Annotated in this window: 48 protein-coding genes and 8 tRNA genes (2 of these 56 only partly in view); 35 read left to right on the top strand and 21 right to left on the bottom strand. The window is 64.6% G+C overall.

Features of this window, described 5'->3' with window-relative positions; genetic code table 11:
• Window positions 1-1,581: the 3' portion of a DNA repair helicase YoaA gene (locus L5014_RS09000; protein WP_420800046.1), read on the top strand. 603 nt of this gene lie to the left of the window's left edge; the window shows 1,581 of its 2,184 coding nt (coding positions 604-2,184); its start codon lies off the left edge, out of view; its stop codon occupies window positions 1,579-1,581.
• A 274-nt stretch (window positions 1,582-1,855) separates the two neighbouring features.
• Here the strand turns inward: L5014_RS09000 and L5014_RS09005 are convergent, their stop codons facing one another.
• Window positions 1,856-2,125, bottom strand: a complete 270-nt coding sequence (locus L5014_RS09005; RefSeq protein ID WP_238463285.1) for a hypothetical protein — start codon at window positions 2,123-2,125, stop codon at window positions 1,856-1,858.
• A gap of 233 nt (window positions 2,126-2,358) precedes the next feature.
• Window positions 2,359-3,603 carry a cupin domain-containing protein gene (locus L5014_RS09010; RefSeq protein ID WP_238463489.1) on the bottom strand — a complete coding sequence of 415 codons (1,245 nt, stop codon included), beginning with the start codon at window positions 3,601-3,603 and terminating at the stop codon, window positions 2,359-2,361.
• A gap of 32 nt (window positions 3,604-3,635) precedes the next feature.
• Here L5014_RS09010 and L5014_RS09015 point away from each other — a divergent pair, with 32 nt between their 5' ends.
• Window positions 3,636-4,181: an FKBP-type peptidyl-prolyl cis-trans isomerase gene (locus tag L5014_RS09015; RefSeq protein ID WP_238463289.1), complete on the top strand. Its 546-nt coding sequence runs from the start codon at window positions 3,636-3,638 to the stop codon at window positions 4,179-4,181.
• 203 nt (window positions 4,182-4,384) lie between these two features.
• Here L5014_RS09015 and L5014_RS09020 read toward each other — a convergent pair whose 3' ends face one another.
• From L5014_RS09020 to L5014_RS09035, 4 genes are all read right to left on the bottom strand, one after another.
• Window positions 4,385-5,524, bottom strand: a complete 1,140-nt coding sequence (locus L5014_RS09020) for a hypothetical protein (RefSeq protein WP_238463290.1) — start codon at window positions 5,522-5,524, stop codon at window positions 4,385-4,387.
• Window positions 5,525-5,756: 232 nt separating this feature from the next.
• Window positions 5,757-8,456, bottom strand: coding sequence for a DNA mismatch repair protein MutS (gene mutS / locus L5014_RS09025; protein WP_238463291.1), 2,700 nt, complete (start codon window positions 8,454-8,456; stop codon window positions 5,757-5,759).
• Window positions 8,457-8,584: 128 nt separating this feature from the next.
• On the bottom strand, window positions 8,585-9,883 hold the full coding sequence (lplT, locus tag L5014_RS09030) for a lysophospholipid transporter LplT (protein ID WP_238463292.1): 1,299 nt from the start codon (window positions 9,881-9,883) through the stop codon (window positions 8,585-8,587).
• Window positions 9,884-10,201: 318 nt separating this feature from the next.
• Window positions 10,202-11,002: an inositol monophosphatase family protein gene (locus L5014_RS09035; protein WP_238463293.1), complete on the bottom strand. Its 801-nt coding sequence runs from the start codon at window positions 11,000-11,002 to the stop codon at window positions 10,202-10,204.
• Window positions 11,003-11,388: 386 nt separating this feature from the next.
• On the opposite strand from L5014_RS09035, the gene L5014_RS09040 reads away from it, so the two are divergent.
• Window positions 11,389-12,246, top strand: a complete 858-nt coding sequence (locus L5014_RS09040; protein WP_238463490.1) for an RNA methyltransferase — start codon at window positions 11,389-11,391, stop codon at window positions 12,244-12,246.
• Window positions 12,247-12,490: 244 nt separating this feature from the next.
• Window positions 12,491-13,312, top strand: a complete 822-nt coding sequence (gene cysE / locus L5014_RS09045; RefSeq protein WP_238463294.1) for a serine O-acetyltransferase — start codon at window positions 12,491-12,493, stop codon at window positions 13,310-13,312.
• 21 nt (window positions 13,313-13,333) lie between these two features.
• Here cysE and L5014_RS09050 read toward each other — a convergent pair whose 3' ends face one another.
• The 4 genes from L5014_RS09050 to L5014_RS09065 form a co-directional block, all read right to left on the bottom strand.
• Entirely contained in the window at window positions 13,334-14,143 is an 810-nt protein-coding gene (locus L5014_RS09050; protein WP_238463295.1) for a UDP-2,3-diacylglucosamine diphosphatase, read from the bottom strand.
• Window positions 14,144-14,167: 24 nt separating this feature from the next.
• The gene (locus tag L5014_RS09055) at window positions 14,168-14,662 is read right to left on the bottom strand and encodes a peptidylprolyl isomerase (protein ID WP_238463296.1); all 495 of its coding nucleotides are present in this window, start codon (window positions 14,660-14,662) and stop codon (window positions 14,168-14,170) included.
• 139 nt (window positions 14,663-14,801) lie between these two features.
• On the bottom strand, window positions 14,802-15,383 hold the full coding sequence (locus tag L5014_RS09060) for a peptidylprolyl isomerase (RefSeq protein WP_238463297.1): 582 nt from the start codon (window positions 15,381-15,383) through the stop codon (window positions 14,802-14,804).
• Between the two features lie 72 nt (window positions 15,384-15,455).
• Window positions 15,456-16,157, bottom strand: a complete 702-nt coding sequence (locus L5014_RS09065) for a tetratricopeptide repeat protein (protein WP_238463298.1) — start codon at window positions 16,155-16,157, stop codon at window positions 15,456-15,458.
• Window positions 16,158-16,469: 312 nt separating this feature from the next.
• Between L5014_RS09065 and cysS the strand changes: the two genes are divergently transcribed.
• The 7 genes from cysS (at window position 16,470) to L5014_RS09100 (ending at window position 24,345) form a co-directional block, all read left to right on the top strand.
• The gene (gene cysS, locus L5014_RS09070) at window positions 16,470-17,867 is read left to right on the top strand and encodes a cysteine--tRNA ligase (RefSeq protein WP_238463299.1); all 1,398 of its coding nucleotides are present in this window, start codon (window positions 16,470-16,472) and stop codon (window positions 17,865-17,867) included.
• Between the two features lie 47 nt (window positions 17,868-17,914).
• The gene (locus L5014_RS09075) at window positions 17,915-18,877 is read left to right on the top strand and encodes a DNA-3-methyladenine glycosylase family protein (protein ID WP_238463300.1); all 963 of its coding nucleotides are present in this window, start codon (window positions 17,915-17,917) and stop codon (window positions 18,875-18,877) included.
• 191 nt (window positions 18,878-19,068) lie between these two features.
• Window positions 19,069-20,040 carry an acetyl-CoA carboxylase carboxyltransferase subunit alpha gene (locus L5014_RS09080; RefSeq protein ID WP_238463301.1) on the top strand — a complete coding sequence of 324 codons (972 nt, stop codon included), beginning with the start codon at window positions 19,069-19,071 and terminating at the stop codon, window positions 20,038-20,040.
• 48 nt (window positions 20,041-20,088) lie between these two features.
• The gene (tilS, locus tag L5014_RS09085) at window positions 20,089-21,555 is read left to right on the top strand and encodes a tRNA lysidine(34) synthetase TilS (RefSeq protein WP_238463302.1); all 1,467 of its coding nucleotides are present in this window, start codon (window positions 20,089-20,091) and stop codon (window positions 21,553-21,555) included.
• A 535-nt stretch (window positions 21,556-22,090) separates the two neighbouring features.
• Window positions 22,091-23,341, top strand: coding sequence for an aspartate kinase (locus tag L5014_RS09090; protein ID WP_238463303.1), 1,251 nt, complete (start codon window positions 22,091-22,093; stop codon window positions 23,339-23,341).
• A 241-nt stretch (window positions 23,342-23,582) separates the two neighbouring features.
• Window positions 23,583-23,676 (top strand) — tRNA-Ser (locus tag L5014_RS09095).
• A 309-nt stretch (window positions 23,677-23,985) separates the two neighbouring features.
• Entirely contained in the window at window positions 23,986-24,345 is a 360-nt protein-coding gene (locus tag L5014_RS09100) for a hypothetical protein (RefSeq protein ID WP_238463491.1), read from the top strand.
• 156 nt (window positions 24,346-24,501) lie between these two features.
• Here the strand turns inward: L5014_RS09100 and fabI are convergent, their stop codons facing one another.
• Window positions 24,502-25,293, bottom strand: a complete 792-nt coding sequence (gene fabI / locus L5014_RS09105) for an enoyl-ACP reductase FabI (protein ID WP_238463304.1) — start codon at window positions 25,291-25,293, stop codon at window positions 24,502-24,504.
• A gap of 109 nt (window positions 25,294-25,402) precedes the next feature.
• Between fabI and L5014_RS09110 the strand changes: the two genes are divergently transcribed.
• From L5014_RS09110 to L5014_RS09130, 5 genes are all read left to right on the top strand, one after another.
• Window positions 25,403-27,373 carry an extracellular solute-binding protein gene (locus L5014_RS09110; RefSeq protein WP_238463305.1) on the top strand — a complete coding sequence of 657 codons (1,971 nt, stop codon included), beginning with the start codon at window positions 25,403-25,405 and terminating at the stop codon, window positions 27,371-27,373.
• Between the two features lie 34 nt (window positions 27,374-27,407).
• A complete protein-coding gene (locus L5014_RS09115) occupies window positions 27,408-28,445 on the top strand; it encodes a microcin C ABC transporter permease YejB (protein WP_238463306.1) in 1,038 nt (345 codons plus the stop codon).
• A gap of 1 nt (window position 28,446) precedes the next feature.
• Window positions 28,447-29,553, top strand: coding sequence for an ABC transporter permease (locus tag L5014_RS09120; RefSeq protein ID WP_238463307.1), 1,107 nt, complete (start codon window positions 28,447-28,449; stop codon window positions 29,551-29,553).
• Entirely contained in the window at window positions 29,550-31,184 is a 1,635-nt protein-coding gene (locus L5014_RS09125; protein ID WP_238463308.1) for an ABC transporter ATP-binding protein, read from the top strand. Before L5014_RS09120 ends, L5014_RS09125 begins: the two co-directional genes overlap by 4 nt.
• Before the next feature lie 171 nt (window positions 31,185-31,355).
• A complete protein-coding gene (locus tag L5014_RS09130; protein WP_238463309.1) occupies window positions 31,356-32,042 on the top strand; it encodes a C40 family peptidase in 687 nt (228 codons plus the stop codon).
• Window positions 32,043-32,150: 108 nt separating this feature from the next.
• On the opposite strand, the gene L5014_RS09135 is transcribed toward L5014_RS09130, so the two are convergent.
• Window positions 32,151-33,272, bottom strand: coding sequence for a patatin-like phospholipase family protein (locus L5014_RS09135; RefSeq protein ID WP_420800044.1), 1,122 nt, complete (start codon window positions 33,270-33,272; stop codon window positions 32,151-32,153).
• Between the two features lie 285 nt (window positions 33,273-33,557).
• Between L5014_RS09135 and gltX the strand changes: the two genes are divergently transcribed.
• The 9 genes from gltX to L5014_RS09180 all read left to right on the top strand — a co-directional run bounded on the left by gltX (window position 33,558) and on the right by L5014_RS09180 (window position 36,814).
• Complete coding sequence (gene gltX / locus L5014_RS09140) at window positions 33,558-34,979, top strand: glutamate--tRNA ligase (RefSeq protein WP_238463311.1); 1,422 nt, start codon at window positions 33,558-33,560, stop codon at window positions 34,977-34,979.
• 238 nt (window positions 34,980-35,217) lie between these two features.
• Window positions 35,218-35,293 (top strand) — tRNA-Ala (locus L5014_RS09145).
• A 47-nt stretch (window positions 35,294-35,340) separates the two neighbouring features.
• A tRNA-Glu gene (locus L5014_RS09150) sits at window positions 35,341-35,416 on the top strand.
• A gap of 85 nt (window positions 35,417-35,501) precedes the next feature.
• Window positions 35,502-35,578: transfer RNA gene (locus L5014_RS09155), tRNA-Asp, on the top strand.
• A gap of 68 nt (window positions 35,579-35,646) precedes the next feature.
• A tRNA-Glu gene (locus L5014_RS09160) sits at window positions 35,647-35,722 on the top strand.
• 91 nt (window positions 35,723-35,813) lie between these two features.
• A tRNA-Asp gene (locus L5014_RS09165) sits at window positions 35,814-35,890 on the top strand.
• Between the two features lie 56 nt (window positions 35,891-35,946).
• Window positions 35,947-36,022: transfer RNA gene (locus L5014_RS09170), tRNA-Glu, on the top strand.
• Window positions 36,023-36,114: 92 nt separating this feature from the next.
• Window positions 36,115-36,191 (top strand) — tRNA-Asp (locus L5014_RS09175).
• A 158-nt stretch (window positions 36,192-36,349) separates the two neighbouring features.
• On the top strand, window positions 36,350-36,814 hold the full coding sequence (locus L5014_RS09180) for a GNAT family N-acetyltransferase (RefSeq protein ID WP_238463312.1): 465 nt from the start codon (window positions 36,350-36,352) through the stop codon (window positions 36,812-36,814).
• Window positions 36,815-36,881: 67 nt separating this feature from the next.
• Here L5014_RS09180 and L5014_RS09185 read toward each other — a convergent pair whose 3' ends face one another.
• Window positions 36,882-37,781: an AraC family transcriptional regulator gene (locus L5014_RS09185; protein ID WP_238463313.1), complete on the bottom strand. Its 900-nt coding sequence runs from the start codon at window positions 37,779-37,781 to the stop codon at window positions 36,882-36,884.
• A 159-nt stretch (window positions 37,782-37,940) separates the two neighbouring features.
• On the opposite strand from L5014_RS09185, the gene L5014_RS09190 reads away from it, so the two are divergent.
• On the top strand, window positions 37,941-38,342 hold the full coding sequence (locus L5014_RS09190) for a gamma-glutamylcyclotransferase family protein (protein ID WP_238463314.1): 402 nt from the start codon (window positions 37,941-37,943) through the stop codon (window positions 38,340-38,342).
• A 107-nt stretch (window positions 38,343-38,449) separates the two neighbouring features.
• Here the strand turns inward: L5014_RS09190 and aceB are convergent, their stop codons facing one another.
• Window positions 38,450-40,042, bottom strand: coding sequence for a malate synthase A (gene aceB / locus L5014_RS09195; RefSeq protein WP_238463315.1), 1,593 nt, complete (start codon window positions 40,040-40,042; stop codon window positions 38,450-38,452).
• A 55-nt stretch (window positions 40,043-40,097) separates the two neighbouring features.
• Complete coding sequence (locus L5014_RS09200) at window positions 40,098-40,901, bottom strand: haloacid dehalogenase type II (protein ID WP_238463316.1); 804 nt, start codon at window positions 40,899-40,901, stop codon at window positions 40,098-40,100.
• Between the two features lie 168 nt (window positions 40,902-41,069).
• On the opposite strand from L5014_RS09200, the gene L5014_RS09205 reads away from it, so the two are divergent.
• Window positions 41,070-41,981 carry a LysR family transcriptional regulator gene (locus L5014_RS09205; RefSeq protein ID WP_028219462.1) on the top strand — a complete coding sequence of 304 codons (912 nt, stop codon included), beginning with the start codon at window positions 41,070-41,072 and terminating at the stop codon, window positions 41,979-41,981.
• Window positions 41,982-42,198: 217 nt separating this feature from the next.
• Window positions 42,199-42,633, top strand: a complete 435-nt coding sequence (locus tag L5014_RS09210) for a universal stress protein (RefSeq protein ID WP_238463318.1) — start codon at window positions 42,199-42,201, stop codon at window positions 42,631-42,633.
• Window positions 42,634-42,908: 275 nt separating this feature from the next.
• Here L5014_RS09210 and aceA read toward each other — a convergent pair whose 3' ends face one another.
• The 3 genes from aceA to L5014_RS09225 all read right to left on the bottom strand — a co-directional run bounded on the left by aceA (window position 42,909) and on the right by L5014_RS09225 (window position 47,100).
• On the bottom strand, window positions 42,909-44,216 hold the full coding sequence (gene aceA / locus L5014_RS09215; protein WP_238463319.1) for an isocitrate lyase: 1,308 nt from the start codon (window positions 44,214-44,216) through the stop codon (window positions 42,909-42,911).
• A gap of 419 nt (window positions 44,217-44,635) precedes the next feature.
• Window positions 44,636-46,387 carry a DEAD/DEAH box helicase gene (locus L5014_RS09220; RefSeq protein WP_238463320.1) on the bottom strand — a complete coding sequence of 584 codons (1,752 nt, stop codon included), beginning with the start codon at window positions 46,385-46,387 and terminating at the stop codon, window positions 44,636-44,638.
• A 443-nt stretch (window positions 46,388-46,830) separates the two neighbouring features.
• Window positions 46,831-47,100 (bottom strand): acyl-CoA-binding protein, encoded by a 270-nt coding sequence (locus L5014_RS09225; protein ID WP_238463321.1) that lies wholly within the window; start codon window positions 47,098-47,100, stop codon window positions 46,831-46,833.
• Window positions 47,101-47,261: 161 nt separating this feature from the next.
• Between L5014_RS09225 and tsaB the strand changes: the two genes are divergently transcribed.
• The 4 genes from tsaB to L5014_RS09245 are packed head-to-tail and all read left to right on the top strand — an operon-like array spanning window position 47,262 to window position 50,725.
• Window positions 47,262-48,101: a tRNA (adenosine(37)-N6)-threonylcarbamoyltransferase complex dimerization subunit type 1 TsaB gene (tsaB, locus tag L5014_RS09230; RefSeq protein ID WP_238463322.1), complete on the top strand. Its 840-nt coding sequence runs from the start codon at window positions 47,262-47,264 to the stop codon at window positions 48,099-48,101.
• Window positions 48,098-48,592: a ribosomal protein S18-alanine N-acetyltransferase gene (rimI, locus tag L5014_RS09235; RefSeq protein ID WP_238463323.1), complete on the top strand. Its 495-nt coding sequence runs from the start codon at window positions 48,098-48,100 to the stop codon at window positions 48,590-48,592. Before tsaB ends, rimI begins: the two co-directional genes overlap by 4 nt.
• Window positions 48,579-49,643: a uracil-DNA glycosylase family protein gene (locus L5014_RS09240; protein WP_238463324.1), complete on the top strand. Its 1,065-nt coding sequence runs from the start codon at window positions 48,579-48,581 to the stop codon at window positions 49,641-49,643. Before rimI ends, L5014_RS09240 begins: the two co-directional genes overlap by 14 nt.
• Window positions 49,640-50,725, top strand: coding sequence for a DUF1853 family protein (locus L5014_RS09245; RefSeq protein ID WP_238463325.1), 1,086 nt, complete (start codon window positions 49,640-49,642; stop codon window positions 50,723-50,725). The genes L5014_RS09240 and L5014_RS09245 overlap by 4 nt, the downstream gene beginning before the upstream one ends.
• A 46-nt stretch (window positions 50,726-50,771) precedes the next feature.
• On the opposite strand, the gene thiD is transcribed toward L5014_RS09245, so the two are convergent.
• Together thiD and lplT (L5014_RS09255) are read right to left on the bottom strand one after the other, a co-directional pair.
• Window positions 50,772-51,578 carry a bifunctional hydroxymethylpyrimidine kinase/phosphomethylpyrimidine kinase gene (thiD, locus tag L5014_RS09250; protein ID WP_238463326.1) on the bottom strand — a complete coding sequence of 269 codons (807 nt, stop codon included), beginning with the start codon at window positions 51,576-51,578 and terminating at the stop codon, window positions 50,772-50,774.
• A gap of 174 nt (window positions 51,579-51,752) precedes the next feature.
• Complete coding sequence (lplT, locus tag L5014_RS09255; RefSeq protein ID WP_238463327.1) at window positions 51,753-53,066, bottom strand: lysophospholipid transporter LplT; 1,314 nt, start codon at window positions 53,064-53,066, stop codon at window positions 51,753-51,755.
• A 218-nt stretch (window positions 53,067-53,284) separates the two neighbouring features.
• On the opposite strand from lplT (L5014_RS09255), the gene alr reads away from it, so the two are divergent.
• The 3 genes from alr (at window position 53,285) to L5014_RS09270 (ending at window position 56,258) form a co-directional block, all read left to right on the top strand.
• Entirely contained in the window at window positions 53,285-54,355 is a 1,071-nt protein-coding gene (gene alr / locus L5014_RS09260; protein ID WP_238463328.1) for an alanine racemase, read from the top strand.
• A 123-nt stretch (window positions 54,356-54,478) separates the two neighbouring features.
• The gene (radA, locus tag L5014_RS09265) at window positions 54,479-55,855 is read left to right on the top strand and encodes a DNA repair protein RadA (protein WP_238463492.1); all 1,377 of its coding nucleotides are present in this window, start codon (window positions 54,479-54,481) and stop codon (window positions 55,853-55,855) included.
• 133 nt (window positions 55,856-55,988) lie between these two features.
• Window positions 55,989-56,258, top strand: a complete 270-nt coding sequence (locus L5014_RS09270; RefSeq protein ID WP_238463329.1) for a DUF2866 domain-containing protein — start codon at window positions 55,989-55,991, stop codon at window positions 56,256-56,258.
• Between the two features lie 97 nt (window positions 56,259-56,355).
• On the opposite strand, the gene L5014_RS09275 is transcribed toward L5014_RS09270, so the two are convergent.
• Window positions 56,356-56,569: the final stretch of a CaiB/BaiF CoA transferase family protein gene (locus tag L5014_RS09275; RefSeq protein WP_238463330.1), read on the bottom strand. The gene runs 974 nt beyond the window's last position; only the last 214 of its 1,188 coding nucleotides appear in the window; its start codon lies beyond the right edge, outside the window; it ends in the stop codon at window positions 56,356-56,358.

The raw sequence follows: 56,569 nt of genomic DNA on the forward strand, positions 1-56,569 counted from the left end.
AGCGTGCCGGAGACGGCCGCTGTGTGGTCGATGGTCACGTCCACGCGCGACAACTGCCTGGGCCAGGAGTGTCCGAACTACAAGGACTGCTTCGTTATGCAGGCGCGCCGGGAAGCGCAGCAGGCCGATATCGTCGTGGTGAACCATCATCTGTTCTTCGCGGACATCATGCTGCGCGACACCGGCATGGCCGAACTGTTGCCGAGCGCCAACACGATCATCTTCGACGAAGCCCATCAGTTGCCCGAAACCGCCACGCTGTTTTTCGGCGAGACGCTTTCGACCGCGCAGTTTCTCGAGCTCGCGCGCGATTGCGTTGCCGAAGGCTTGAGCCATGCGCGCGATGCGGTGGAGTGGGTGAAGCTCGGTGCGGCGCTCGAACGCGCAGCGCGAGACGTGCGTCTTGCTTTCAAGGAAGATTCGCTGCGCGTGTCGATCACGCAATTGCCCGAGGATCATCCGCTCTTCGACGCGCTCGACGCGTTGCAGACCGAACTCGGAACGCTCGCCACTGCGCTCGCGGGCCAGGCCGAGCGCGCCGAATCGCTGGGGGCGTGCCTGCGCCGCGCGCGCGAGCTTCAGGGCGTGCTGTCCGGATGGGCCATGCCGGGCGCACAGGTTGATGCGTCGTCACGCGACGCACGGGCTACGGGCGATGCCGGCCAGCCCGAAGGGCAAGGCGATGCCGCAAGCGAACCTCGCGCCGAAGATGAAAAGGTCCGTTGGGTCGAAGTGTTCTCGCACACGGTCCAGTTGCATGAGACGCCGCTTTCCGTCGCGCCGATTTTCGCGAAGCAGCGCGCGGGCGTGCCGCGCACGTGGATCTTCACCTCGGCGACGCTGTCCGTGCGCGGCGACTTCACGCACTATGCGGCGCAGATGGGCCTGAGTTCACGGCGCTCGATGACGTTGCCGAGCCCCTTCGATTATCCGCAGCAGGGCTTGCTCTACGTGCCGCGCAACATGCCGCAGCCGTCGTCTCCGCAATTCACCGATGCGGTATTCGAAGCAGCATTGCCCGCCATCGAAGCATCGGGAGGCGGTGTTTTCATGTTGTGCACGACGTTGCGCGCCGTCGACAAGATCGCCGGAAAGCTGCGCGACACGATCGAGGCGCGTGGCTGGAGCACGCCGCTGCTGGTGCAGGGCGACGCGAGCCGCACTGAACTGCTCGAACGCTTTCGCGCCTATGGCAATGCGATTCTGGTGGGCAGCCAGAGCTTCTGGGAGGGCGTCGACGTGCGGGGCGATGCGCTGTCGCTTGTCGTCATCGACAAGCTGCCATTCGCGCCACCCGACGATCCCGTGCTGGCCGCGCGTCTCGACGCGCTGGCGAAGAAGGGCTTGAGCCCATTCGCCGTCCATCAATTGCCGCAAGCGGTGATTACGCTCAAACAGGGCGCAGGGCGTCTGATTCGCGCCGAGACCGATCGTGGCGTGTTGATGATTTGCGACACACGCCTCGTGGATAAGCCTTATGGCCGGCGTATCTGGCAAAGCTTGCCGCCGTTCAAACGCACGCGTGAGATCGAGGTCGTGCGGGAGTTCTTCACGGGAGAGGAAGAGCAGGGCGCTCAATAGCGGCGCTTAATGGCGGGGGAAAGCGCGCTGCGTAATATCCGCTTGCATATGGACTACGCGGTTGCATGCGTTATGCATATGCCGGCATAGCGTTGCGGACGCATCGGCATGACGATCGGCGATTGAGAAGAGGCAAACAAAAAAGCCACGAACTTGCGTTCGTGGCTTTTTTGTTTGCCCGCCGTGCATCTGACGAGGCTGTCAGACCGCCCGACGGTCCGCTTCGATGCTCGCTTGAAGCCGAAGCTCCGGGCGAGCACCTCGCGAATACAGCTTACTGGCTTGCGCCCGAAGCCGGAGCAGCAGCGCCAGCGTCCGAAGCAGCAGCGGCGCCCGAAGCAGCAGGTTCCGAAGCAGCAGCCGTAGCGTCGCTCGCAGCAGCTGCAGCGCCCGAAGCAGCAGCCGTTGCGTCCGAAGCAGCAGCAGCCGGTGCCGAAGCAGCGGTAGCGTCGCTAGCCGGCGCAGCAGCTTGGTCGCTGCTCTTGTTGCACGCAGCCAGTGCAACAGCTGCCAGCAGGGATGCTACGAGGAGGGATTTCTTCATGATCACGTCCTTTTATGGTTAAAGGTAAGCAACAGCGCAAAATAATACCGGTAATGTGCCCCAACATCGACCTGAGCCGCTGGTGGAGATGCACTGCAAGAGCGTGAATCTTCCCTACGGCCTGGGCGGAAATTATAGGCACTTTCGTATCGACCGTCGACAAATCCGGGGACAATACGTTGTCTTTCTCATACAAGCACTATATTTTAGTACGGTATAACAGCCCGAAGCGCTTAGGCAAGCACCCCAAGCCGTATCCAGCCCGCACAATACCACTCGTGTAGCAACGCTGTCACACACGAATCGTGTGAGAGTGTTACAAAGCGTTTCCCATCCAGAAAGCGGTTGTCAGCCAACGCCGGCAGCCATTTTCTCACTTCTTTGAGCAAGCACCGTTCCCCGTTCAGGTAATACGACCGCGCATCGTAAAGCAGGATTGTCCTGCGGTCGAGTGTTATCCCGTTTTTCGCGGCGCGCGCAACAAAACGCGCTTCGTCCAGCGGTTTTTCCGGGGCATCGAATACCACGTTCGATTTCGGTTCTGAAAGCCAGGAGCCGACGAACGAGGAAACGTCCGCATCGCTCCATCGCACTTTAGCAAGCACAGCCGATACGCGCTCCACAAGTGCCGGTGGGAGTTGGGCCGGATGCGCCACCGCGGGCTGGTCGGGGTCGCGGTAGAGCGTCGGGTTGCCCGCGTTCTGGCTGGCGGCGGCGTCGGTGCCGCGTTCGGCCAGCCAGTACAGAAACTGGCTCGTGAGCTCGGTCGTGGAAGGCGAGCGAAAGCCGATCGAGCAGGTCATGCATTCGCCTTCGGCTACGCCGTCGTGGGCGATGTGCGGCGGCAGGTACAGCATGTCGCCCGGCTCCAGCACCCATTCCTCTTCGGGTTCGAAATTTGCCAGGATCTTGAGCGGCAGTCCTTCCTGCAGCGACAGGTCGCGCTGTGCGCCGATGCGCCAGCGTCGCTTGCCGTGCACCTGCAGGAGGAACACGTCGTACGAATCGAAATGCGGGCCTACGCCGCCGCCGTCGGAGGCGTACGAGATCATCAGGTCGTCGAGGCGGGCGTCGGGCGCAAAGCGAAAGCGCTCGAGCAGCGCGCGGGCGCGATCGTCGTGCAGGTCCGCGCCTTGCACGAGCAATGTCCATTGGCGCGTTTTCGGTGTCGGCAGTTCATCAGGGGCGAATGGACCCTGCTCGAGCGCCCAGCGCTTGCGAAAGTGCGTGATGAGACGAGATTCGACATCGTCCTGATCGGCAAGCGCGAAGAGCTCGTCGCGCGAGAGCGGCGCCTCGATGCCGGGTATCGCCTGGCGAATCAACAATGGCTTTTTCTGCCAGTATTTCTTCATGAACTGCGCCGGACTCAGGCCGCCAAGCAGCGGCGTGGGCGTATCGGGCGCGGGACTTGCCAGGGAGGGAGTGACGCGCCGCGCGCGGGCGTCCTCCGGGTGGTCTGGGGACCGCTTGGGCATCGTATAATGTGGTCTGTATTCTGGAGGATCGAATGAAAATTGCAAAGGACACCGTCGTGTCGGTCGCTTATAAGCTATCGGATGCGCAGGGCAATCTGATCGAGGAAAGCGACGAGCCGATGGTCTATCTGCACGGCGGCTATGATGGCACGTTCCCCAAGATCGAGGAAGTGCTGGACGGCAAGGAGCCGGGCTTCGAGACCCAGATCCAGCTTGAGCCGCAGGATGCATTCGGCGAGTACGACCCCGACCTGGTCAAGATCGAACCGCGCAGCCGTTTCCCCGAGCCGCTCGAAGTCGGCATGCAGTTCGAGGGCACGCCCGAAGAGGGCGACGAGGATCTCGATACGCTCATCTACACCGTCACCGACGTTGCCGAAGACAAGGTCGTGCTCGATGGCAATCACCCGCTTGCAGGCATGGCCCTGCGTTTTGCGCTGACCGTCAGGGAAGTGCGTCAGGCCACCGAGGACGAGATCGAGCATGAGCACGCGCATGGCGCGGATGGCCTCGAAATCGTCGACGAGGACGATGACGAGGACGGCGACGAAGCCGCTTCCAAACCCACTCTGCACTGATCGTGCTACGCGCCGGCGACATCTGCCGGCGCGTCTCGCTTCGCGTTTTTGCGCCAGGCATTCTCTTCATGGCGCGACGTTTCCCGTTTATTGCACCTTCCCCACGAGCTTGATGAAGTGGTGGGTCGCGGCTGCTCAATTCAGGGCGACTGTATCTGAGGGTATATCGGCGGCACAATGATTTGCGGCCCGACCGGCCCCGCTCATGGCGCTGAGCCTGGTGCGGGCCACGCTGGCGTCACCGTTCCCGCGCTTGCGCCGCCCGACGTACCCCTATCTTCCACCGGATTTGTTCCGCTGGCGCCGTTCGCGTCGGGCGCCTGTTGCATCCCGGGAATCTCCGTCACATCGGGCATCGACGATATTTCAGGCATTTCCGGCAGAGCCGGCTCGCCGTTACCGCCCGGTAGCAGGGCCGGCGGTTGGGGCGGCAGCAGCGGCAAGTGCTCGGGCACCTCGCGCACGCTCACGCGCAACGGCGTGCGGCGCATCATGTCCGCATCGATCTGAAGCCACTGAGTGAGCGGGTCGCGCAGCGAAAACGCAATGCGCGTAACGTTAGCAATCCTGATTCCCTTGTCGTTGCGCAATGGCTGATCGATGGCGAAGCCGTGTGTGAGCCTCGCATTCTCGGGATGCACAAGGATCACGGGGCCCCGGAAGACGTCCGCCAGCTTCACGAGGCTGTGTCGCAGCTCGGTGAAACCGTCGCGGGGCGTGCGGCGAAAGCGCAACCACGCGAAGCGGTCCTGGCGTTCGTACTGCTCGGGCATCGCATTGCCCTGCATGAAGATGACGATCGCGCGCGCGTTGCGGCGGCGCGCGAATTCGGCGGCGTGCTCGAGCCAGAAGCCGTTGGCGATCACGCGATCTTCGAATTCGCCGTTGCGGCCACCGGCGTTCAGAAAATGATTGTTACCATCGGGCACGTTCAGTGCGATGAACACCGTTTCGCCGAGCTGCCAGCGCGTATTTTCCCGATACGGCCGAAACCGGGAGACCTCGCTTTCACGTGTGAGCGTGAGCGGATATTGCCCGAGCGCGGTGGAGTCGGTGAAAAAGTTCTGGCGCAGGAAATCGAGTCGCTCGACCGGATCGTAGCCGCCCGCGCCGGCAGTGCCGCAGGTGACCCAGTCGCGCTGTCCCGGCACGAAGATGAGCGGTGCGCGTGACGCGTCGAGCAATGCGCGGCGCCGGTCATAGAGTCGATCCGCGCAGGTTTCGCGCGACCCTTTGAGATTGCCGCCGTAGACGACGAACGAGATCTGCGGATCGCGGCCGATCGCGTCGATGAGGCGCTGGAGCGTGGTTTCGTCGCCGGGCTCGGTGACGACGTTTGCCACAACGGCGAACGAGTAACGCGGAGAAGGGTCCTGCGCCTGTGCAGCGAATGGCAGGCTGCATATCGCCAGGCAGACGAGCACGCTTCGTAGCCCACCGCGCAGGCCCTTTGGGAGCCGCAATAGCGGCGCGATTTGCGGGCTGCGCGCTGCGCGCCGCACCCGATTCAGAAAGCGCCAAGCAAAGCCACCCCGGCCATGCGGAAATGGCCGGGGTGGCGTCGCGAGGCGACGCTCAGCGTTTAGCGTCCGGCGCAGTGGCCAGCTCATGCAGTTCGTACAGCAGATCGAGCGCATCGCGCGGGCGCAACTCGTTCGGGTCGAGCTCGCGCAGGCGTTCAGCGACGAGCACAGCGCCCGGGTCGGCTGCCGCCGGGGCATCTTCCACGTAGGGTTGCGCGTCGAAATCGTCGTCTTCGCCAGCCACGGGCGCTGCAAACAGGTCGAGCTGCGGCGTGGGTTGGCCGGCGGAGAGTTGCTCCAGATACACGAGATGCTTGCGCGCCGCGCGGATCACGGGGCTGGGCACGCCCGCAAGCTGCGCGACCTGCAGGCCGTAGCTCTGGTTCGCGGGGCCTTCGCTCACGGCGTGCAGGAACACGATGCCGTGGCCGTGCTCGACCGCCGAAAGGTGCACGTTGGCTGCTTGCGCGAATTCCGTGGGCAACTGCGTGAGTTCGAAGTAATGCGTCGCGAACAGCGTATGACAGCCGTTGTTCGTGAGCAGATGCCGTGCAATGGCCCATGCGAGCGCGAGGCCGTCGAACGTTGACGTGCCGCGCCCGATCTCGTCCATCAGCACGAGACTTTGTGGCGTGGCGTCGTTGAGGATGGCGGCGGCTTCGGTCATCTCGACCATGAAGGTCGAGCGGCCGCCCGCGAGGTCGTCGGCGGCGCCGATGCGCGTGAAGATACGGTCGATCGGGCCGAAGCGCGCGCGCTTCGCGGGCACGTAGCTGCCCACGTAGGCGAGCAGCGCGATGAGCGCGGTCTGACGCATGAACGTCGATTTACCGCCCATGTTCGGGCCGGTGATGAGCAGCAGCTTGCGTTCGCTGGTCAGCGTGCAGTCGTTGGCGATGAACTGCTCGACCTGCGCCTCGACGACCGGGTGGCGACCCTGCTCGATTTCGATGCCGGGCGCTTCGGAGAATTCCGGCGCACTCCAGTCGAGCGCGCGCGCGCGCTCCGCGAAAGCGGCGAGCAGGTCGAGTTCGGCGAGCGCCGCCGCGACGCGCTGGCAATCGGGAATGAAGGGCAGCAGCGCCTGAAGCAGCGCGTCGTAGAGCGCCTTCTCGCGCGCGAGCGCGCGCTCCTGTGCCGAGAGCGCCTTGTCCTCGAAAGCCTTCAGCTCGGGCGTGATGTAGCGCTCGGCGTTCTTGAGCGTCTGGCGGCGGCGATAGTCGTCAGGCACCTTGTCGGTCTGGCCGCGCGTGACCTCGATATAGAAGCCGTGCACTTTGTTGTATTCGACCCGCAAATTGCCGATGCCGGTGCGCGCGCGCTCGCGCGCCTCCAGGTCGATCAGGAACTGGCCGCAGTTCTCGGACAGATCGCGCAACTCGTCGAGCTCGGTGTCGTAGCCGCGTGCCATCACGCCGCCGTCGCGCACCATGGCAGCCGGTTCGGGCGCGACCGCGCGCTGCAGCAGGTCGGCGCATTCGGCGGGCGGCGCGAGCGCCTCGACGAGGCGTGCCAGCGATGCCGAGACACCGCCTGCCACGGCAACCTGCTCGCGCAGCGCAGGCAGGGCGGCGAAGGTGTCGCGCAGGCTCGAGAGATCGCGCGGACGCGCCGAGAGCAGCGCGAGGCGCCCAGTAATGCGTTCGACGTCTGCGATCTGGCGCAGCGCGCTGCGCAACGAATCGGCGCTGGCGGGGGGCGGTGCGTCGAGCAGCGCACCGATGGCCTGCTGGCGCATCTGCGCGATGGCGGCGTCGCGCGGCGGATGGTGGAGCCAATGGCGCAGCAGGCGGCTGCCCATGGCTGTGCTGCACGTGTCGAGCAGCGAGCACAGGGTGGGTGATTCGGTGCCGCGCAGCGTTTCCGTGAGTTCGAGATTGCGGCGCGTGGCCGGATCGAGCCCGATGTATTCGGATTCGGCTTCGACCTTGAGGCTGCGCACGTGACGCAGCTGCTGGCCCTGCGTGGCCGCGGCGTACAGCAGCAGCGCGCCGGCCGCGCCGCAGGCGCTCGTGAGTGCCTGCGCGCCGAAACCGTCGAGACTGGCGACATCGAGCTGGTCGCACAGGCGCTGCTTGCCCGAGGCGACGTCGAAGTGCCAGGCCGGCACGCGCGTCAAAGCACCCAAGCCCGTCCCGGTGCCGGCAGGCGGCGCCCAGCCCGAGGATTCCGCGGGTATTTCCGCCACGAGGATTTCCGCCGGGCGAATGCGCTCGAATGCCGCAGCGACCTGGTCCGGCGCGACTTCCGCGAGCCGCAGCGCGCCGCTGGCCAGATTGAGCCACGCGAGTCCGACGTTGATGGTCGCGCCGCGCCGGTTGCGTCCTGGGCAGACCGCCATCAGATAGACGTCGTTTTTGTCGGAGAGGAGTGCGGCGTCCGTGAGCGTGCCGGGCGTGACCACGCGCACGACCTTGCGCTCGACCGGTCCCTTCGAGGTGGCCGGGTCGCCGATCTGCTCGCAGATCGCCACCGACTCGCCGAGCTTCACGAGCTTCGCGAGGTATTGCTCGACGGCGTGATGCGGCACGCCCGCCATCTTGATCGGATTGCCCGCTGACGCGCCGCGCTGCGTGAGCGTGAGATCGAGCAGGCGCGCGGCTTTCTCGGCGTCTTCGAAGAACAGCTCGTAGAAGTCGCCCATCCGGTAGAACACCAGCGTGCCCGGATGGTCGGCCTTGATGCGCAGGTATTGCTGCATCATGGGAGTGTGTTGCGCGATGTCGCTGGCGCTGGCGGTATGTGTAGCCATCCTCGGTGTCTTGCTAAGGGTTCAGGGCGTGAGTTTAACCCGCGTCGCGCTCGTGTGACCTTGGCCGGATGGCCAGGCGCGCGCCGCGCTGGTCGACGAGTCAGCCGTAGCGCTTAAAGCGCCGCGGCTCATTCGTCGACCAGCGCCTGCATGTCGACCGCGCGCGCGTTTGCCGCACTGCGCCGCATCGCGAGCCAGATCATCGTGGCGACGAAGATGCCGAACACGACGATGATCCACTGCACCGGCATCTTTGCCGTGAGCAGCAGCGCGTAGGCGCCGAGCATCAATAGCACGGCGAGATTCTGGTTGAAGTTCTGCACCGCGATCGAGTGGCCCGCTGAGAGCAGCGTCGCGCCGCGGTGCTGGAGCAGTGCGTTCATTGGCACGATGAAAAAGCCCGCAAGCGTGCCGAGCAGGACCATCAGCGGATACGCGAAGAGCAGGTAGAAAGGCATGACGAACGTGCCGAAGCGCACGCCTTCGCCCGCCGGAAAGAGCCCCTTGCTGTAGAACGCCATCGCCACGGCCACCGCGCCGCACAGCACGCCCACGGGCAGCACGCGCAATGACGCGCGCAGTGACACCCAGGCGGCCGCTGCAGCCGCACCCAGTGCGATGCCGAGTCCGGTCACGCCTTGCATCACGGCCGCTTTCGAGAGCGAGAGGCCGAGATTCGCGTCGGCCCACTTGAGCACGAGCAGTTGCAGCGTGACTGCGGCGCCCCACATGAGCGTCGTCACCCACAGCGCGATCTGCGCGAGCTTGTCGGCCCACAGCACGTTGAAGCAGTGCGTGAAGTCGCCCACGAGGCGGGCCGGCTCCTTGAGTCGGTTCTCGTAGCGCGCGCCGGTATCGGGAATGCCGAAGTTGATGAGCGCCGCGAGCGCATAGGTGAGCATCACCGCGAGCATCGCGAGGTCGGCGGCCGAATGGATGAGCGGCATCGGATGATGCGCGACGAAACGCTCTGCATAGGTCGAGACGAGCGCGCCGCCCATCATCGTGCCGACGATCGTCGAGAGCACCGTGGCCGATTCGAGCCACGCGTTCGCCGCAACGAGTTTTTCGGCGGGTAGCAATTCGGTGAGGATTCCATACTTTGCGGGCGAGTAAGCCGCAGCGCCGAAGCCGACCACGCCATAGGCGATCATCGGGTGCACGCCCGCGATCATCAGCAGGCAGCCAACCGCCTTGAGCGCGTTCGAGATGAACATCACATGGCGCTTTTGCAGCGCGTCGGCGAAGGCGCCGACGAACGGTGCGAGCAATACGTAAGAGATCGTGAAAAAGATCTGCAGGAGCGGCGTGACCCAGGCCGGCGACGAGATCACCGTGAGCAGCGCGATTGCCGCAATCAGGAGCGCGTTGTCGGCGAGCGACGAAACGAACTGCGCGGCGATGATCGTGTAGAAGCCTTTCTTCATCGCGGGGTGGATCTGCGGGGTGGTTCTGTTTATGGAGCCAAAACAGGCGGTCAGGGCAGTGGCCTGGCTGGCGCGTCGCGTCGTGCCATGCTGTGCCACACGAAACAAAAAAGCGGCCGAAGCCGCTTGACTCGTCGGGGCGGGCGGGGCGTCACGCCCAGTGCCTGCGATCCCGTTGCAACGCCATGAGATCAGCTTGGCTGCGCTCCCGGCGATTGTGACATGCGCGGCCGCGTGTTGCAGCAGCCCGCACAGGAGCGTCCACCCTGCGCATGGTTACGCGCAATTACGGCGAGGCGCGCCTGTTCTGCCCGGCCTTCAGGCTTCCTTCTTTACGCGCGTGTATTTCGTGAGGATGGGCACCATCTGCGCGTAGATCTTCGGGTTGCCCGCGACGACTTCGCCCACGCGCAGGAAGTCCGAATCGCCCGTGTAGTTGCCGATCAGGCCACCCGCTTCCGTCACGAGCAGGCCGCCCGCAGCCACGTCCCACGGATTGAGGCCTTGCTCGAAGAAGCCGTCCATGCGGCCCGCGGCGACGTTCGCGAGATCGAGCGCGGCGGCGCCCGGGCGGCGCAGGCCGGCGCAGGCGTTGGTCATCTCGGCGAAGAGTTCGCAGTAGCTCTCGAGGCCGTCCTTTTCGCGGAACGGGAAGCCGGTGCCGATCAGGCCGTCGGCGAGACGGTCGCGACGGCCCACGCGGATACGGCGGTCGTTCAGGAATGCGCCGCGGCCGCGCGAGGCGGTGAAGAGATCGTTGCGCGTGGGATCGTAGACCACGGCCTGCGTGACGATGCCCTTGTGCGCGAGCGCGATCGAGACGCAGTAGTACTGGAAGCCGTGGATAAAGTTGGTCGTGCCGTCGAGCGGATCGATGATCCACTGGAATTCCGATTCGTTCGCGGAGTGGCCGGATTCTTCGGCGAGGATTGCGTGATCGGGGTAGGAGGTCTTGAGCGTGTCGATGATGGCCGCTTCAGCCGCCTTGTCGACCTCCGTGACGAAATCGTTATGCTGCTTCTTCGAAACCTGGATGAGGTCGAGGTCGAGCGACGCGCGGTTGATGATCTGTCCGGCGCGGCGCGCGGCCTTGACAGCGATGTTGAGCATGGGATGCATGAGCCTGGATCCTTGTTATCGGGCGCTCGCGAGCATGCGGCGCGCCAGTGGTGCAAAAGATAAAAGCGTCTAACGATTGGACAGGGCGCGAGCCGGGGCGGCTTGCGGGTCCTGTCCCGCCAACGGAGACGAATTGGATAAGAACGGTGCGCGGCGGCCTTGCCGGCCGGCATTGCGGGCTGCCAGAAAGCGACCCGTAATGTTCGACGCGCGAATGTCGTTATTTTACCCGAGTCTGCGTTGCTCGGGCTCCCGTGAGGGCGCTTTCGTGCGGGAAGCGGATGCGCAGCATATCGCCGGGCGGCCGAGGCGCGCTACCATAGATGCTTCCCTTACGCTGTCGTCAGAGATTCATCTTGGTGCACCCCGACTCACACGTTTCCTCCATTCACCCGGCCGCCGCGTCGGCATCCGCGTCGCCGGCCGGCGACGCTCATGAGCCGTTGCGCGGCGGCTTCACCTCTACGCGTTTCGTGCTGGTCGAGCCGAGCCATCCGGGCAACGTCGGCGCCGCGGCGCGCGCGCTGAAGACCATGGGCTTCTCGCGGCTCGTGCTGGTCGCGCCACGCGTGCCGCAGGTCCATTGCGACCCGGAAGCCATCGCGATGGCGAGCGGCGCCGACGACGTGCTCGCCGCCGCCCACATCGTCCCGACGCTGGCCGATGCCCTCGTGGGCGCGCAATGGTCGCTCGCGCTCACGGCGCGCACGCGCGAATACGGGCCGCCGCCGGGCGCGCCGCGTCAGGCGGTGCAGGATGCCTGCCGCCAGGTCGCGCACGGCGATATCGCGCTTGTGTTCGGCAACGAGCGCACCGGGCTTTCGAACGACGACGTCGAGCGCTGCAGCGCGCTTGCCCACATCCCGGCCAATCCGGCCTATAGCTCGCTCAATCTCGGGCAGGCGGTGCAGGTGCTGGCCTACGAATTGCGGCTTGCCTATCTCGGCGAGGGTGAACCCGGCGCGGCATCGTCGGCATCGTCGGGAGCGGCGATAGGGGAGGCGCCGGGAGGGCCGGCCCCGGGCACCCCGCTCGCCACGAGCGATGACATCGAGCGCATGTACGTGCACCTGGAGAACGCGCTGATTGCGCTGGATTTTCTGGATCCCGCCAATCCGAAGAAGCTGATGTCGCGCTTGCGCCGACTCTTCGCGCGCTCGGGGCTCGAGCGCGAGGAGGTCAACATCGTGCGCGGCATCGCCAAGCACATCCTGATGCTCAAGGGCAAGGAAGGCGGGAAGTAGGCCGGTAGAGACGTCAAGGTACGCGAGGGCCTACAGCAAGGCCGGTAGCGTCCGGCGGACCACTGCGTCGCGTCCCAACCTTGATGCCCGCGGGGGCTTCCAGGCTTGCGCGCGCCTTTCGCCTACAATCGATTCCTGATCGTAAGTAAATCAGCGCGGCTGCTAACGCCGCGCACGAGCCGCGCGCTACATGTGACGCCCGGTCGTTTCCCACCATGTTCCTCACGTCCAGCGTGTGACAGCCATGTTCAAGAGACTTCGCGAAGACATCGCCACGATCCGCGAGCGCGATCCCGCCGCCCGCAGCGCCTGGGAAGTCTTGACCTGTTATCCGGGTCTGCATGCGCTCGTCCTCCATCGCTTCGCTCATGCCTGCTGGCGCGCGAAGCGCCGCTGGCTCGCACGCTATGTCTCGCAGGTCGCGCGCTTTTTGACCGGCATCGAGATTCACCCGGGCGCGACCATCGGGCGGCGTGTGTTCATCGATCACGGCATGGGCGTCGTGATTGGCGAGACCGCGGAGGTCGGCGACGACTGCACGATCTACCAGGGCGTGACGCTCGGCGGCACGTCGCTCACGCGTGGTGCGAAGCGCCACCCGACGCTCGGCCCCGGGGTGATCGTGGGTGCGGGTGCAAAGGTGCTGGGCGGCTTCACGGTGGGCGCTCAGGCGAAGATCGGCTCGAACGCGGTGGTCGTGAAGCCGGTGCCCGCGGGCGGCACCGCCGTGGGCAATCCCGCGCGGATCATCGCACCCGCGAAGACCGCACCCGAGCAGGCCAGGCCGGCGACGGCGCGTGAGGGGTTCTGCGCTTACGGCATCACGCCGAATGCCGACGATCCCGTGTCGCTTGCGATCCACGGCCTGATCGATCATGCCGCCACGCAGACGCAGCGCGTGGATGCGATCGCCGCTGCGCTCGAGCGGCTGGGTGCGCGACTCGAGGCACTACAGGGCGCCGACGCAGCGCTCGCGGAACTGCGCAGGCTCTCGGAGGGGCTGGAGGGCGGGGCGGCGTCGCTCGAGCCCGAAAGCGCGCAAGAGCAAGCTGCGGCGCGCGTTTGAGTTTCGCCATCAATATCGATCTCAATCGAGCGGCAACATCCTGAACCCCTCGGCGTCGACGCGCAGATAACCACCGCGCGGCGGCTTGCCATGATCGAGATCCCAGTCGGGCAGCACCCAGCGTGTGCCGCCGGGTTCCTGGTGCCGCGCGGGGCGATGCGTGTGCCCATGAATGATTGCGTTCGCGCGCGCGCGTTTGAAGAGCGTTGCAACGCCCTTGGCGGTGACGTCGTATTTCGGCAGGGCGGGCCGCTCGCGGCCGGCCTCGCTCTTGCTGCGCATGCGCTCGGCGAGCGCGCGGCGCCAGCGCAACGGCCACGCGAGAAAGAGCCATTGCGCGAGATGGTTGCGCGCGAAACGGCGAAAGAATTGATAGCCGTGGTCGTCGGTGCACAGGGCGTCGCCGTGTGCGAGCGCGATGCGCGTGCCGAACGCGGTGATGGCGATGGGGTCGGGCAGCCAGATGGCGCCCGTGGCTTTCATGAAACGCCTGCCTAGCAGGAAGTCGCGGTTGCCGTGCATGATGTAGAGCGCGATGCCGCGCTCGGAGAGCGTACGCATCAGCGCGGTCATGCGCGCGACGAACGGATCGGCGAGCATGTCGTCGCCGATCCAGTATTCGAAGAGGTCGCCGAGAATGAACACCGAGTCGGCCTGATCGGCCGTGACGCTGATGAAATGCTCGAACGCGGCGACCGTGCGCGGAATCGCCACGCTCAAGTGCAGGTCGGAGATGAAGAAGAACGGGCGCGCCGCGTGCGGGCGCTTGCCCTCGCCGGGCACGCCCGCAGCGGCTAGTCCTGGTCCGTGTAGTGCCTTTTCCTGCCACATGAATGAAGCACGCGCCTCTTGACGTTATTCGACGACGACAGCCTTCTCGATCACGACGTCGTCGACCGGCACGTCCTGATGAAAGCCCTTCGAGCCCGTCTTGACCTTGCGGATCTTGTCGACCACGTCCTGGCCTTCGACGACCTTGCCGAACACGGCGTAGCCCCAGCCTTGCGGCGTCGGCGACGAGTGGTTCAGGAAGTCGTTGTCGGCGACGTTGATGAAGAACTGTGCCGATGCCGAGTGCGGATCGTTGGTGCGCGCCATGGCGATCGAGCCGCGCTCGTTCTTCAGGCCGTTGTTTGCTTCGTTTTCGATCGGTGCCTGGGTGGGCTTTTGCTGCATGCCGGCTTCGAAGCCGCCGCCCTGGATCATGAAGCCGTCGATAACGCGGTGGAACACCGTGCCGTCGTAGTGGCCGCTCTTCACGTAGTTGAGGAAGTTGGCGACCGTCTTCGGTGCCTTCTCGGCGTTCAGTTCGAGCTTGATGACGCCGTGGTTCGTGTGCAGTTCGACCATGATGGATCCTTAGTCTGAGGCTTGGGGGGAAAGGGCGGCGCGGCATCGGTCCGAGGCGGGGCAGCTTGCCGCTCGCGTGTACCGTTGCCGCGCCGCGCGACGAATAGCGAGGCAGGTTTGCGACGAGTGGATTTCGGAGTTACTTGCCGACGACGGTGGCCGACTGGATCACGATTTCCTTTTGCGGCACGTCGGCCATCGGGCCGCGCGTGGTGGTGGGCGCCGCTTCGATCTTCTTCACGACATCCATGCCCTGGGTGACCTTGCCGAACACCGCGTAGCCGTTGCCGTCCGGGTTCGGATAGTCGAGGCCGGCGTTGTCGACGGTATTGATGAAGAACTGCGCCGTGGCCGAGTTCGGGTCGCTCGTGCGCGCCATCGCGAGGGTGCCGGTGAGATTCTTCAGGCCGCTCTTGCTCTCGAGCGGGATGGGCGCGCGCGTGGGCTTCTCGACGAAGCTCGTCGTATAGCCGCCGCCCTGGATCATGAAGCCGCGGATCACGCGATGGAAGATCGTGCCGTTGTACTGGTTGGCCTTCACGTACTGGAGGAAGTTCTCGACGGTCTTGGGCGCCTTCTCGGGATAGAGCTCGACGCGGATGTCGCCTTCACTGGTCTTGAAGAGCACCTGCGGATGCGCGGCCTGCTGGCCGGTTTGCGCAAAGGCGGGCGCGTTCGCGATCAGGGCGGCGCTGCCGAGCGCCAACATCAACCATTTCATGAGTGTCCTCGGAAATACGGGGGAAAACCTGGTCGCAGCGCGCCGCAGAATGGGTCCGAAGCGCGCCGCGGCTTAGTGCGAAGGCGCCACGAAGGGCGGCGTCGCGAGCGACCCGGTCGGGCCGCCGAACTGATACACCGGATTATCGAGCATCGGGCGCACACGCGTCTCGCCCGCTTCCGTTGCGGCTGCGCTCTTTGCTTTCTTCTGCACAGCTGGCGGATTGACGATCTTCTCGATGTCGGCGAGGCGCTGCTGCGTCGCGCCGCTCGTGCGGCCGAGCTTGCTCGCGCGGCGGTACGACGCGTCGGCCATGCGCAGGTACAGATCGCCCAGGTTTTCCCATGCGAGGCTGTACGACGGGTTGGCCTTCGTGGCCGTCTCGAGCGCGATGCGCGCCTCGTCGTAGCGGCCATGTTTCGCGTAGAGCGCCGCGAGATTGTTATAAGGCTCGGGCAGCTCGGGGTACGCCTGCGTGAGTTCGGTGAAGGCTTCGATTGCGTCGTCGTCGCGGCCGAGGCGCGCGAGGATGGTCGCGCGCTTGAACTTCGCCTGCACGTCGCGCGGATTCGACTTGATGCGCGCGTCCAGCTCCGTGAGCGCTGCCGCCCAGTTGTGCTCGGCGATCGCCGTGTCGGCGCCGGGCGTGCCGTCAGCCGTGGCGGGCGGCGCCGCATGCGCTGCAAACGCGCCGCCGAAGACGAACGCGACGCTCGCGAGAGCTGCCGCTGCAAAGGTCGCAGCGCGGGGCGCGCAGCCGCTGGAAGATTTCATAGGGGAAGGTCGCGGTGTTATACTCCGAGCCATTCTAACAAAAGGTCTGTGCGTTTTCGTCGCGCGCTTTTGGCCGCATGCCGGATGGGTGCCTGCTCCGGTTCATCGCGGCTCTTGCGGTCGGCTCCGGAGCGTGGTTTCCGGGCGGCATTTGCGACACGCCAGGCTTTCTTTCGCTACTCGTGGTCGTCTCCGCCCTGATGACTGATTGAGCGCGACTGTACTCAGCCTCGATCAACGCGATGCTTTTTACTTGCGGGCTGCTGTCGGCGCTGTCGCGGATTTCTTTCGACCCACGTATCCATTGCCTCTATGGAATCACTGCGCATCTACAACACGCTCGCGCGTGACAAGCAAAATTTCGTGCCAATCGAGCCCGGCGTCGTACGCATGTATGTCTGTGGGATGACGGTGTACGACTATTGTCATGTGGGCCATGCGCGTGTGATGGTGATGTTCGACATCGTGCAGCGCTGGCTGCGCACGCTCGGCTACAAGGTCACCTATGTGCGCAATATCACCGACATCGACGACAAGATCATTCGTCGCGCGGTGGAAAATGGCGAAACGATCAAATCGCTCACCGACCGTTTCATCGATGCGCTCCATGAAGACGCCGATGCGCTCGGCGTCGAGCGCCCCGATCTCGAGCCGCGCGCGACGCAGTATATTCCGCAGATGCTCGACATGATCGGCATGCTCGAAAGCAACGGCTACGCCTACCAGGGCACGGATGGCGACGTGAATTACGCGGTGCGCAAGTTCGCGAATTACGGCGCGCTTTCGGGCAAGTCCATCGAGGATCTGCGCGCGGGCGAACGCGTGGCGGCGAACGACGCCAAGCAGGATCCGCTCGACTTCGTGCTGTGGAAGCAGGCGAAGGCGGAAGAGCCGGCCGACACGAGCTGGGATTCGAAGTACGGGCGCGGCCGTCCGGGCTGGCACATCGAATGTTCTGCAATGGGCTGTTCGCTACTCGGCAAGCATTTCGATATTCATGGCGGCGGTCAGGATCTGCAGTTTCCGCACCATGAGAACGAGATTGCGCAAAGCGAAGGTGCGACCGGCGAGAAGTTCGTCAATTACTGGATGCACAACGGTTTCGTGCAGATCGACAACGAGAAGATGTCGAAGTCGCTCGGCAACTTCTTCACGATCCGCGAAGTGCTTGCGAAGTACGACGCGGAAGTGGTGCGCTTTTTTATGGCGCGCGCGCATTATCGTTCTCCGCTCAACTACAGCGACGTGCATCTCGACGATGCGCGCAACGCGCTCACGCGTCTGTACACGGCGCTCAAGGATGTGAGCCCGGATACGGGCGAACTCGACTGGAGCGAGGCGCACGCGCAGCGTTTCCAGGCGGCGATGAATGACGACTTCAATACGCCTGTCGCCATCTCGGTGCTGTTCGAGTTGGCCACCGAAGTGAATCGCTCGCGCGACGCTGTGCTGGCGCGTCAGTTGCAGCGCCTTGGGCGCGTGCTTGGCGTGCTCGTGCGCGAGCCGCGCGCATTCCTCCAGCAGGCCGCGGGCGCGCAGGATGCGAGCGCGCTCGACGTGGCCGCAATCGAGGCGAAGATTGCGGCTCGCACAGCCGCGAAGCAGGCGAAACAGTATGCGGAGGCGGACCGGATCCGGGCCGAACTGCTCGATGCCGGTGTCGCGCTCGAAGACAAACCGGGCGGGTTGACCGAGTGGCGCCGCGTGTAAGCGGGCTGTCCAGTTTCCACTGATCGATTCGCGAGGCAGGAGGCAGGATGGCAACGGCCACGAAGACGCAGGCGAGGCGCGCTGCGTCGCTAACGGGCGCGGCAGGCGAGGCCAAGAGGCGCGCCGCGCGCAGTGGTGCCTTGAAGGCGCAGCAGGAAGGCGACGCCGCCATGGTCGACGGCGCGAAGAAGGCTGGCGCGAAGGCGCAGGCGGAGCATCGCGTGCCTAATGGCGCGGACAAAGCGGGGGCGGACAAAGCGAGTGCCGCAAAGCCGGCGCGCGCGAAGGGCAATGGCGCGCTCGACGGCGCCGTGCCGATGGCGCACTCGCTGCCCGAGGGTCACGCATCCGGCGAAGGTGCGCAGGCGCTGTCGGTTGCCGCGCGCAGCAGCGAGCCGGAGGTGGTGCGCCCCGATTACTGGGACAAGGCCTGCGCGGATCTCGTCAAGCGCGACCGCATCCTCAAGAAGCTGATCCCGAAGTTCGGCCCTGTGCATCTCATGAGCAGCGACGATCCGTTCGTCACGCTCGCGCGCTCGGTGGTCGGTCAGCAGATTTCGACGGCAGCGGCCCAGGCATTGTGGCAGCGCGTCGAGACCGCATGTCCGAAGCTCGTGCCGCAGCAGTTCATCAAGCTCGGGCACGAAAAGCTGGCGGCGTGCGGCCTATCGAAGCGCAAGACGGAATACATCCTCGATCTCGCGCAGCACTTCGTGTCCGGCGCGCTCCACGTGGGCAAGTGGACCAGCATGGACGACGATGACGTGATCGCCGAGCTCACGGCGATTCGCGGCATCGGGCGCTGGACCGCCGAGATGTTCCTGATCTTCAATCTGGCGCGTCCGAACGTGCTGCCGCTGGACGACCTCGGGCTCATCCAGGCAATCAGCGTCAACTATTTCAGCGGCGAGCCGGTCACGCGCAGCGAAGCCCGCGAAGTCGCGGCCAATTGGGAGCCGTGGCGAACCGTCGCAACCTGGTATATGTGGCGCAGCCTCGAGCCGTCGTGAAAAGCGGCGCTCCCCAGCCGCCGCGCAACCGGCGCGCGGCGTTACTGGCCCCGATTCCGGATCGATGCGGTGGCTTCCGGTTTCTCCAGCTATTTTCTATCGTTATTCGAATTCGATAGTTCTGTTCCGACTTCGACGTCGGCCGACGCGGTTAGAATACGCGCTGCCGCAAAGTGCAAGGATTCCAACACATGAAAACCACGTTTCTGGATTTCGAGCAGCCGATCGCTGAACTCGAAGCGAAGATTGAAGAACTGCGCTTCGTTCAGGACGATTCGGCCGTCGATATTTCGGAAGAGATCGAGCGGCTGTCGAAGAAAAGCCAGCTGCTCACGAAGGACCTCTACGCGAACCTGAGCCCGTGGCAGGTTTCGCAGATCGCGCGTCATCCGCAGCGTCCGTATACGCTCGACTACGTGCACGAGTTGTTCACCGATTTCCACGAACTCCATGGCGACCGCGCATATGCGGACGACCTCTCGATCGTCGGCGGTCTCGCGCGCTTCAATGGCCAGGCCTGCATGGTGATCGGCCAGCAGAAGGGCCGCGACACGAAGGAGCGCGCCGCGCGCAACTTCGGCATGCCGCGCCCGGAAGGCTATCGCAAGGCCGAGCGCCTGATGCGCCTCGCCGAAAAATTCGGCCTGCCCATCTTCACGTTCGTCGACACCCCGGGCGCCTACCCGGGCATCGGCGCGGAAGAGCGCGGCCAGTCGGAAGCCATCGGTCGCAATCTCTACGTGATGGCCGAGCTCAAGACGCCCATCATCACGACGATCATCGGCGAAGGCGGTTCGGGCGGCGCGCTCGCGATCGCCGTGGCCGACACGGTCATGATGCTGCAGTTCTCGACGTATTCCGTGATTTCGCCGGAAGGCTGCGCGTCGATTCTGTGGAAGAGCGCCGCCAAGGCGCCCGATGCCGCCGAAGCGCTGGGTCTCACCGCGCATCGCCTCAAGGCGCTGGGCCTGATCGACAAGATCGTGAACGAGCCGCTCGGCGGCGCGCATCGCGACCCGAAGGGCATGGCCGCACTCCTGCGCCGCGCGCTCTCCGACTCGCTGCGCCAGTTCCAGGGCATGAGCATCGCCGACCTGAAGGCGCGTCGCTACGAGCGCCTGATGGAGTACGGCAAATTCAAGGAAACGACGCCGGGCGCGTAAGCGCGCGACGTCGCTGACGTGAGCCGGCGCGAGAAGCGCCGTCATGCCGTGACCGACCATCCCCAATCCGACGCCGGGCGCATCGTTCTCGATACGCTCGGCGTTGTGCTTTCCACGCTTCCTGCCGATGCGCGCGTGGCAATCGCGTTCAGCGGCGGCCTCGACTCGTCGGTGCTGCTCGATGCGGCGGTGCGCACGGCGGGGGCGGCGCGGCTCGTCGCGCTGCATGTGCATCACGGGCTAAGTCAGAATGCCGATCAGTGGCTCGCGCATTGCGAGGCGACGGCGCACGCGTATGGCGTGGCGTTCGACGCACGCCGCGTGGTGCTCGCGCGCGACGACGCGGCGGGCGTGGAGGCGGCGGCACGCGACGTGCGCTACCGCGCGCTCGATGCGATGTGCGCCGCGCATGGCGCGCAGTCGCTGTGGCTTGCACAACATGCCGACGATCAAGCCGAAACTGTCTTGCTGCAATTGCTGCGCGGCGCGGGGCTGGCGGGGCTCGCCGCAATGGCGCCGGCGCGTGAGATGGCGGGCGGTGCGTCGCGTGTGCGGCCTTTGCTGAATTTGTTGCGCGCACAACTGGAACGCTATGCGCATGCCTATCGCCTGCACTGGATCGAGGACGAATCGAACGCGGACACGCGCTATGCCCGTAACGCATTGCGCCACGACGTGCTGCCCGCACTTTCCGCGCATTTCCCCGGCTTTCGCGATGCGCTCGCGCGCACGGCCGCGCATGCCGCTTCCGCGCAGCGTCTGCTCGACGATCTCGCTCAGATCGATCTGAGCGAAGCCGGCCACGATGATGCCGGCACGCTCTCGCATGCCGGGCTCGTCGCACTCGACGACGCGCGTGCGCTCAATCTGCTGCGCTGCTGGATGCGCTCTCTCGGCTTGCCTGCCGCGTCGACAGCGCGGCTCGCCGACGCGCTGCGCCAGTTGCGTGAGATCGCGCGCGAGGGCGAGGGCCACGCGCTGCGGGTCGATCACGCCGGACGCACGCTGCGTTGCTACCGGGGCCGCGTGTTCTGGGGGGCGTCGCGGGCCGAAGCGGTGCCTGCTGGCGCAGTGGGCGCGGCAATGAACACAGCAGCGGGCGAGGGCGCCGGACGTGAGCCCGTGGGCCTGAACTGGCACGGCGAGGAAGTCTGGCGCCTGCCGCAATGGCATGGCAGCTATGTTTTCGCGCCTGCCGATGCCAGCGACCCCGATGCCGTACCCGAAAGCGTGTTGCGCGGTGGCCCGCTCGTTGCCCGTGCCCGCGAGGGCGGGGAGCGACTGCGCGACGAGGCGGCGAATGTGAGCCGCACGCTGAAAAACCTGTTCCAGGCGCGTGGCGTGCCAGCATGGGAGCGCGATGTGCCGCTGCTTTACGTCGGCGAGACGCTGCTGTTCGTGCCCCGGATTGGGGTGAATCATTCGGCGTTGGGTGCGCAAGGCGGTGTGCCGGACGAAGCCCATGCGCCACGCTGGCGGCGCATCGAATGGCGCGAGGATCTGCTGATCGCGTAAGCGGCGGGGCGCCTCCCGGGCATTGGAGGGGGCGTTCCCTGGAGTATCCAAAGTGCGCTTCAGAGGACCTTCAGAAGTGCGCGATACGACAAACGCCACGTCCCAAAGTGCAGGCGTGCGTGCAAATCCCGCCCGGAGTGCGTGCCGAACCCGCGCAAATCCTTGCCGCACAAGCCTTTTTCGCTCCCTGCGGCCCAATTTCACCTTGTAATTTTGACCTTGATCGGGTAGGGTAACTTGTTTGTCCAGCCCGCTTTTTCGCGTTCACGGACGCCGTCAAAAGCGGCGCATGCCGTGTCAGGGCGCGATGTCTCCTTCCAGCGGTATCCGACGATTGCAAGGACGTCGTAGCGGTATGCGGGCAGGGCGCGCGAGCGCGTATCAGCGTCTCCACGATGCCGATGCGGCTGCCTCGCGGCCGCCCGGGCAAACTCCGCGTGTGCTGCACGCGCCAAGCCTCCAAGCGGTCTGAACGGTACCGGGCGGAGCCGTCTTCGGTGCGCCAGCGCGGTAACATCTCCAGTTCAGAACGACAATGGCACTCATCGTACACAAATACGGCGGCACCTCGATGGGCTCGGTGGAGCGCATCAAGAACGTTGCCAAGCGCGTCGCCAAATGGCACAAGGCCGGTCACAAGATGGTCGTCGTGCCCTCGGCGATGTCCGGCGAAACCAATCGCCTGCTCGGGCTCGCGAAAGAGATTTCGCCGCAGCCTAGCCCGCGCGAGCTCGACATGATTGCGTCGACCGGCGAACAGGTGAGCGTCGGTCTGCTGTCGATCGCGCTGCAGGAAGCCGGCGTGGACGCCATCAGCTATACCGGCTGGCAAGTGCCGGTCAAAACCGACAGCTCCTTCACCAAGGCGCGCATCAACGACATCGACGGCGAGCGCGTGCTGGCCGACCTCGATGCCGGCAAGGTGGTCGTGATCACGGGCTTCCAGGGCATCGATCCGGAAGGCCACATCACCACGCTCGGCCGCGGCGGCTCGGATACCTCGGCAGTCGCGGTTGCGGCTGCGCTGGAGGCCGACGAATGCCTTATCTACACCGACGTGGACGGCGTCTACACCACCGACCCGCGCGTGGTGGACGACGCGCGCCGGCTCGATCGCATCACGTTCGAAGAAATGCTGGAAATGGCCAGCCTCGGGTCGAAGGTGCTGCAGATCCGCTCGGTGGAATTCGCAGGCAAGTATCGGGTGAAGACGCGCGTGCTCTCCAGCCTGACCGATCCGGCGATGAACCTCGACGAGGAAATGAAGTCGGGCACCCTGATTACCTTTGAAGAAGACGAGACCATGGAAAAAGCAGTCATCTCGGGTATCGCGTTCCAGCGCGACGAGGCCCGTATCATCGTGATGGGCGTGCCCGACAAGCCGGGCATCGCGTATCAGATCCTCGGCCCGGTGGCGGACGCGAACATCGACGTCGACATGATCATCCAGAACCAGAGCGTAGCCGGCAAGACCGACTTCACGTTCACGGTTGGCCGCGGCGACTATCAGCGCGCGATGGACATCCTCACGAACCAGGTGAAGGGTCACGTGAGCGCCGAGCAGGTGCTGGGCGACGCGAAGGTCTCGAAGGTGTCGGTGGTCGGCGTGGGCATGCGTTCACACGTGGGCGTGGCAAGCAAGATGTTCCGCACGCTTTCGGAAGAGGGCATCAACATCCAGATGATTTCGACTTCCGAAATCAAGATCTCGGTGCTGATCGACGAGAAGTACATGGAGTTGGCAGTCCGTGCGCTGCACAAGGTGTTCGAGCTCGAGCAAGCCTGAACGCGGGCCGTGTGATGCGGGTATGACGCGGGGCGTGACAGAGAGGTTCCGGTAGCGAGCAACCACGAAAACTGCCTGTTTTTGTGGAGGATTCTGAGGCTCGAGACGCCGTACGCAATGCAGATTGCGTGCTTGCAGAAAAAAGTTTGCAAAAGTGCGTCTTAAAAATTGACCGGAACGCTCGAACCCGCTATTATCTTGGCTTCGTTGCGCTGCCTCCCTGGCGCGAACGAAGTTTTCGGGAGACGTGGCCGAGAGGTCGAAGGCACTCCCCTGCTAAGGGAGCATCTGGGCCAAAACCTGGATCGAGGGTTCGAATCCCTCCGTCTCCGCCAGTAATGGCGGTGGAAACCCCGCAAGTCTCGGCTTGCGGGGTTTTTGTTTTTCCGGCTCCGATTTTTCTTCGCATTGTGGCTTATCCGAATGTTTATCAGGATGTCGAATTAAATGATGCAAATGGATTTTGCATATCGGCAGTTAACCTTTTTGTGCGTTATTGCGAACTGGGCTCCGATGTAACCAGACGTTACATGGGCGAATGCACGTGGTTTTGTGCATCAGTTATTACAATGTTGAAATACGCGGGGCGGAGAGCCTGCGCTATATTCGCTTCAACAAAACATCAACCCCAAAAAGGTGAGTCCATGAAGTTCGCTCGTGTTGTTGCAATGCTGGTCGGGGGCGTGACTATTGGTGCATCGAGTGCGGCTATGGCTGGCGTGAGTGTCGGTGTCAATATCGGTATCCCGGCTCCGGTTTATGTCGCGCCGCAACCGGTCTATGCGCCGCCGCCGCCGCCCGTGGTCTATCAACCCGCGCCCGTCTATGCTGCGCCCGTCTATGGCGCGCCGCCGGCCGTCGTGATTGGCTGGCACGGGGACCGCTATTGGGATGGCCGCCGCTACTGGGGCCGTGACGACTGGTATCGCCATCACGGTGGCTACGACCGCGGTCGCGGCCATTATGATCGCGACCATGGTGGCCCTCCGGGACATTGGCGCTAAGCCAGGTTCGCGCGTCGTGCGCCACGCTTGACGAAGCGCGCGAGCAGGCCGGCACAAGGTGCAAGGTGTCGAGGCCAAAAGAAAAGCCGCCCTCGGGCGGCTTTTTACCTGTTACGGTTGCCTGCGCAACGAGGCGCGGGCGAGGCGGGCGTTGGCTTATTCGCCAAGGCCCGCCATGCCGCCGACCACGGCGTTAAAGCCTGCGTCGACGTGGACGATTTCGGCCGTCACGCCGCCGGCCAGATCGGAGAGCAGGAACGCGGCCGTGTTGCCGACTTGCTCGATCGTCACGTTACGCTGTAGCGGCGCGTTGTGCTCGACGAAATCGAGGATCTTGCCGAAGCTCTTGATGCCGCTTGCCGCGAGCGTCTTGATCGGGCCCGCCGAGATGCCGTTCACGCGCACGCCTTTCGCGCCGAGCGATACCGCGAGGTAGCGTACGCTTGCTTCGAGCGAGGCCTTTGCGAGACCCATCGTGTTGTAGTTCGGGATCGCGCGTTCCGCACCGAGATAGGTGAGGGTGAGGAGCGAGGCGTTGGCCGCGAGCATCGGTTGCGCGGCCTTGGCGAGCGCCGGGAAGCTGTAGGCCGAGATGTCGTGCGCGATGCGGAAATTTTCGCGCGTCATGCCGTCGAGGAAGTCACCCGCGATCGCTTCGCGCGGGGCGAAGCCGATCGAGTGGACGAGCCCGTCGAGCGTGCCCCAGTGCTGCTTGAGGTCGGCGAAGAGCGCGTCGATTTGCGCGTCGTCGGCCACATCGCAGGGGAAAACGAGATTGCTCTCGAATTCCTTGGCGAATTCGTTAATGCGGTCCTTGAAGCGCTCGCCGACGTATGTGAACGCCAGTTCCGCGCCTTCGCGCTTGCATGCTTGCGCAATGCCATACGCGATCGATCGGTTCGACAGCAGGCCGGTCAACAAGATGCGTTTGCCAGCGAGGAAGCCCATGAATTCTCCTGAACAGGTTTAATGCACCGGGCGCCGGCAAAGGCGGCGCCGCGCGGTTTGGGTAGAATTCTCTCACAATTGACACGGCACTCCGGACAAATCCCTTTCTATGACGACAGGAACGCGAGGCAGGAGAACGCGCACGGCGCGTGGGGCAACGGTTCCTGGCGGGAGTCCTCGCGTGAGTCCTGGCCCGCGGCGCGAGGGGGGGGCGGAACGGGGAGTCTGGCGGTTTGCGTCGGCGCGCATGCTGGCTGCTGCGGGGGCCGCGCTTGCTCTTGTATTCGCGACGATGCCTTCCGCGCACGCGGTCTACGCGATCGCTCAATATGGCGAGCCGAAGTACCCGCAGGACTTCAAACACTTCGATTACGTCAATCCGGATGCGCCCAAGGGTGGCACGCTGGTGCTCGCGAATCCCGACCGGCTGACGAGCTTCGACAAGTTCAATCCGTTCACGATGCGCGGCAGTGCGGCGCCGGGCCTCGGTATGATTTTCGAGAGCCTGACGACGGGCAGCATGGATGAAGTGGCGTCGGCATATGGATTGCTCGCCGACGATATTCTCATCGCGCCCGATCGCTTGTCGGTGAGGTTTCATTTGAATCCGCGCGCGCATTTTTCGAACGGCGATCCGGTCACAGCGGCCGACGTGAAATTCTCGCTCGACATGCTCAAGAGCCGGCAGGCCTCGCCGTCGATGCAGGCCTACTTCAGCGAAATCACGCGCGCGGTGGTGGTCGATCCGGCCACGATCCGCTTCGAGTTCCGCACCAACAACCGCGAGTTGCCGCTCATCGCGGGCGGCATGCCGGTGTTCTCGCACAAGTGGGGCCTGCGCGCCGACGGCACGCACATCGCGTTCGATCAGATTGGGTTCGAGGAGCCGCTCGGCAGCGGTCCCTATGTAATCGAGCGTTACTCCAACGGCCGCACGATCACGTACAAGCACGATTCGAACTACTGGGGCAAGGACCTGCCCGTGCGCGTGGGCACCAACAACTTCGAGCGCATCGTCTACAAGCTCTATTCAGACGACGTCGCGCGCCTCGAAGCGTTCAAGGCCGGCGAGTACGATGCGCTCGTCGAATACGTGGCGCGCAACTGGGTGCGCCGCGACGTGGGCAAGCGGTTCGACAGCGGCGAACTCATCAAGCGCGAATTTCCGCAGCATAACGGCACCGGCATGCAGGGCTATGTGATCAACCTGCGCAAGCCGATGTTTCAGGACGTGCGCGTGCGCGAAGCGCTCGATCTCGCGCTGGATTTCCAGTGGCTCAACCGCATGCTGTTCTACAGCCAGTACAAGCGCATCGATAGCTGGTTCGTGAATACGGATCTGCAGGCGAAGGGCTTGCCAACGCCTGGCGAGCTTGCGCTGCTCGATCCGTGGCGCAAGCAGCTCGATCCGGCCGTGTTCGGTCCGCCACCGGTGCAGCCGGGCACCAATCGGCCTGGCTCGCTGCGCGCGAATCTGCTCAAGGCGCGTGCGCTGCTCGCGGATGCGGGCTGGACCTATCGCGACGGGGCGCTGCGCAACGCGCAAGGTCAGCCGTTCGTGTTCGAGGTGCTCGACGACACGAGTGCCTCCGCGCAATGGGCGCCGATCATGGCGCAGTATTCGCAGGCATTGGCGCGGCTCGGCATTCACGTGAACTATCGTTCGGTGGATTTCGCGCTCTATCAGAAGCGGCTCGACGCTTTCGACTTCGACGTGACGACGATCAAGTTCCCCGACGTGCAGGTGCCGGGCGCGGAGCAGCTCGATCGTTTCGGCAGCAAGGCCGCCGACGAGCCGGGCTCGGGCAACCTGATCGGCCTGAAGTCGCCGGCCGTGGACGCGATCCTCAAATCGCTGATGCTGGCGCAAACGCGCGAGCAGTTGCTCGACGCCACGCACGCGCTCGACCGGGTGCTGATGCACGGCTACTATGTGGTGCCGCAGTGGTACAGCGCGACGCACCGCGTGGCGTACAGGAACACGTTGGCTTATCCGGCGAAGCTGCCGCTGTACTATGGCGCGATCGACTGGATCATTTCGACGTGGTGGCTGGGGCGCGAGCAGCCGCCGCAGCACTGAGATGTCGGACCATCCTTGACGGACGCAAAGAATCATGTGGAGCTACATCGTCAAACGCCTGTTGCTGATGATCCCGACGCTGCTCGGCGTACTCACGCTGACCTTCGGTGTGATCCAGTTCGTGCCGGGCGGCCCGGTCGAGCAGGCGGTGCGCGAGTTGCGGCGCGGCGCGGAGCAGGGCATGCCGTTCGGCATGCGCGCCCATTCGGGCGTGGACGCGCAGCAGGTCGCGCAACTCAAGCAGCTCTATGGTTTCGACAAGCCGCCGCTGCAACGTTATTTCTTGATGCTCGGGCGCTTCGCACGCTTCGATCTCGGGCAGAGCTACTTCCGTCATCAGAGCGTCTGGTCGCTCATCGTCTCGAAGCTGCCGGTGTCGATCAGCATCGGTCTGTGGACGTTCTTTCTCACCTATCTGATATCGGTGCCGTTGGGCATCGCCAAGGCGGTGCGCAACGGCTCGCGCTTCGATCTCGTCACGAGCCTCGTCGTGCTGGTCGGCTATGCGATCCCGGGCTTCGTGCTGGGCGTGCTGCTGCTCGTGCTGTTCGGCGGCGGCACCTTCCTGCAGCTCTTTCCGCTGCGCAATCTCACCTCCGACGACTGGGACACGCTCTCGCTCGGCGGCAAGATTCTCGACTACCTGTGGCACATCACGCTGCCGGTCACGGCATCGGTCGTGGGGAGCTTCGCGGTCACGACCATGCTCACGAAGAACGCCTTTCTCGAGGAGATCCGCCGTCAGTATGTGCTGACCGCGCGCGCGAAGGGCCTTTCCGAGCGCACCGTGCTCTGGAAGCACGTGTTCCGCAACGCGCTGCTGCCGCTCGTCGTGGGGTTTCCGGCCGCGTTTATTGGCGCGTTTTTCACGGGCAGCCTGCTGATCGAAACGCTGTTCTCGCTCGACGGCCTGGGCCTGCTGTCCTATGAGTCGGTGGTGCGGCGCGACTATCCGGTCGTGCTCGGCACGCTGTATCTCTTCACGTTGATCGGGCTCCTGACCAAGCTCATTTCCGATCTCTGCTACGTGTGGGTCGATCCCCGCATTCAATTCGAACAACTGGAGCGCTGAGTTGAACAGAGCCCGCGCCGGCGCCGAGCCCGAACTGCGCACCGAGAGCGTGCGCGCCTTCAAGTCGCCCACGCCCGCGCGCCGGGTGTGGACGCGCTTCAAGCAGCAGCGCCTCGGCTACTGGAGCCTGATCGTTTTCGTGATCGCATTCGCGGCGAGTCTCGCGGGGCCGCTCTGGTGCAACGACAAGCCGCTCGTCGTGCGCTACGACGGGCATCTCTATTTCCCGCTCTTCAAGGATTATCCGGAGACGGCTTTCGGCGGCGATTTCCCGACGCCTGCCGACTATCTCGACCCGTACATTCGTCACCGCTTCGACACGCCCGGCAACTTCGCGGTCTATCCGCCGAATCCGTACTACTACGACACGCTCAATTACTTTTCGAAGGTGCCGAACCCGGCGCCGCCGTCGCGCGATAACTGGCTAGGCACCGACGCGAGCGGACGCGATCTGTTCGCGCGGCTCCTGTACGGTTTTCGCGTCTCGGTGGAGTTCGCGCTCGTGCTGACTGCCATCGGCACGTTGCTCGGCGTGCTGGCGGGTGCGTTCCAGGGTTACTTCGGCGGGCGCGTCGATATCTTCGGGCAGCGCCTGATCGAGATCTGGAGCGCGCTGCCCGAGCTCTATCTGCTCATCATCTTCGCGTCGATCTTCGAGCCGGGCTTCATCCTGCTGATCGTGCTGCTCTCTTTGTTCGGCTGGATCGGGCTCTCGGATTACGTGCGTGCCGAGTTCCTGCGCAACCGCAATCAGGATTACGTGACCGCCGCGCGCGCGATGGGCCTCTCGAACTGGCAGATCATCTGGCGTCACGTGCTGCCCAACAGCCTCACGCCCGTCATTACGTTTCTGCCGTTTCGCATGAGCGGCTCGATCCTCGCGCTCACGAGCCTCGACTTTCTCGGTCTGGGCGTGCCGCCGCCCACGCCGAGCCTCGGGGAATTGCTTGCGCAAGGCAAGGGCAATCTCGACGCCTGGTGGATTTCGATGTCGACGTTCGGCGTGCTGGTCGTCACCTTGCTGTTGCTTACGTTCATGGGCGACGCGTTGCGCAACGCGCTCGACACGCGCATTTCCGATGCGATGAAGGCCGGAGGCAACCAATGAGCGCGCGGCCAAAGCAAGGCGGTACGAACGTCGGGCCGCTGCTCTCGATCGAGCATCTGAGCGTGCGCTTCGGCGAGACGCTGGCCGTGGACGACATCGCGCTCGACATCGGGCGCGGCGAGCGCGTGGCGCTCGTGGGCGAGTCGGGCTCCGGCAAGACCGTGACGGCGCTCGCGATCCTGCGGCTCCTGAGCGATGCGCAGGTCTCGGGCGCGATCCGCCTCGACGGCGAGGATCTGCTCGCGAAGAGCGAGCGCGCGATGCGCGGCCTGCGCGGCAGCGACATTGCGATGATCTTCCAGGAGCCGATGACGGCGCTCAATCCGCTCTATACGATCGGCGAGCAGATTGCGGAGACCATCGTGCTGCACGATGGCGTGACGAAGAAGGCGGCGTACGAACGCGCGGTGGAGTTGCTCGAGCGCACTGGCATTCCCGAGCCGCGCCGGCGTCTTTTCAGCTATCCGCATCAGCTGTCGGGCGGCCAGCGCCAGCGCGTGATGATCGCGATGGCGCTGGCGTGCCGCCCGCGCCTGTTGCTGGCGGACGAGCCCACGACGGCGCTCGACGTGACGATTCGCGGGCAGATCGTCGAATTGCTGCGCGAGTTGCAGCGCGAGGAGGCGGGCAAGCCTGGCGGGGGCATGTCGGTGCTGCTCATCACGCACGACCTGAATCTCGTGCGCCGCTTCGCGCAGCGCGTGGCGGTGATGGAGAAGGGCAGGCTGGTGGAGATGGGGACCATCGAGCAGATCTTCGAGGCGCCCGAGCATCCCTATACCCAGCGGCTGATCGCGAGCCGGCCCGAGCGCAACGTGCTGCCGGTGCTGCCGATCGCGCCGGTGCTGCTCGAAGCGAAAGACGTGAGCGTCGATTTCGCGACGAAGCTGCCCGGTTTCACGGGCTGGTGGCGGCGCGGCCGCTTTCGCGCGGTCGACGACGCGAGCGTCGCGGTGCGCCAGGGCGAGACGCTTGGCATCGTCGGCGAGTCGGGGTCGGGAAAGTCGACGCTGGCGATGGCGATGCTGGGCCTGCAACGAACTGCGGGCGGCGCGATCGAGTTTCAGGGCCGCCCAATCGGGAGCTATCAGGGCCGCGACAAGCTCGGTCTGCGCTCGCATCTGCAGGTGGTCTTTCAGGACCCGTTCAGTTCGCTTTCGCCCAGACAAACCATCGAGCGCATCGTAGGGGAGGGACTGGCGCTGCACCGGCCCGATCTTTCCGGCGATGAGCGCCGCAAGCGCATCGTGGGCGTGTTGCGGGAAGTGGGCCTCGACCGGACGGTGCTACTGCGCTACCCGCACGAGTTTTCCGGCGGCCAGCGCCAGCGCATCGCCATTGCGCGCACGCTCGTGCTGGAACCGCGCGTGATCGTGCTCGACGAGCCCACCAGCGCGCTTGACGTTTCGATTCAACAACAAGTGTTGCGATTGTTGAGTGATTTGCAACGAAAATACAACCTGGGCTACGTGTTCATCAGCCACGATCTCGAAGTCATTGGCGCGATGGCGCATCGTGTTGCGGTCATGCAGAACGGCGCAATCGTCGAGACCGGAGATGTAACAAAAATCTTTGACGACCCCGCCCACCCTTACACGCGAAAGTTGCTGAAAGCCGCGTTTGATCGGTGAACGATCGCGGAACTTAAGGGGTTTTTTTGGTGATTTTTTGGTGAAATTCACCAATGAGGCATGCATCGTAATTGTTTTTTTCTATTTGTTTTGACACACAAATACTTACTGGCTAGTATCGTCCAAACTTTTCTTCTAACTCCCTGATTTACGGGCAATTTATTCCGACCCATGCAGCACCGATCCTTGACCCAGGCTTGCACGCGCGTCGTCGCCGGGATGTTCATCGGCGCACTGATGGCTGCAGCTCCCGGCGCGTTCGCCGACGAAGCAAGCAGTTTTAATCAGAACGTCTCATTTTCGCCGAGCAACTCGACGAACCCGCAGTCGCTCCCCGCAGTTCAAACCACGACGCAAACCACCGCGCAGGCTCCAGCCCAAGGCGGCGCGAAGGCATTTCTGTCCGGCATGGCTGGCAAGGCCGGCGACGTTGTGGTAGGCGCGCTCAATATGATCGGCGTGCGCTACCGCTGGGGTGGCAACACGCCTGACTCGGGCCTCGATTGCAGCGGCTTCGTACGCTACGTGTTTCAGGACACGCTCGGCATGAGCCTGCCTCGCCGCGCCGAGGAAATGAGCCGCGTGGGCGAGAAGGTGAGCATGAGCAACCTCAAGCCCGGCGACCTCGTGTTCTTCAACACGATGCGCCGCACGTTCTCGCACGTGGGCATCTATATCGGCGACAACAAGTTCGTGCACTCGCCGTCCACCGGCAGCACGATCCGCGTCGACGACCTGGATAGCGGCTACTGGGAAAAGCGTTTCACGGGTGCGCGTCGCGTCGAAACGTCGTTTACGCCGGATCAGGAACAAGGCCTCAAGCGCGTTAGCGCGCAGTTCGACAGCGGCGGCAACTAATCGCAAGGTCGGGCCCAACAAAAAGCCTGCTTCATCGAAGCGGGCTTTTTGCGTTCCTCTTTTGGTGTTTATTCAGATAGCGACGCAGGTTAGTGCTCCTGCGATCGCTCAGGCCATCGTCATGCGCGCGGCAGCCAGCTTGCGCTCGAGCTCCGGAAAGATCTTCGCCGCGGCTTCCTCGCCAGCGAGGATCGCGGCGTTACGTTGCGTGAAGTCGCTGCTCGACATGGCGTTGAGATTCGGCCGGATCACGATGTCGGCGTATTTCTCGAGCTCGTAGTTCTTGATCGACTGGCCCATGATCGTGAAGGTCTGCATCAGCACGTCGAACTGGCTCTGGGTCGGCGCCGTTTCTGGGCGTGCCGAAATATCCACGGCGATCACGAAGTCGGCGCCCATCTTGCGCGCGAACGAAGCGGGCACGGGGCTCACGAGGCCACCGTCCACGTACTCGTGACCCGCAATCCGGACCGGCTCGAAAATCGACGGAATGCTGCATGAAGCGCGTACGGCAATGCCCGTGTTGCCACGCTGGAACAGGATCGGCTGACCGCTGCGCAAATCGGTCGAGACAACGCCGAGCGGCCTGGCCATCTTTTCGATCGGACGCTCGCGCAGTGTCGTATTCAGGAAATTCTGCAGCGCCACGCCTTGCAGGATGCCACGGTTGCGAAACGGCATGGCCCAGTCGCTGATCGACGCCTCATCCATCGTCAGTGCCAGCTTGTTGAGCGCGAAGCCGTTCATGCCGGAGGCGTAGAGCGCCGCAACCACCGAGCCCGCGCTCGTGCCCGTGATCAGATCGACCTGGATGTTGCGTGCCTCGAGCCCCTTGATCACGCCGATATGCGCAAAGCCGCGCGCGGCGCCGCCGCCGAGTGCCAGGCCCACGCGAATCGGGCGCGGCGTTTTCGCGAGCGGTGGCGGGGCGACCGTTGCGCCCTTTGTTTCCGCCGTTTGCGTGCCCGCTGTCGTGCAGGCGGCGAGGACGGTGGAGGCGGCCGCGAGCGAAAAATGGCGGCGGCTCAATGATAGCCGCGACGAATTGTGGTCCGGCTGCGTGTCCGGTTTCAGATCCGGCTTCGAACTGGGTTTCAAGCACATTCTCCAGGTGCGGCGCGTGCGAAAGCGATTCTCGTGTGGCGTGCGCACCGCGTTTATTCTTGCGACCCACAACTGGGGGCCGGGCGGCGCCGGCAAGGGCGCCAGCGCGCCGACATGATAAGGCAAAGCCGAGGGTGCTCACGCTTCGTGCGTGTAACGCGATGTGTCGGTGGATCCCGGCGCGCGGCGGGTATAATCCGGTCTCTAATTTTCCCGGTTTTCCGTTCGCGTTTTGCGTCTGCCGTGCCGCGCTGTGTCGAGCTCCTTCCGGGCCCGCATCGCCACTGCTACGGCCCGCGCCGCGAACCTTCGCCGTCCGCCGTCGACCGTATTCGCCTGCCGCTCCGTTTTCATCGAGCATGCGGCAGCGCCTGGCGGTCGCCGGGCGGCACCGTCCTCGAGTATCCGCACATGACCACGACCCCCGTCCGTACCCGCTTTGCGCCGAGCCCGACCGGCTTCATTCACCTCGGCAACATCCGTTCCGCGCTCTATCCGTGGGCGTTCGCGCGCCACAACAAGGGCGCTTTCGTGCTGCGGATCGAGGACACCGATCTCGAGCGCTCGACCACCGAAGCCGTCGACGCGATCCTCGAAGGCATGCAGTGGCTCGGCCTCGATTTCGACGAAGGCCCGTTCTACCAGATGCAGCGCATGGACCGTTATCGCGAAGTGCTCAAGCAGATGCAGGACCAGGGCCTTGTCTACCCGTGCTACATGTCGACCGAAGAACTCGATGCGCTGCGCGAGCGTCAGCGCGAAGCCGGCGAAAAACCGCGCTACGACGGCACGTGGCGCCCCGAGCCGGGCAAGGTGCTGCCGACGCCGCCCGAAGGCGTGCAGCCCGTGCTGCGCTTCCGTAACCCGCTTACGGGCGTGGTTGCTTGGGACGACGCCGTGAAGGGCCGCGTGGAGATTTCGAACGAAGAACTCGACGACCTCGTGATCGCGCGCCCGGACGGCACGCCGACCTACAACTTCTGCGTCGTCGTGGACGACATCGATATGAAGATCACGCACGTGATTCGTGGCGACGACCACGTGAACAACACGCCGCGCCAGATCAACATCCTGCGTGCGCTGGGCGCCGAGCCGCCCGTCTATGGCCACTTGCCGACCGTGCTCAACGAGCAGGGCGAGAAGATGAGCAAGCGTCACGGCGCAATGAGCGTGATGGGCTATCGCGACGCCGGCTACCTGCCGGAGGCGGTGCTGAACTACCTCGCGCGTCTGGGCTGGTCGCACGGCGACGCCGAGGTGTTCACGCGCGAGCAGTTCGTCGAGTGGTTCGATCTCGACCATCTGGGCAAGTCGCCGGCACAGTACGACCACAACAAGCTCAACTGGCTCAACAACCACTACCTGAAGGAAGTCGACAACGTTCGCCTCGCCGAGCTCTCGAAGCCGTTCTTCGCGGCGCTGGGCGTGGACGAAGCGGCACTCGCGAAGGGGCCGGCGCTCGACGGCGTGGTGGCGCTCTTCAAGGACCGCGCAACGACGATCAAGGAAATCGCCGAGAACGCCATGATGTTCTATCGCGAGCCGCAGCCCGAAGCCGACGCGCTTGCGCAGCACGTGACCGATGCGGTGCGTCCGGCGCTTGCCGACCTCGCCAGCGCGCTCAAGGGCGCGGAGTGGACCAAGGAGGCCATCTCGGCCGCCTTCAAGACGACGCTGGGTGCGCACAAGCTGAAGATGCCGCAACTCGCGATGCCGGTGCGCCTGTTCGTGGCGGGCACGACGCATACGCCGGCGATCGACGCGGTGCTCACGTTGTTCGGCCGTGATGTGGTCGTGGGCCGTATCGAACAAGGTCTCGCGAAGGGTGCTTGAGAAGGGTGCGTAAAAATATTTGAAGAATTTTTCGCTCTGGCACTAGCGCCTGAGCGAGAGTTCTTGTAGTATTCGGGCTCCGTTGAATACGGAGCGCGAAACAGCGGTAAGTTTCACGCAAAGAGTGGTCGAATCGAGCAACGATGTTTCACAGAAACACCGAAGCGATGAAAAAAAGATTCGAAACACTCTTGACGAAAGCGAAATTGATGTTTAAAATCTCGCTTCTGTTCTGCAAGGGGGTATAGCTCAGCTGGGAGAGCGCTTGCATGGCATGCAAGAGGTCAGCGGTTCGATCCCGCTTACCTCCACCAACAGAACAAGTAGTAAAGTGTAGCAAGGCATTATCTGAAAAGATTATGTCCCCTTCGTCTAGAGGCCTAGGACATCACCCTTTCACGGTGAGTACAGGGGTTCGAATCCCCTAGGGGACGCCAGACATGAGCGTCGTCGAAAAGATCGAATGATCTCGGCGAGGCAGCAGGTGGGAATCAACCGACGCCCATCTGTGTATGTCGAACTGGAGCGGTAGTTCAGTTGGTTAGAATACCGGCCTGTCACGCCGGGGGTCGCGGGTTCGAGTCCCGTCCGCTCCGCCAGATAGAAGCCCGTTCAGAAATTGTGAGCGGGCTTTTTAGTTGAAGTGTTATAGGCGTAAGCCTGTGTTGTCCCCTTCGTCTAGAGGCCTAGGACATCACCCTTTCACGGTGAGTACAGGGGTTCGAATCCCCTAGGGGACGCCAAATAAATGCGGCGCCACAAAGTAACAGTGCGAGTAGCAGGGCGACGCCGCCAGCGGGTGCTAACCGACCGCCGGTGCAGTAAAGCAGGATTGGAGTGGTAGTTCAGTTGGTTAGAATACCGGCCTGTCACGCCGGGGGTCGCGGGTTCGAGTCCCGTCCGCTCCGCCAGATTCGATCTGTACAGCGTATCGTGCAGAATGTAGTTCAAGGCGCAAGCCTGTGTTGTCCCCTTCGTCTAGAGGCCTAGGACATCACCCTTTCACGGTGAGTACAGGGGTTCGAATCCCCTAGGGGACGCCAAATTAAATGCGGCGCCACAAAGTAGCAGTGCGAGTAGCAGGGCGACGCCGCCAGCGGGTTCTAACCGACCGCCGGTGCAGTAAAGCAGGATTGGAGCGGTAGTTCAGTTGGTTAGAATACCGGCCTGTCACGCCGGGGGTCGCGGGTTCGAGTCCCGTCCGCTCCGCCAGAATCAAAGCCCGCTGGATTTCCAGCGGGCTTTTTCTATTTCTCTTTCCCTTCGTATCCCTGCACGCCGGATACGGACAAACGGCCATTGCTTGAGCGGGCGCGTTATCGTAGCGTTGTCGGAACTTCGAATTTCCGCGTTTTGCCGCGTTGCCTGCCATGTTCGCACCGAACGACATCCCGTCGCGCTTCCAGTTGCGTCACGCCACCATGGACGACTTCGAGTTCGCCGAGTCGCTGACGCGCCGGAACATGGGCGGCTACTACCAGCGGCATCATCTGATCTGGCGCGGCGACCTCTTTCTGGCCAGCTACCGCGAATCGGAAAATTTCATTCTCGAACTCGATGGCGAGGCCATTGGCGTGCTGCGCGTGACGCAAGAGGGCGACTCGCTGCATATCCGCGACGTGCAGATCGCCGAAGGCTATCGTGGCAACGGCGCCGGGACCTTCCTGCTCGATATGTCGCATCGCTGGGCGCGCGAGCGCGGTCTGCGCGAGTTGCAACTGCGCGTGTTTGTCGATAATCCCGCGGCGCGGCTCTATCTGCGCATGGGCTACCGGGTGGCGGGGCCACGCCTTGCGCGTCTCGGCTCGATCCGCCATATGACGCGGCCGGTTTGATCATCCACGATAAACCCCGCGGGAGGCGATGCCGTAGCGGCCGCACGTGTATTTATCCCGTGCACTCTCAGATGTCCTGCCGTGCCGTCCCGGATCCAGTAGACGCCGCCACGATCGGCGTGTCGGTCGCTATCTCATCTTCATGCGGGCCGCAATCCCGCTCACCTGTTCCTCGCGCAATGAACGCGCGCGGGCTCTCGCCGAACGCGCGCCGGAACATCGCCGAAAACGCGCTCTGGCTTTGATAGCCGAGTTCCTGCGCCACGACGGCCATCGGCTTGCCCTGGTTCAGGAGCGGGATCGCGCGCGCGAGGATCGCCTGCTGGCGCCACTGCGAAAAGCTCACACCGAGTTCCTGCCGGAAGAGCCGCGCGATCGTGCGCGTGCTCGCGCCCACGTGCGCTGCCCAGTACTCGAGCGAACCCGGTCCGGCGGGGTCGGCGAGCAGTGCCTCGCACAGCGAGCGCAGGCGCTTTTCCTCGGGCATCGGCACCGAGAGCGGCAGCGGCGCGGAGCGCGTGATTTCGTCGAGCGCCACCGCGCCAAGCAGGCGCTCGCGCCCGGGGCCGATGCCACGCTCGTCGAACGCGGCAATCGCCTCGCGCAGCAGGCCGGACACCTCCACCACGCGACAGGCGTCGAGCCCGGGCGGGATCACCGAGGCATCGACATAGAGCGTGCGCAGGAATGCATCCTCGACGATCGCCACTTCATGCGTGACAAACGAGGGGACCCAGATCGCACGCGAAGGCGGGACCATCCACGTCGTGCCAGGCGTCGCCATGCGCAGCACGCCGCGCGAGGCATAGGCGAGCTGTGCCCACGCGTGCGTATGCAGCGCGATGCGCACGCCTGCAGCCATGGGCCGTGAGCGCACGCGAATGGGGTGCTCGGGCGTCGGCTCGAATTCGGGCGGAATGTCGGCGAGTTCGGCTGGCGGCGCGGCAGCGGGCGAGGAAAAAGGCATGGCGGATCTGGGCGTTTCTGTCCGCATCATTGTAGGCGCGCGTAGATCTGACTGTACGGCGCTGCCCGCGGGCGTGAGCGCAGGCGCATAATGCTCCGGATTGTGCCGTGCCAGCGCGAGGCATCGGCAACAGGCAATCGTGAGCAAGGAGCGCAAGCAATGAAGTACGTATTCATCTACGGCACGCTGCGCGCGGGCGAGATCAACGACATCAATCTCGCCGCAGCGCGCAACGCGATCCGGGAGCCGCGCCTCGTTGGACGCACCGCAGTGGCGGGCCACCTGTTCGATTTCGGGACGTACCCGGGGATGATTGCCGATGCGAAGGCCGCGCCGGTGCTCGGCGAGGTCTATGAGGTCGACGAGGCGCTCGTGGCCGTGCTCGACGAGATCGAGCAGGTTTATCCGGGCGTCGATGGCTTATTCGTCGCGCAGAAGGTGAGCGTGGAAGTGGAGGGGGAACGGCTCGAGTGCCTGTTCTATCCGGTTGCACGTCATGCGGTGGCAGGCCGGCCGCAGATTCACGGCGGCGACTGGGTCGCGCACCGTCTCTCGCGCTAGCAAGCGAATAAACGCGTTGCGCGACAAACGCAAAGGCCCGGCGGATGGGCATCCGCCGGGCCTTTTTCATCGACTATTCGTCAAGCAGCGCGAATGGTCTGATGCGATCAGATCTCTTCGTACAGCGGCAGCGTCAGGAAGTCGACGAAGTGCTCCGACGTCGACATCTCTTCGAAGATTTCCGAAGCGCGCACGTACGGCTTGGTGTCGCCGCCGACCGAGGCCTTCACCTTGTCGAGTTCCTGCGGGATCAGTTCGCTCACGAGCTCGGCCGTGACCTTGCGGCCATCGTCAAGCTTGCCCTTGGGCGAGCGGATCCACTGCCAGACCTGCGCACGCGAAATTTCCGCAGTAGCCGCGTCTTCCATCAGGTTGTGGATCGGCACGCAGCCATTGCCCGCGAGCCACGAGCCCAGGTAGTGGATGCCCACGTTGATGTTGTTGCGCAGGCCTGCTTCGGTGATCGGCGCTTCCGGACGGAAGTCGAGAATGTCGTTGCTCGTCACGTTGACGTCGGGGCGCTGCTTGCCGAGCTGGTTCGGCTGGTCGCCGAGCACCTTCACGAACTCTTCCATTGCGATGGGCACGAGGCCCGGGTGCGCAACCCAGCCGCCGTCGTAACCGTCGCTGGCATCGCGTGCTTTGTCCGAACGCACGCCGCCCATGGCCTTTTCGTTTGCTGCGGGGTCGTTCTTGATCGGGATCAGCGCGCTCATGCCGCCGATAGCCGGCGCATTGCGGCGATGGCAGGTCTTGAGCAGTTCGAGCGCATAGGCGCGCATGAACGGCACCGTCATGGTGATCTGCGAGCGCTCCGCGAGGCAGAAGTCCTTGTCGTTCTTGAACTTCTTGATCGCCGAGAAGATGTAGTCCCAACGGCCGGCGTTCAGGCCCGAGCTGTGTTCGCGCAGTTCATAGAGGATTTCGTCCATCTCGAACGTGGCGAGGATCGTTTCGATCAGCACCGTTGCGCGGATCGTGCCGCGCGGGATGCCCACGGCTTCCTGCGCCATGACGAAGATGTCGTTCCACAGGCGCGCTTCGAGGTGGCTTTCCATCTTCGGCAGATAGAAGTACGGGCCGGTGCCGCGCGCCAGCAGTTCCTTCGCGTTGTGGAACAGGTAGAGCGCGAGATCGAAGATGCCGCCCGAGATGCGCTGGCCGTCGACCGTCACGTGCTTTTCGTCGAGGTGCCAACCGCGCGGACGCACGATCAGCGTGGCGGTCTTCTCGTTGAGCTTGTAGGTTTTGCCGTTCTGTTCCAGCGAGATGGTGCGACGCACCGCGTCCTTGAGGTTGATCTGGCCGGTGATCTGGTTGTCCCAGCTCGGCGCATTCGAGTCCTCGAAGTCGGTCATGTAGGCGTCCGCACCGGAGTTCAGCGCGTTGATGATCATCTTGCGCTCGACCGGACCCGTGATCTCGACGCGGCGGCATTCGAGATCCTTCGGCAGCGGCGCGATCTTCCAGTCGCCTTCGCGGATCGACTTCGTTTCCGCCAGAAAGTCGGGGCGCTCGCCAGCGTCGAGGCGCTTCGTGCGCGCGACGCGTGCTGCGAGCAGTTCCTGCCGACGCGGCTCGAATGCGCGGTGCAGCGACGCCACGAGTTCGAGCGCTTCGGGCGTGAGGATGGTTTCGAAGCCAGGCTGGATTTCAGCCGTGATCTGCATGCCTTGCGGCAGTTTCAACGTGTTTGCCATGATTGCTCCTTGGTCGGTCAGACTTTGAATGCGATTGTTGTAATGGCTGTGCCAGTCAGGACGATTTCGTCACGCGCCCGGGCTGGGGCGCGGGGCGGCTTCGCTCTGCAGGCACAGCGGTTTCGAGAAAGGCGGCGAGTTCTGCCATGCCGCTGCCGGTACCGTGCGGCGGCACGCCGAGTTCTTCGGCGGGCAGTCGCTGGCGGTTGATCCAGAATGTGGTGTAGCCGAACCAGCCGGCGCCGGCGGCGTCCCAGCCGTTGGACGAGACGAACACCATGTCGCGCGGCGCGGCGTCGAACGCTGCGGTGCCGAGCGCATAGGCTGCGGCGGCCGGCTTGTAGGCGCGCACGGCATCGACTGAGAGAACGTGATCGAACAGGCCGTTCATGCCGGCGCTCTTCACCGCGATGTCGAGCATCTGCGGATTGCCGTTCGAGAGGATGGCGAGGCCCATGCGCGTGCCGTCTTCACGCGGCTCGCGCAGGCGGCGCAGCACGGGCAGCACGTCGGGGAAGGCCGAAAGGCAGGCGTATTCGTCCATCAGACGCTTTTCGCCCGCGCCCGAGAGCGACAGGTTCAGGCGGCGCGCCGCGTAGCGCAGCGCATCGACGGTGATATCCCAGAAGGGGCGGTAGCGCGCGCCAGTGGGGTCCGAAAGCGTGCGCAACTGCGTGTATTCGATCTGCTTGAGGCGCCAGAGCTGCGAGAGGGCGTCGCCGTGACCGGGGAACATCTGCTCGGCTGCGGCGACGACCGAGTGCACGTCGAAGAGCGTGCCATACGCGTCGAAGATCACAGCCTTGGGAAATCGGGGTGTCGCGGATTGTGCCGCGCACGGTGTCGTTTTGGCCGACATAGCCTTGCACTCCTTCATCAGAGGTCGGGATGAATTGTATTCATGATCATGGGGACTGAAAAAGACGGGAATGATCACTTGATCTTTTACTTTTACCCACCTAATCTGACCGTCTAGAGGATTTTTTCTAGCAAGTACGTTGTGTAATTCCGTTTTCTTCTTTTTCCGATGGATCGCTTCAAACAAATCGAAACTTTCGCCAATGTTGCCGCCAAGGGCAGTCTTTCCGCGGCGGCGCAGGCCGAAGGTGTCGCGCCCGCCATCATCGGCCGTCGTATCGACGCACTCGAAGAGCGGCTCGGCGTGAAGCTCTTTGTGCGGACCACGCGCCGCATCACGCTGACGTTCGAGGGGTCTGCGTTTCTCGAAGACTGCCAGCGCATCATTCACGATATGCAGAATGCCGAGGCCAGCGTCTCCGCGGGCGGCGTGAAGGCGAGCGGGCACTTGCGCGTCTCCGCGCCGGCGGGCTTCGGCCGCCGCCACGTCGCGCCGCTCGTGCCCGATTTCACGTCCGCGCACCCCGACGTGACGACCACGCTCGACCTCTCGGACCGGCTCGTCGATCTCGTCAACGAAGGCTTCGACTGCGCGGTGCGGTTGGGCGAATTGCCCGATTCGTCGCTCGTCTCGCTCAAGCTCGGCGAAAACCGGCGCGTTTGCGTGGCGTCGCCCGCGTATCTGTCGCGGCGCGGCGCACCCGAGACGCTGGCCGACCTCGCGCGCCACAACTGCCTCGCGCTCGGCGCGAGCAGCGCGAACCAGCAGCGCGGCTGGACGTTTCAACAGGACGACAAAGTGGTGTCGATTCGCGTCTCCGGCACGATGGAGTGCTCGGACGGCGCGGTGCTGCACGAATGGTGCCTCGAAGGCTATGGCCTTGCATGGCGCTCGTGGTGGGAGGTCGGGGAGGATATCGCGGCGGGCCGGCTCGCGAGCGTGCTCGACGCGTATGCCGCGCCGCCCATTGGCATTCATGCCGTGTTTCCGCAGCGCCGGCACCTGCCGCTGCGCGTGCGCCTCTTTCTCGACTTTCTCAAGCATACCTACGGCCAGCCGGGTTACTGGGGCCAGGACTAAGTGCCTGGCGTGTCGTGTTTTCGCTTCTCCATTGCTGGAAGTGCATCCGCGTTTCCGATATGGGGAGATGCCCGCATGCGCGCCGTGCACCGTTTATTCGCGCACTACAATCGATCTGAAGGCGTTGCGGGGGCGCCGTGCGAGGTCATGGCGCGTTCGCGAGGCCGCTGCAAGAGCAGCCCCAAGCCATAGCGAACCCGGGAACACGGAGGGCTCCATGTTCAAGCACATCCTCGTTCCGACCGACGGCACCGACCTGTCGAAAAAGGCGATCGACGGCGCGATCGACCTTGCACGGACGGTGGGTGCCCGCGTCACGGCCTACGCGTGTCTGCCGCAATATCCGTACTCGCCTTACGCCGACGTCGTGATCGAGCTGCCCGGCGACTTCCAGACCCGCAGCGAGCGGGAGGCGCGCATCCATTTGCAGGAAGTGGAGGAGGCGGCGCACAGCGTGGGGGTCACCTGCGACACCTGTACCAGCGTGCATCCCTCCCCGTATCTCGGCATTATCGAAGCCGCCGAAAACTGCGGCTGCGACGTGATATTCATGGCTTCGCATGGGCGGCGCGGTCTGGGCAGCCTGTTGATCGGCAGCGAGACGCAGCGCGTACTCACGCATACGAAGATTCCGGTGATCGTCTATCGATAGCGCGCGGCCGCTTGCGCTTCGTTCGCATTGCGTTTGCATCCTGCGCTGGCGGCGCCCGCTGCGGCCGCAGTCGGCGCATGGACATGCACGGCAGATGTCCATGCGCCTTCCATGGCTTGCTTTGCCGCGTCCGTAGTTGTGCCTGAGACGCGACGACTGGCGCTAGTGCGGCGGTGGCGGCGTCCGGCTGGCCCCGCCAAGGACATGCGAGCCGGCCGCCGCGCCGTGCGCCCGGCGCCAGAAAAGAGCAGGGGGTTGTGCCCCTGCGGGTGGTCTTACGCCACTTTCTTGTCGAAGAACTGCTCGTCTTCCGTCGAACCGTGCAGCGCCGTGGTCGACGCATCGCGCTCGACCGTCTGCGTCACGGCGTCGAAGTAGCCCGTGCCCACTTCGCGCTGGTGCTTGACGGCAGTGAAGCCCTTTTCCGCAGCGGCGAACTCGGCCTGCTGCAGTTCGACGAACGCGCTCATGTTCTGGCGCGCATAGCCGTGCGCGAGGTTGAACATCGAGTAGTTCAGCGAGTGGAAGCCCGCCAGCGTGATGAACTGGAACTTGTAGCCCATCGCGCCGAGCTCGCGCTGGAACTTTGCGATCGTCGCGTCGTCGAGGTTCTTCTTCCAGTTGAACGACGGCGAGCAGTTGTACGCGAGCATCTTGCCCGGGAACGCCTTCTGGATCGCTTCCGCAAACTTTTTCGCGAATTCGAGATCCGGCTTGCCCGTTTCGCACCAGATCATGTCGGCGTAGGCCGCGTAGGCGAGGCCGCGCGAGATCGACTGCTCGAGACCGTTGCGCGTGCGGAAGAAACCTTCGACGGTGCGCTCGCCCGTAAGGAACGGCTTGTCGTTGTCGTCGATGTCCGAAGTGACGAGGTCGGCGGCTTCGGCGTCGGTGCGCGCGAGCAGCACGGTCGGCACGCCGCAGACGTCGGCGGCCAGACGCGCGGCCGTCAGCTTGGCAACGGCTTCGCGGGTCGGCACGAGCACCTTGCCGCCCATGTGGCCGCACTTCTTCACCGAAGCGAGCTGGTCTTCGAAGTGCACGCCCGCGGCGCCTGCTTCGATCATCGATTTCATCAGCTCGAACGCGTTCAGTACGCCGCCGAAGCCGGCCTCAGCGTCAGCCACGATCGGCTGGAAGTAGTCGACATAGCCTTCATCGCCGGGGTTCTTGCCTTCGGACCACTGGATCTGGTCGGCGCGCGTGAGCGTGTTGTTGATGCGCTTGACCACCTGCGGCACCGAGTTGGCTGGATAGAGCGACTGGTCGGGATACATTTCGCCGGCCAGGTTGGCGTCGCCCGCGACTTGCCAGCCCGAGAGGTAGATGGCCTTGAGACCGGCCTTGACCTGCTGCATGGCCTGATTACCCGTGAGCGCGCCGAGCGAGTTGATGAAGGGCTCCGTGGTCACGCCTTTCCAGAGCTTTTCCGCGCCGTTCTTCGCGAGCGTGTGCTCCGGCTGGATAGAACCGCGCAGGCGCACCACGTCGTCGGCCGTGTAGTTGCGCTTGATTCCCTTCCAGCGCGGATCCGTTTCCCATTGCTGTTGGAGTTGCTGTGCTTGCTGTTGACGAGTCGACATGGTGTGCTCCTTCGTTTACCTGGAAGTGAACCGCTGATCGAAACTGCTGAGCCGCTGAACTTCGCGAAGGGGGCGCTTTGAGCACTGCGCTTGGGGCGTTTCGTTTCGCGAACTCTTATATAAGAGTCTAGGCAAATCGATCGCCTCGCGACAGGCGAGCCACTGGGATTTATCGCAAATTTTATGGCAATAAAATCAATGGTTTATGATTGTTATTTCGCGATAAGAAACGCAATTTTCCATCTTGCAATCAGTGTCTTTGTGCCACGCAGCACGATTTTTTACGAAGCAAAAAATTTTTTCGTATTGTGAAATATTGATTGCGGGCAAAAAAAGACCGGTGACGAAGCACCGGTCCTTGAGTTCAACGCTAGCTGACGGGCGGAGATCATGCTCCGCCCGAGCGCGCTGATGGGTCTTTAGCTATCGCGACGTGCGCCGCGCGGGCCGTCATTGCGACGCGCGCTGTAGCCTTCGCGCGAACGGCCATAGCCGTCGCCACGCGGCTGGCCGTAGCCACCGCGGTTGTTGCCTTCGCCGCGCGAGGCGCCGTAGCCGCCTTCACGCTGGCCGTAGCCGCCGCGCGAGCCTTCCGAGCGGTTGCCCCAGCTATTGCCGTTGCGATCGCCATTGTTGGAGCGGTCGCCAAAGCTGCGTTCGCCTTGCGGACGGTCACCGAAGCTGCGCTCGCCGCTGCGGTTGCCGCTGTGATTACCGCTGTGATTACCATAGCCACCCGGCTTGCCGTTGCCGTTACCGAAGCGACGGCCGCCGCCATTGCCGCCGCCCGGACGGCCGCGGCCGCCAAAGCCGCGGTTCGAGGGCGGCGCCTTGCGCGGCTCGAAGCCTTCCACGACGTTCACGGGCAGCGGCGAGCGCACGAAGCGCTCGATGCGCTTGAGCGCGCCTTGCTCGGCGTGATGCACGAGGCTCACTGCGGTGCCCGAACGGCCCGCGCGGCCGGTGCGGCCGATACGGTGCACGTAGTCTTCCGCGAACTTCGGCAGGTCGTAGTTGAATACGTGCGTGATGCCCGGAATGTCGATACCGCGCGCCGCGACATCGGTCGCGACGAGCACGCGCACGCGACGCTCGCGCAGCGCACGGATCGTGCGGTTACGCGCGCCTTGCGGCAGGTCGCCGTGCAGTGCGGCGGTTTCGAAGCCCGCGTCGGCGAGCTTGCCGGCCAGCTGGTCGGCGTCCATCTTGGTTGCCGTGAACACGATGGCCTGGTCGAGGCTCTCGTTGCGCAGCAGATGGTCGAGCAGGCGATCCTTATGGTCGCGGTCGTCCACGTAGTGCACGGTTTGGGCGATGTTCGAGTTCGCTTCGACCTTGCGCACGATTTCGATGCGCTCCGGATCCTTGAGCAGACGGCCGGTGACCGACGCGATTTTGCCGTCGAGCGTGGCCGAGAACAGCATCGTCTGACGCGACTCGGGCGTGGCGGCCACGATCGTGTCGATGTCGTCGATGAAGCCCATGTCGAGCATGCGGTCGGCTTCGTCGAGCACGAGCATCTTCAGTTCGGACAGGTCGATGCGGCCGCGCTCGAGGTGATCGAGCAGGCGGCCCGGCGTCGCCACGAGAATCTCGGGATTCTTCGCGAGCAGCATGAGCTGCTGGCCGTAGGCCACGCCGCCGAGAATGCTGACCGTGCGCAGGCGGCGCAGATGCTGGCCGTAGGTCGATGCGGCGGTGGTCACCTGCATGGCGAGCTCGCGCGTGGGGGTGAGCACGAGGAGGCCGGGGCGCGCGACCGGCTGCGGACGGCGCTGGCGGCGGTCGCCCTGGCCTTGCTGGCCGGGTTGACCTTGCGGACGCGGTTCGCGCGGTTGAGCGGCCTGGGCCTTTTGCAGCTGCGCGAAGCGTTCGATCGCGGGCAGCATGAAGGCAGCGGTCTTGCCCGAGCCGGTCGGGCTGGAGACCAGCAGGTCGCGACCCGCGATGGCGGCAGGAATGGCGCGTTCCTGCACAGGCGTCGGGGCCTTGTAGCCCGCCGCGGTCAGTGCGGAGACGATCTCCGGCGACAGACCGAGCGATGCGAACGTCGGGCCTGCGGGCGTATCGTCGGCTTGCACGGCGGCTTCAGTGGAAGCGGCGGCAGCGTCGAGGCCGAGGGCGTCGTTGGCAATCGCGTCGAGGGGGCTTTGGGTATTGCTCGAAGTCATGAAAATCCTTGGTACACAGGAAATAGAACGTCGGCGCCAATCGGCATACCCAAGTCGTCGGATTTTGCAAACAGAACAAATCGAAAAACGGGGGCAATCCACACCACACAGGGAGGATTTTTCGTTAGAAGCTGTTTTGGGTGCGACTTGGCCGGGATTGGCCAGCCGCCAGCCTGATACTTGACGGCCCGAAAACAGGGCCAGGGCAGGAGGGGACAGGTTCTAAACTGGATTGGAGCTTAACGCTACGTGGCGTATTGCTGATCGCAAAGGCGACCGGAGCGCAACGCAGCAGGCATTGTATCTCGTTTTGTTGCAGTGCGCCAGCGATTATGCCGTCCGGACGTATGGCCGGGGCGAATCTGCCCGGCGCGTTGCGCCAGGCCGTGTGCGAAGCGGCAGTCAGGCTTCTTTCCGTTTTTACTGCCGCTTTTCTTTTGCTTCTAGCTGACGGCGCCGCTCTTGAGCGATTCGACGAGTTCGACGTACTGCGTTTTCGCGGTGTCCTGCGCGGTGCCTTGCAGCGCGGCCCATGCCTCGAACTTGTATTTGCCGACGATGTCGGTGAAGCCCGGCTTGTCGCCGTGCACGTCGCCGTCGGTCGCCTGCTTGAAGAGTGCATACAGGCGCAGCAGCGTCAGGTTGCCCGGCCGCTCCGGCAGCTTTTGCACGTCTTGCTGGGCCTGCTCGAATTGGGCGTTCACATCGCTCATTGTTATCCTCCACTGGGTGATCGGGACAGCCCGGCGATGGTAGCAGCGCCATTCGATGAGAGGCTGGAACCATTGCTCCATTCTAGTGAGGCCGGATTTGTGGACGCATGGGTCATGCCTGGCCGGCGACTGCGCGAAGGCGGCGCATTACAATAGCGCTCATGACTGAAACCGTGCTGCTTGCCCTCGATACCTCGACCGAATATTGCTCGGTCGCTTTGATTCGCGCCGCTTTGCTTCGCGCCGCTGTGCTTCCCGGCCCCCCCGGCGGCGCGTCTGATTCCGCCAGCGCCGGCCCTGCCCACGCGGCGCTTCCCGAGCCGCGCGTCTGGGTGCGTCACGAAGCGACTGGCGCCGTCTCCAGCACGCGCCTCCTGCCCGCGATTGGCGAGCTGCTCGCCGAAGCGGGGCTCGCACTCGCCGACTGCGATGCGATCGCCTTCGGCGCGGGCCCGGGCTCGTTCACCGGCCTGCGCACTGCCACGGGCGTCGCCCAAGGCCTTGCGTTCGGCCTCGACATTCCCGTGGTCCCCGTGAGCACGCTGCTCGTTTGCGCCGAGAGCGCGCGGATGCGCGATCCGTCGGCGGCGCGTGTGCTCGCGGCGCTCGACGCGCGCATGGACGAAGCGTACTGGGCCGACTACGCCTGGGACACGACCGCGAACGACTGGCACACATTGCGCCCGGCGTCGCTCGATGCGCCCGAGGTCATCGTCGCGCCCGACGAGCCGTTCACGCTCGCGGGCAACGCGGCGGCGGCGTTCGGCGCGCGCCTCGTCGCATCGACGACGGCGCGCACCATCGACGCCGAGGCCCTGCCGCACGCGCTGCCGCTGGCACACGCCGCGCTGCGCGCATTCCGCGCGGGCCGCACGCTGCGCGCCGATGAGGCCGCGCCCGAATACGTGCGCAACAAAGTCGCACAGACCACGGCCGAGCGCCTTGCTGCCAAGGCGGCGCAGGGCGGGGGCGGGGACTCGGGCCGCGAGGGGGGGCGATGAGCGGCGTGCTGATGACCGACCGCTACCTCTCGCAGATGACCGAGAGCGACCTGGACGAGGTCGTGGTCATCGAAAGATCCGCATACGAATTCCCGTGGTCGCGCGTCAACTTCGAGGACTCGCTGCGCAACGGCTACTTTGGCGTGTGTATGCGTCATGTGACGGGTACGCTGATCGGCTATTGCGTGCTGATGCCGGTCGTCGACGAGATGCATCTGCTGAATCTGTGTGTCGCGCCGCAGGCGCAGGGCGTGGGCGCGGGCCTTGCGCTGCTGCGCGAAGGCGTGCGCATCGCGCGTGCGCAGCGGCTCGAAGGGCTGTTGCTCGAGGTGCGGCCGTCGAATCACCGGGCGATCCGGCTCTACGAGCAATTCGGCTTTGTCACCATTGGGCGGCGCAAGAACTACTATCCGGCTCGCCACCACACCCGTGAAGACGCAATCGTGATGCGTTTTACTTTTGCATTGGAGGGCGCGGATGCCGCTCGATGAGATCGCGCTGGAGGAGCTCGGCCTCGCGCCGCGCTGGGTGCGCAAGGGCATGCCGGCGGGGCAGGCCGGCGCGCAGGATGCCGGGACCAACGGCGAGCGTGCCGCCGATGCTGCGCACGAAGCGGTGGCATCGACGGCACCGATGGCAAGATCGTCGGCCGAATCCGTAACGGCCGCCAGCGCCAACCTTTCTGCGCAAGCCGCAGCGGAGCCTACGCACCGGACAGTGCCGTCGCAACCGGCTGCGCAAGGCGTCACTGCGCCCGTGCCCGAACTGTATGCCTTCGCGCAGGAGCCTGCTGCGCAGACGCCGCCGGGCCGGGTAGTCGTGGAGGCAGCACAGGGCACACGGGCCGCACAGCCCGCGTCGGAGGAGCCCCCGCCGCTGACCGAAGACGATTTCGCCTGGTTCGATGCCGTGCCCGAACCGTCGCTGCCGCATGATCTGGCGCCTGCGCCTGCTCCGCGCAATGACGTCGCGACGCTCGACTGGGATGCGCTCGCCGAACGCGTGGCCTCCTGCACGCGCTGCCGTCTGTGCGAGAAGCGCACCAACACGGTGTTCGGCGTAGGCGATCGCGCGGCGGAGTGGATGTTGATCGGCGAGGCGCCGGGCGAGAACGAAGACCGCCTCGGCGAGCCGTTCGTCGGCCAGGCGGGCAAGCTGCTCGACAACATGCTGCGGGCGCTGTCGCTCGCGCGCGGCGAGAACGTCTACATTGCGAACGTCATCAAATGCCGTCCGCCCGGCAATCGCAATCCGGAGCCGGACGAGGTCGCGCGCTGCGAGCCCTACCTGCAACGCCAGGTCGCGCTCGTGAAGCCGAAGATTATCGTCGCGCTCGGGCGCTTTGCCGCGCAAAGCCTGCTCAAGACTGACGGCAGCATCGCCTCGCTGCGCGGACGCGTGCATCAGTACGAAGGCGTGCCCGTGATCGTCTCGTATCACCCCGCCTATCTGTTGCGCAGCCTGCACGACAAGTCGAAGGCCTGGGCCGATCTGTGCCTCGCCCGCGACACCTTGCGCGCGGCGGGAGGCGGCGAGCGATGACTGCCGGACGGCCCCCGGATGCCTCTTCGGGCGGCCCGGCCGTTGCAGGCTTCGACGGGCCGCCGTTCGACTCGCTCTACCAAAGTCTCACCGACCCCGCCGTGCGCGATCTCGCATGGCTGCTGTTCAGCGCCGATTTGTTGCGTGCGCAACCACTGGCGCCGCTTGCCGCACCATGGGCCGGCGATGACGAGGCCAGCGCCGCCGCAGCCTGGCTCACGCAGCTCGACCACGAGCCTGCCCGCCTGCATGCCGCGCTTGATACAGCGCGCCTCACGCGACTGGGCCGCTATGCCGAAACACTGCTTGGCTGGTATCTCGCCCATGGGCCGGCGCCCCGGCTGGTCGCGGCGAATGTCGCGCTGCGGCGCGCGGGTCTCACGCTTGGTGAGTGCGATTTCCTCGTGGAGACGAGCGACGCCCAGCGGCTGCATTGGGAGCTGGCGGTGAAGTGCTATCTGCACTCGGGCGTGGCGGAGAGCGGGGCGCCAAGACTCGCCGATTTCGTCGGACCGAATCTGCGCGACCGCTTCGATTTGAAGCTTGCGCATATGCTCGATCACCAACTGCGCTTGAGTGCGCGCGAAGAGTTCGCGTGGCTCGGTTATCAAGGTCCGTGGCTCGCGCAGATGTTCGTAAAGGGCTGGCTGTTCTATCGAGCGGGCAAGGGGGCGGGTACGCGGCCGGGCGACCCGCCGGAACTCGCCGCGCGGCATGGGCGCGGCTGGTGGGTCACGCACGCCGACTGGGCCGATTTTGCGGATCGCGAGGGCGTGGATGGCTGGAGTACGCTGCCGCGCCTCGCCTGGCTTGCGCCGCGACGCATCGGGCCTGAAACGCTGCGCGCGAGTGAAGCTGTCGAGCGCGCTTCATTCGCGCAAGCCGATACGCTCGCGGCCCGCAGCGCGGTGGCCGCGCCGGTTCCGGCCGTGACGTTGTTCGCGGGCCTCGCGCAGGCCCGCGAGCCGGCGATGGTGGCGGCCTTTGTCGCCGATGGCGCGGGTGGCTACGTTGAGCGCTCGCGCGGCTTCATCGTCCCCGACGATTGGCCGGCGCGAGCTCAGGCCTTCGCGCGGCAATGATGTCAGCCGTGACGTCGGCTATGGCGCCATTGGCGCCGCGCCAGATTCACCACCAGCGCCAGAAGTGATGCACCGGACCCACGCCGTGGCCCACGGCAAGCCGCTCGCTCGCTTCGAGCGCACCGGTGAGGTACGACTTCGCCTGCGTGACGGCATCCGCGAGCGTCGGCTGCTGCGGCCACAGCGCGGCAATTGACGACGAAAGCGTGCAGCCCGTGCCGTGTGTGTTCGTCACGGGGATGCGCGGCCCGCCCAGGCGCAGCGTTGCGCCGGCTTCGATCAGCCAGTCGGGGCTGTCGGCGCCGCCCAGATGCCCGCCCTTCATCAGCACCGCCTGCGCGCCGAGCACGCGCAGCGCCTCGCCTTGCTCGACCATCGCGGCTTCGTCGGTTGCGGGCGCCACGCCTAGCAATGCCGCGGCCTCGGGCAGATTCGGTGTGACGACGCCCGCGAGCGGCAGCAATTCCTCGCGCAGTGCCGCCACGGCTTCGGGCGCGAGCAGCGCGTGATTGCTCTTCGAAATCATGACCGTGTCGAGCACGATGCGCGGCGGCTGGTGGCGGCGCAGCGCAGCGGCGACGGCGCGCACGATCGATGCGTTGGCAAGCATGCCGATCTTCACGGCGTCGATGCGGATGTCCTCGAACACGGCGTCGAGTTGCGCCGCGACGAAGCCCGCATCGGGCGCGTGGATAGCGGTGACGCCGCGCGTGTTCTGCGCCGTGAGCGCGGTGATGACGCTCGCGCCATAGGCGCCGAGCGCGGAGAAGGCCTTGAGGTCGGCCTGGATGCCTGCGCCGCCACCCGAATCGGAGCCGGCGATCGTGAGGACATTGGAAATCGGTGAGGTCATGGCAGCGTCGCAAATGCGCCGCGCTCCGGGCCGCCAGGCCACCGCCGCGCAGGCGCTGGAAAGAGTCGATTACGGGGGCGAGCCACTGGGGCCGGATGCTTCAGGCTTTGTGCCTGCCGGGTGCATTCGGCGCGCGTTGCCAGGCTCCGCCGCAGCCAATTTGCCATCCGCAGTTCAATGATGGTGATGATTTTCGCCGATCAGCGCAACCGAGTCGAACGAGCGCTGATTGGCCTGGTGACGGCGCATCACGAGCCACATCATCAGGCAGACGAACGTGCCGAACAGCACGATCACGATGGTCACCGGCACGTCGAGCCAGACGAGCACGGCGTAGAGGCACAGCATCACGAGCACCGAGAGGTTCTCGTTGAAGTTCTGCACGGCGATCGAATGGCCGGCGGAGAGCAGCACGTGGCCGCGATGCTGGAGCAGCGCGTTCATCGGCACGACGAAGAAGCCGGAGAGTGCGCCGACCACCATCAGGAAGAGATAGGCGACCACGAGGTAACCCGGAATGCGCATGTGGCCGATATGCAGGCCCCAGTGCGGCGGAAACAGGTTGCGCGTGTAAAACGCCATGAGCATGACGGCGACGCCCATCATGATACCCACCGGCAGCACCGAGAGCGACTTCTTGAGCGGCACGCGCGCGGCGGCGATCATCGCGCCGGCGGCGACGCCGACGGCTACCACGGCTTGCAGCACTGCGGCTTCGGAGAGCGACATGCCGAGCGACACTTCGGCCCACTTCAGCACGATGAACTGCAAGGTGGCACCGGCGCCCCAGAAGAGCGTCGTGACCGCGAGCGAAATCTGGCCGAGTTTGTCGTGCCAGAGCGTGTTGAAGCAGTCGGCGAAGTCGGTGATGAGGCGGATCGGTCCGTGCTGCTGGCGTGGGTACCGCGCGCCGGTATCGGGGATGCGCAGATTGAAGAGCGCGGCGATGACGTAGATGACCATGATTACGAGCATCGCGGCTTCGGCGGGCGTGCTGATCGAGGCGGGCGTGTGGCGGATCACGTGGGCGGCGATGTGCGGGCTGATGAGCGCGCCGCCTAGCACCGTGCCGAGGATGATCGAGCCGACGGTGGTGCCTTCGATCCAGCCGTTGGCGGCAACGAGGCGCTCAGGCGGCAGCAGTTCCGTGAGAATTCCGTACTTGGCCGGCGAATAGGCCGCCGCGCCGAAACCCACCACCCCATAGGCGAACAGCGGATGCGTGCCGGCGAGCATGATGGCGCAGCCCACCACCTTGATCGTGTTCGTAATGAACATGACCTGGCCCTTGGGGCGCGAATCGGCAAAGGCGCCGACGAATGCGGCAAGAACAACGTAGGACAGGACGAAGAACAGCTTGAGCAGCGGCGTCATCCAGTTCGGAGCGTGGAGGTCTTTCAGCAGTGCAATTGCAGCGATGAGGAGCGCATTGTCGGCCAACGACGAAAAAAACTGCGCGGCCATGATGGTGTAAAAGCCTTTTTTCATCTGATGCGATGCTTTCCTCGCTGCGGTCCGTCCGCCCCGGACAGGTGGAGGCATCCGGGCTTATTACGTTCGAAATGGGTTGTGCGCAGGGCTTTATATCACGAAAATAGTGTGGTTCGGACTAGCACATTCCTTGACCGCCCATCAGGCGGGCCTGCCGGGCGCTGAAAACACCCTGTAAGCTCCTGATTCGAAAGCGTCTTTACGAAAAATCTCCCATGCCTCGCCCCCTCTCTGCCACGATTCACACCACCGCGCTCGCCAATAATCTCGCCGTCGTCCGCAAATACGCGCCGCAGTCGAAAATCTGGGCCGTGGTCAAGGCCAATGCTTACGGGCATGGACTTGCACGCGCGTTTCCCGGCCTGCGCGCAACCGATGGCTTTGGCCTGCTCGACCTCGAAGAGGCGGTGAAATTGCGCGAGCTGGGCTGGGCCGGGCCGATCCTGCTGCTCGAGGGCTTTTTCCGGCCGACCGACATCGACGTCATCGACCGTTATAGCCTCACCACCGTCGTCCACTGCGACGAGCAGATGCGCATGCTCGAAATGGCGCGTCTTTCCAAGCCGCTCAACGTTCAGCTCAAGATGAACAGCGGCATGAACCGGCTCGGCTATACGCCGGAGAAATACCGCGCGGCGTGGGAGCGGGCACGGGCTTGCCCCGGCATCGGCCAGATCACGTTGATGACGCACTTTTCGGACGCCGACACGCCGCGCGGCGTCGGCGAACAGCTGGCGGCGTTCGAGCGCGGTGCGCAGGGCATCGCGGGCACGCGCAGCCTCGCGAACTCGGCGGCGACGCTCTGGCATCCCGAATCGCATTTCGACTGGGTGCGCCCCGGCATCATTCTGTATGGCGCCTCGCCTTCGGGCGTGGCCGCGGCGCTGGAGGGCGTCGGCTTGCAGCCTGCCATGACGCTCGCCTCCGAAATCATCGCCACGCAGACGATCGCCGAAGGGCAGGCTGTCGGCTACGGCTCGACCTTCGCGGCGCGCCAGCCGATGCGCATCGGCGTGGTGGCCTGTGGCTACGCCGATGGCTATCCGCGCGTCGCACCCGAGGGCACGCCCGTGATCGTCGATGGGGTGCGCACGCGCGTGGTGGGGCGCGTCTCCATGGACATGCTCACGGTCGACCTCACGCTGGTGCCGGGCGCGGGCGTGGGGGCGCGCGTCGAGCTGTGGGGCGCGAATCTGCCAATCGACGACGTCGCGCAAGCCTGCGGCACGATCGGCTATGAGCTGATGTGCGCGGTCGCGCCGCGCGTGCCGGTGCGCGCGGAATAACCGGGCGCAAGCGGGGCACAGGCCAGGTACAGGCCAGGCACAAGCCGGCGGAAGCAAACAGCCGCAGACACAGGCAAACAAAAGCAGAAACACGCAATAGAAAAAGGCACCATGGCAAAAAGCATGGCGAAGGCGAAGACGCTCTATATATGTTCCGAATGCGGCGGGCAGGCGCCGAAGTGGCAAGGGCAGTGCCCCGCGTGCGGGGCGTGGAACACGCTGGTGGAAAGCGTTGCGGAGCCGGCCGGCAATCATCGCTATCAGTCGCTCGCGAAGAGCGCGCCGGTCCGGCGTCTGGCCGACATCGAAGCGTCCGATGTGCCGCGTTTCACCACGGGTGTCGGCGAGTTCGACCGCGTGCTGGGCGGTGGGCTGGTCGCGGGCGGCGTGGTGCTGATCGGCGGCGACCCGGGTATCGGCAAGTCCACCTTGCTATTGCAGTCCCTTGCGCAGATCGCGGCCGAGCGGCGCGCGCTCTACGTGAGCGGCGAGGAGTCCGCCGCGCAGATAGCGTTGCGTGCGCAACGGCTGGCGCTGCTCGATCCGGGTTCGAGGGCGAGCGAGCTGCAACTGCTCGCCGAAATCCAGCTCGAAAAGATCCAGGCGACCATCGAGGCCGAAAAGCCCGATGTCGCCGTGATCGACTCCATCCAGACGATCTATTCCGAGGCGCTCACGTCCGCGCCCGGATCCGTTGCGCAGGTGCGCGAGTGCGCAGCGCAACTCACGCGCATCGCCAAGCAGTCGGGCACGGCCATCATCATGGTCGGCCACGTGACGAAAGAGGGCAATCTCGCGGGCCCGCGCGTGCTGGAGCACATCGTCGATACGGTGCTGTACTTCGAGGGCGACACGCATTCGTCGTTCCGGCTCGTGCGCGCGTTCAAGAACCGCTTCGGCGCGGTCAACGAGCTGGGTGTGTTCGCGATGACCGAGCGCGGGCTGCGTGGCGTGGCCAATCCGTCGGCGCTGTTTCTCTCGCAACATGAGCAAAGCGTGCCCGGTTCCTGTGTTCTGGTGACGCAGGAGGGCTCACGGCCGCTGCTCGTGGAGGTGCAGGCGCTCGTCGATACGGCACAGGTGCCCAATCCGCGCCGCCTCGCGGTCGGGCTGGAGCAAAACCGCCTCGCGTTGCTGCTGGCGGTGCTGCATCGTCATGCGGGTATCGGCTGCTTCGATCAGGACGTTTTTCTGAATGCGGTGGGCGGCGTGAAGATCACCGAACCGGCCGCCGACCTCGCCGTGCTGCTCGCCATTCACTCATCGATGCGTAACAAGGCGTTGCCCAAGGGCCTGATCGTTTTCGGCGAAGTGGGGCTCGCTGGCGAGATTCGACCCTCGCCGCGCGGCCAGGATCGTCTGAAGGAAGCGGCCAAGCTCGGCTTCACCTGTGCGCTGATTCCACGCGCCAATGCGCCGAAACAGCCGATCGAGGGATTGAACGTGCTTGCTGTCGAGCGAATCGAGGAAGCCATCGATCGCGTGCGCGAGCTTGAATAAACCGGATGCCACGGAACGGTCTGTCGCGTAATGATTAGTAACAACCCTGGTACGTAATGTAACCTTTTCGTTTTGCGATTTCCCTATCCTTGCGCGGATGCTCAACCCGCATCCAGCGGAAAGGATAGCGACTTTGAAACAGACAGAATCGTCTTTCGGCATCGGCGGCAGCTCGATCGTCGTGCGCGGCTGCCGGGTCTCCGAGCCGCTTTTGCAACCTTGGGGCGACAGCTGTCGCATCGTCGAATGGATCGACAGCGACGGCCGTATTTCGCGTCAGGTGGTGGCCGGCAACGTTACGGCGGCGCAGGTGCGCAGCACCATTGCGCATCATGTGGAAGGCCGCAAGCACGTGCTTTACGACGACGAACGCGCGCCACGTCAGACTCTGCCGCGCCGGTAGGTTCGCGACTTCACCTCATTCAGCCATCGTGAAAATGGGCGCTTGATACTCCGCTTCGGAGTCGTCAAGCGCCCATTTTCGTCTTCCGGTAGATCACTCAACCCCACGGACCATAGTTGAAAGGCTTCTTGCCGGGCGGCTGGCTGGTTTGCGCCTGGCCGCCGCCGGGCGCGGAAGCGGGTGTAGCCGTGCCTTGGCCGGCTGCGTGGCGTGCCGCGGCTTCGCGCTGGGCGGCGGCCTCGTCCAGCAGCGCTTGCAGCACCTCGGGGTTGAACAGCGGATGCTGGGCGGCTTCGCCAGGCGTGAGCACG

Origin of the sequence: Paraburkholderia tagetis (assembly GCF_022213065.1) — a bacterium.
Classification (GTDB): domain Bacteria; phylum Pseudomonadota; class Gammaproteobacteria; order Burkholderiales; family Burkholderiaceae; genus Paraburkholderia; species Paraburkholderia tagetis.

Excerpts from the sequence above, each read along its gene's own strand:
- L5014_RS09050 (WP_238463295.1), bottom strand. The coding sequence starts at position 14,143 with ATGTGGCAGGAAAAGGCACTACACGGACCAGGACTAGCCGCTGCGGGC.
- aceA (WP_238463319.1), bottom strand. The coding sequence starts at position 44,216 with ATGTCGACTCGTCAACAGCAAGCACAGCAACTCCAACAGCAATGGGAA.
- L5014_RS09220 (WP_238463320.1), bottom strand. The coding sequence starts at position 46,387 with ATGACTTCGAGCAATACCCAAAGCCCCCTCGACGCGATTGCCAACGAC.
- rimI (WP_238463323.1), top strand. The coding sequence starts at position 48,098 with ATGAGCGGCGTGCTGATGACCGACCGCTACCTCTCGCAGATGACCGAG.
- radA (WP_238463492.1), top strand. The coding sequence starts at position 54,479 with ATGGCGAAGGCGAAGACGCTCTATATATGTTCCGAATGCGGCGGGCAG.
- cysS (WP_238463299.1), top strand. The coding sequence starts at position 16,470 with ATGGAATCACTGCGCATCTACAACACGCTCGCGCGTGACAAGCAAAAT.
- L5014_RS09065 (WP_238463298.1), bottom strand. The coding sequence starts at position 16,157 with ATGAAATCTTCCAGCGGCTGCGCGCCCCGCGCTGCGACCTTTGCAGCG.
- thiD (WP_238463326.1), bottom strand. The coding sequence starts at position 51,578 with ATGACCTCACCGATTTCCAATGTCCTCACGATCGCCGGCTCCGATTCG.
- L5014_RS09240 (WP_238463324.1), top strand. The coding sequence starts at position 48,579 with ATGCCGCTCGATGAGATCGCGCTGGAGGAGCTCGGCCTCGCGCCGCGC.
- L5014_RS09115 (WP_238463306.1), top strand. The coding sequence starts at position 27,408 with ATGTGGAGCTACATCGTCAAACGCCTGTTGCTGATGATCCCGACGCTG.
- L5014_RS09130 (WP_238463309.1), top strand. The coding sequence starts at position 31,356 with ATGCAGCACCGATCCTTGACCCAGGCTTGCACGCGCGTCGTCGCCGGG.
- fabI (WP_238463304.1), bottom strand. The coding sequence starts at position 25,293 with ATGGGCTTCCTCGCTGGCAAACGCATCTTGTTGACCGGCCTGCTGTCG.
- L5014_RS09210 (WP_238463318.1), top strand. The coding sequence starts at position 42,199 with ATGTTCAAGCACATCCTCGTTCCGACCGACGGCACCGACCTGTCGAAA.
- gltX (WP_238463311.1), top strand. The coding sequence starts at position 33,558 with ATGACCACGACCCCCGTCCGTACCCGCTTTGCGCCGAGCCCGACCGGC.
- L5014_RS09200 (WP_238463316.1), bottom strand. The coding sequence starts at position 40,901 with ATGTCGGCCAAAACGACACCGTGCGCGGCACAATCCGCGACACCCCGA.
- cysE (WP_238463294.1), top strand. The coding sequence starts at position 12,491 with ATGTTCAAGAGACTTCGCGAAGACATCGCCACGATCCGCGAGCGCGAT.
- L5014_RS09185 (WP_238463313.1), bottom strand. The coding sequence starts at position 37,781 with ATGCCTTTTTCCTCGCCCGCTGCCGCGCCGCCAGCCGAACTCGCCGAC.
- L5014_RS09245 (WP_238463325.1), top strand. The coding sequence starts at position 49,640 with ATGACTGCCGGACGGCCCCCGGATGCCTCTTCGGGCGGCCCGGCCGTT.
- L5014_RS09005 (WP_238463285.1), bottom strand. The coding sequence starts at position 2,125 with ATGAAGAAATCCCTCCTCGTAGCATCCCTGCTGGCAGCTGTTGCACTG.
- L5014_RS09080 (WP_238463301.1), top strand. The coding sequence starts at position 19,069 with ATGAAAACCACGTTTCTGGATTTCGAGCAGCCGATCGCTGAACTCGAA.
- mutS (WP_238463291.1), bottom strand. The coding sequence starts at position 8,456 with ATGGCTACACATACCGCCAGCGCCAGCGACATCGCGCAACACACTCCC.
- L5014_RS09225 (WP_238463321.1), bottom strand. The coding sequence starts at position 47,100 with ATGAGCGATGTGAACGCCCAATTCGAGCAGGCCCAGCAAGACGTGCAA.
- tsaB (WP_238463322.1), top strand. The coding sequence starts at position 47,262 with ATGACTGAAACCGTGCTGCTTGCCCTCGATACCTCGACCGAATATTGC.
- L5014_RS09010 (WP_238463489.1), bottom strand. The coding sequence starts at position 3,603 with ATGCCCAAGCGGTCCCCAGACCACCCGGAGGACGCCCGCGCGCGGCGC.
- lplT (WP_238463292.1), bottom strand. The coding sequence starts at position 9,883 with ATGAAGAAAGGCTTCTACACGATCATCGCCGCGCAGTTCGTTTCGTCG.
- L5014_RS09075 (WP_238463300.1), top strand. The coding sequence starts at position 17,915 with ATGGCAACGGCCACGAAGACGCAGGCGAGGCGCGCTGCGTCGCTAACG.
- aceB (WP_238463315.1), bottom strand. The coding sequence starts at position 40,042 with ATGGCAAACACGTTGAAACTGCCGCAAGGCATGCAGATCACGGCTGAA.
- L5014_RS09190 (WP_238463314.1), top strand. The coding sequence starts at position 37,941 with ATGAAGTACGTATTCATCTACGGCACGCTGCGCGCGGGCGAGATCAAC.
- L5014_RS09035 (WP_238463293.1), bottom strand. The coding sequence starts at position 11,002 with ATGCATCCCATGCTCAACATCGCTGTCAAGGCCGCGCGCCGCGCCGGA.
- L5014_RS09015 (WP_238463289.1), top strand. The coding sequence starts at position 3,636 with ATGAAAATTGCAAAGGACACCGTCGTGTCGGTCGCTTATAAGCTATCG.
- L5014_RS09205 (WP_028219462.1), top strand. The coding sequence starts at position 41,070 with ATGGATCGCTTCAAACAAATCGAAACTTTCGCCAATGTTGCCGCCAAG.
- L5014_RS09090 (WP_238463303.1), top strand. The coding sequence starts at position 22,091 with ATGGCACTCATCGTACACAAATACGGCGGCACCTCGATGGGCTCGGTG.
- alr (WP_238463328.1), top strand. The coding sequence starts at position 53,285 with ATGCCTCGCCCCCTCTCTGCCACGATTCACACCACCGCGCTCGCCAAT.
- L5014_RS09100 (WP_238463491.1), top strand. The coding sequence starts at position 23,986 with ATGAAGTTCGCTCGTGTTGTTGCAATGCTGGTCGGGGGCGTGACTATT.
- L5014_RS09125 (WP_238463308.1), top strand. The coding sequence starts at position 29,550 with ATGAGCGCGCGGCCAAAGCAAGGCGGTACGAACGTCGGGCCGCTGCTC.
- L5014_RS09055 (WP_238463296.1), bottom strand. The coding sequence starts at position 14,662 with ATGGTCGAACTGCACACGAACCACGGCGTCATCAAGCTCGAACTGAAC.
- lplT (WP_238463327.1), bottom strand. The coding sequence starts at position 53,066 with ATGAAAAAAGGCTTTTACACCATCATGGCCGCGCAGTTTTTTTCGTCG.
- L5014_RS09180 (WP_238463312.1), top strand. The coding sequence starts at position 36,350 with ATGTTCGCACCGAACGACATCCCGTCGCGCTTCCAGTTGCGTCACGCC.
- L5014_RS09060 (WP_238463297.1), bottom strand. The coding sequence starts at position 15,383 with ATGAAATGGTTGATGTTGGCGCTCGGCAGCGCCGCCCTGATCGCGAAC.
- L5014_RS09110 (WP_238463305.1), top strand. The coding sequence starts at position 25,403 with ATGACGACAGGAACGCGAGGCAGGAGAACGCGCACGGCGCGTGGGGCA.